The organism is Streptomyces sp. NPDC025651 (assembly GCF_055558735.1).
The window spans coordinates 1-54,737 of record NZ_JBVHLZ010000023.1 but is presented as its reverse complement, the minus strand read 5'-3'; the positions used below and the strand labels follow the sequence as shown (position 1 = coordinate 54,737).

General features: G+C 71.5%; 65 protein-coding genes (1 of these 65 running past the window's edge). 48 read left to right on the top strand and 17 right to left on the bottom strand.

The genetic code is table 11. The annotated features are described in order from the left end of the window. Together ACZ4D5_RS42935 and ACZ4D5_RS42930 are read left to right on the top strand one after the other, a co-directional pair. Window positions 1–341, top strand: the 3' portion of a protein-coding gene (locus ACZ4D5_RS42935) for a ParA family protein (RefSeq protein WP_467777985.1). The gene continues 304 nt to the left of window position 1, outside the view; the window shows 341 of its 645 coding nt (coding positions 305–645); the start codon falls outside the window, past its left edge; it ends in the stop codon at window positions 339–341. Further along, window positions 338–1,465 (top strand): hypothetical protein, encoded by a 1,128-nt coding sequence (locus ACZ4D5_RS42930; RefSeq protein WP_467777984.1) that lies wholly within the window; start codon window positions 338–340, stop codon window positions 1,463–1,465. Before ACZ4D5_RS42935 ends, ACZ4D5_RS42930 begins: the two co-directional genes overlap by 4 nt. Window positions 1,466–1,536: 71 nt before the next feature. Here the strand turns inward: ACZ4D5_RS42930 and ACZ4D5_RS42925 are convergent, their stop codons facing one another. From ACZ4D5_RS42925 to ACZ4D5_RS42910, 4 genes are all read right to left on the bottom strand, one after another. Beyond that, a complete protein-coding gene (locus ACZ4D5_RS42925; RefSeq protein ID WP_467777983.1) occupies window positions 1,537–2,169 on the bottom strand; it encodes a hypothetical protein in 633 nt (210 codons plus the stop codon). Beyond that, on the bottom strand, window positions 2,170–4,680 hold the full coding sequence (locus ACZ4D5_RS42920; protein WP_467777982.1) for a type IV secretory system conjugative DNA transfer family protein: 2,511 nt from the start codon (window positions 4,678–4,680) through the stop codon (window positions 2,170–2,172). A 333-nt stretch (window positions 4,681–5,013) separates the two neighbouring features. After that, window positions 5,014–7,011 (bottom strand): DUF2637 domain-containing protein, encoded by a 1,998-nt coding sequence (locus ACZ4D5_RS42915; protein ID WP_467777981.1) that lies wholly within the window; start codon window positions 7,009–7,011, stop codon window positions 5,014–5,016. Window positions 7,012–7,038: 27 nt separating this feature from the next. Then, entirely contained in the window at window positions 7,039–7,332 is a 294-nt protein-coding gene (locus ACZ4D5_RS42910) for a hypothetical protein (RefSeq protein WP_467777980.1), read from the bottom strand. Between the two features lie 265 nt (window positions 7,333–7,597). Between ACZ4D5_RS42910 and ACZ4D5_RS42905 the strand changes: the two genes are divergently transcribed. The 20 genes from ACZ4D5_RS42905 (at window position 7,598) to ACZ4D5_RS42810 (ending at window position 18,753) form a co-directional block, all read left to right on the top strand. Continuing rightward, entirely contained in the window at window positions 7,598–7,927 is a 330-nt protein-coding gene (locus tag ACZ4D5_RS42905; protein WP_467777979.1) for a hypothetical protein, read from the top strand. Continuing rightward, window positions 7,924–8,064 carry a hypothetical protein gene (locus ACZ4D5_RS42900; RefSeq protein WP_467777978.1) on the top strand — a complete coding sequence of 47 codons (141 nt, stop codon included), beginning with the start codon at window positions 7,924–7,926 and terminating at the stop codon, window positions 8,062–8,064. Before ACZ4D5_RS42905 ends, ACZ4D5_RS42900 begins: the two co-directional genes overlap by 4 nt. Window positions 8,065–8,156: 92 nt before the next feature. Further along, window positions 8,157–8,444 (top strand): hypothetical protein, encoded by a 288-nt coding sequence (locus tag ACZ4D5_RS42895; RefSeq protein ID WP_467777977.1) that lies wholly within the window; start codon window positions 8,157–8,159, stop codon window positions 8,442–8,444. Beyond that, window positions 8,441–8,731: a hypothetical protein gene (locus ACZ4D5_RS42890; RefSeq protein WP_467777976.1), complete on the top strand. Its 291-nt coding sequence runs from the start codon at window positions 8,441–8,443 to the stop codon at window positions 8,729–8,731. Before ACZ4D5_RS42895 ends, ACZ4D5_RS42890 begins: the two co-directional genes overlap by 4 nt. After that, window positions 8,731–9,048 carry a hypothetical protein gene (locus tag ACZ4D5_RS42885; protein WP_467777975.1) on the top strand — a complete coding sequence of 106 codons (318 nt, stop codon included), beginning with the start codon at window positions 8,731–8,733 and terminating at the stop codon, window positions 9,046–9,048. Before ACZ4D5_RS42890 ends, ACZ4D5_RS42885 begins: the two co-directional genes overlap by 1 nt. Then, window positions 9,045–9,287, top strand: a complete 243-nt coding sequence (locus tag ACZ4D5_RS42880; protein ID WP_467777974.1) for a hypothetical protein — start codon at window positions 9,045–9,047, stop codon at window positions 9,285–9,287. Before ACZ4D5_RS42885 ends, ACZ4D5_RS42880 begins: the two co-directional genes overlap by 4 nt. Further along, the gene (locus ACZ4D5_RS42875) at window positions 9,284–9,640 is read left to right on the top strand and encodes a hypothetical protein (protein ID WP_467777973.1); all 357 of its coding nucleotides are present in this window, start codon (window positions 9,284–9,286) and stop codon (window positions 9,638–9,640) included. The genes ACZ4D5_RS42880 and ACZ4D5_RS42875 overlap by 4 nt, the downstream gene beginning before the upstream one ends. Further along, window positions 9,640–11,358 carry a DNA cytosine methyltransferase gene (locus ACZ4D5_RS42870; RefSeq protein WP_467777972.1) on the top strand — a complete coding sequence of 573 codons (1,719 nt, stop codon included), beginning with the start codon at window positions 9,640–9,642 and terminating at the stop codon, window positions 11,356–11,358. Before ACZ4D5_RS42875 ends, ACZ4D5_RS42870 begins: the two co-directional genes overlap by 1 nt. After that, on the top strand, window positions 11,355–11,792 hold the full coding sequence (locus tag ACZ4D5_RS42865) for a DUF4326 domain-containing protein (RefSeq protein ID WP_467777971.1): 438 nt from the start codon (window positions 11,355–11,357) through the stop codon (window positions 11,790–11,792). Before ACZ4D5_RS42870 ends, ACZ4D5_RS42865 begins: the two co-directional genes overlap by 4 nt. After that, window positions 11,789–12,340, top strand: coding sequence for a DUF1643 domain-containing protein (locus tag ACZ4D5_RS42860; protein ID WP_467777970.1), 552 nt, complete (start codon window positions 11,789–11,791; stop codon window positions 12,338–12,340). Before ACZ4D5_RS42865 ends, ACZ4D5_RS42860 begins: the two co-directional genes overlap by 4 nt. Next, window positions 12,337–13,425 carry a DnaB-like helicase N-terminal domain-containing protein gene (locus ACZ4D5_RS42855; RefSeq protein ID WP_467777969.1) on the top strand — a complete coding sequence of 363 codons (1,089 nt, stop codon included), beginning with the start codon at window positions 12,337–12,339 and terminating at the stop codon, window positions 13,423–13,425. The genes ACZ4D5_RS42860 and ACZ4D5_RS42855 overlap by 4 nt, the downstream gene beginning before the upstream one ends. Then, window positions 13,422–14,192: a hypothetical protein gene (locus ACZ4D5_RS42850; RefSeq protein WP_467777968.1), complete on the top strand. Its 771-nt coding sequence runs from the start codon at window positions 13,422–13,424 to the stop codon at window positions 14,190–14,192. The genes ACZ4D5_RS42855 and ACZ4D5_RS42850 overlap by 4 nt, the downstream gene beginning before the upstream one ends. Then, entirely contained in the window at window positions 14,189–14,536 is a 348-nt protein-coding gene (locus tag ACZ4D5_RS42845; RefSeq protein ID WP_467777967.1) for a hypothetical protein, read from the top strand. The genes ACZ4D5_RS42850 and ACZ4D5_RS42845 overlap by 4 nt, the downstream gene beginning before the upstream one ends. A 34-nt stretch (window positions 14,537–14,570) precedes the next feature. Then, a complete protein-coding gene (locus ACZ4D5_RS42840; protein WP_467777966.1) occupies window positions 14,571–14,954 on the top strand; it encodes a hypothetical protein in 384 nt (127 codons plus the stop codon). Further along, on the top strand, window positions 14,951–15,493 hold the full coding sequence (locus ACZ4D5_RS42835; RefSeq protein ID WP_467777965.1) for a hypothetical protein: 543 nt from the start codon (window positions 14,951–14,953) through the stop codon (window positions 15,491–15,493). Before ACZ4D5_RS42840 ends, ACZ4D5_RS42835 begins: the two co-directional genes overlap by 4 nt. Beyond that, window positions 15,493–16,173, top strand: a complete 681-nt coding sequence (locus ACZ4D5_RS42830; RefSeq protein WP_467777964.1) for a hypothetical protein — start codon at window positions 15,493–15,495, stop codon at window positions 16,171–16,173. The genes ACZ4D5_RS42835 and ACZ4D5_RS42830 overlap by 1 nt, the downstream gene beginning before the upstream one ends. A gap of 77 nt (window positions 16,174–16,250) precedes the next feature. Beyond that, complete coding sequence (locus ACZ4D5_RS42825) at window positions 16,251–17,813, top strand: hypothetical protein (RefSeq protein ID WP_467777963.1); 1,563 nt, start codon at window positions 16,251–16,253, stop codon at window positions 17,811–17,813. Window positions 17,814–17,848: 35 nt separating this feature from the next. After that, window positions 17,849–18,142, top strand: coding sequence for a hypothetical protein (locus ACZ4D5_RS42820; protein ID WP_467777962.1), 294 nt, complete (start codon window positions 17,849–17,851; stop codon window positions 18,140–18,142). Window positions 18,143–18,174: 32 nt separating this feature from the next. After that, window positions 18,175–18,483, top strand: a complete 309-nt coding sequence (locus ACZ4D5_RS42815; protein ID WP_467777961.1) for a hypothetical protein — start codon at window positions 18,175–18,177, stop codon at window positions 18,481–18,483. A 69-nt stretch (window positions 18,484–18,552) separates the two neighbouring features. Further along, window positions 18,553–18,753, top strand: a complete 201-nt coding sequence (locus ACZ4D5_RS42810; protein ID WP_467777960.1) for a hypothetical protein — start codon at window positions 18,553–18,555, stop codon at window positions 18,751–18,753. Window positions 18,754–18,803: 50 nt separating this feature from the next. Here the strand turns inward: ACZ4D5_RS42810 and ACZ4D5_RS42805 are convergent, their stop codons facing one another. The 5 genes from ACZ4D5_RS42805 to ACZ4D5_RS42785 all read right to left on the bottom strand — a co-directional run bounded on the left by ACZ4D5_RS42805 (window position 18,804) and on the right by ACZ4D5_RS42785 (window position 22,862). After that, window positions 18,804–19,097, bottom strand: coding sequence for a hypothetical protein (locus ACZ4D5_RS42805; RefSeq protein WP_467777959.1), 294 nt, complete (start codon window positions 19,095–19,097; stop codon window positions 18,804–18,806). After that, window positions 19,098–20,495, bottom strand: a complete 1,398-nt coding sequence (locus ACZ4D5_RS42800; RefSeq protein WP_467777958.1) for an exonuclease domain-containing protein — start codon at window positions 20,493–20,495, stop codon at window positions 19,098–19,100. Between the two features lie 171 nt (window positions 20,496–20,666). After that, a complete protein-coding gene (locus ACZ4D5_RS42795) occupies window positions 20,667–21,191 on the bottom strand; it encodes a hypothetical protein (protein ID WP_467777957.1) in 525 nt (174 codons plus the stop codon). Window positions 21,192–21,428: 237 nt separating this feature from the next. Then, entirely contained in the window at window positions 21,429–22,361 is a 933-nt protein-coding gene (locus tag ACZ4D5_RS42790; RefSeq protein ID WP_467777956.1) for a hypothetical protein, read from the bottom strand. A 321-nt stretch (window positions 22,362–22,682) separates the two neighbouring features. Continuing rightward, window positions 22,683–22,862 carry a hypothetical protein gene (locus tag ACZ4D5_RS42785; protein WP_467777955.1) on the bottom strand — a complete coding sequence of 60 codons (180 nt, stop codon included), beginning with the start codon at window positions 22,860–22,862 and terminating at the stop codon, window positions 22,683–22,685. A gap of 126 nt (window positions 22,863–22,988) precedes the next feature. On the opposite strand from ACZ4D5_RS42785, the gene ACZ4D5_RS42780 reads away from it, so the two are divergent. Together ACZ4D5_RS42780 and ACZ4D5_RS42775 are read left to right on the top strand one after the other, a co-directional pair. Continuing rightward, on the top strand, window positions 22,989–23,621 hold the full coding sequence (locus tag ACZ4D5_RS42780; protein ID WP_467777954.1) for a hypothetical protein: 633 nt from the start codon (window positions 22,989–22,991) through the stop codon (window positions 23,619–23,621). Between the two features lie 115 nt (window positions 23,622–23,736). Further along, window positions 23,737–24,816, top strand: coding sequence for a site-specific integrase (locus tag ACZ4D5_RS42775; RefSeq protein ID WP_467777953.1), 1,080 nt, complete (start codon window positions 23,737–23,739; stop codon window positions 24,814–24,816). Between the two features lie 64 nt (window positions 24,817–24,880). Here the strand turns inward: ACZ4D5_RS42775 and ACZ4D5_RS42770 are convergent, their stop codons facing one another. Continuing rightward, window positions 24,881–25,390: a hypothetical protein gene (locus ACZ4D5_RS42770; RefSeq protein ID WP_467777952.1), complete on the bottom strand. Its 510-nt coding sequence runs from the start codon at window positions 25,388–25,390 to the stop codon at window positions 24,881–24,883. Window positions 25,391–25,540: 150 nt separating this feature from the next. Here ACZ4D5_RS42770 and ACZ4D5_RS42765 point away from each other — a divergent pair, with 150 nt between their 5' ends. The 4 genes from ACZ4D5_RS42765 to ACZ4D5_RS42750 all read left to right on the top strand — a co-directional run bounded on the left by ACZ4D5_RS42765 (window position 25,541) and on the right by ACZ4D5_RS42750 (window position 28,039). Continuing rightward, the gene (locus tag ACZ4D5_RS42765) at window positions 25,541–26,332 is read left to right on the top strand and encodes a hypothetical protein (RefSeq protein WP_467777951.1); all 792 of its coding nucleotides are present in this window, start codon (window positions 25,541–25,543) and stop codon (window positions 26,330–26,332) included. Beyond that, window positions 26,329–26,643, top strand: coding sequence for a hypothetical protein (locus tag ACZ4D5_RS42760; protein WP_467777950.1), 315 nt, complete (start codon window positions 26,329–26,331; stop codon window positions 26,641–26,643). Before ACZ4D5_RS42765 ends, ACZ4D5_RS42760 begins: the two co-directional genes overlap by 4 nt. Before the next feature lie 182 nt (window positions 26,644–26,825). Continuing rightward, entirely contained in the window at window positions 26,826–27,560 is a 735-nt protein-coding gene (locus ACZ4D5_RS42755; RefSeq protein ID WP_467777949.1) for a RapZ C-terminal domain-containing protein, read from the top strand. Between the two features lie 137 nt (window positions 27,561–27,697). Next, a complete protein-coding gene (locus tag ACZ4D5_RS42750; protein ID WP_467777948.1) occupies window positions 27,698–28,039 on the top strand; it encodes a hypothetical protein in 342 nt (113 codons plus the stop codon). A 15-nt stretch (window positions 28,040–28,054) separates the two neighbouring features. Here ACZ4D5_RS42750 and ACZ4D5_RS42745 read toward each other — a convergent pair whose 3' ends face one another. After that, window positions 28,055–28,393: a hypothetical protein gene (locus ACZ4D5_RS42745; RefSeq protein WP_431776464.1), complete on the bottom strand. Its 339-nt coding sequence runs from the start codon at window positions 28,391–28,393 to the stop codon at window positions 28,055–28,057. Between the two features lie 397 nt (window positions 28,394–28,790). Here ACZ4D5_RS42745 and ACZ4D5_RS42740 point away from each other — a divergent pair, with 397 nt between their 5' ends. The 3 genes from ACZ4D5_RS42740 to ACZ4D5_RS42730 all read left to right on the top strand — a co-directional run bounded on the left by ACZ4D5_RS42740 (window position 28,791) and on the right by ACZ4D5_RS42730 (window position 31,620). Then, entirely contained in the window at window positions 28,791–29,255 is a 465-nt protein-coding gene (locus tag ACZ4D5_RS42740) for a hypothetical protein (RefSeq protein ID WP_467777947.1), read from the top strand. A gap of 254 nt (window positions 29,256–29,509) precedes the next feature. Then, window positions 29,510–30,433, top strand: a complete 924-nt coding sequence (locus tag ACZ4D5_RS42735; RefSeq protein WP_467777946.1) for a hypothetical protein — start codon at window positions 29,510–29,512, stop codon at window positions 30,431–30,433. A 515-nt stretch (window positions 30,434–30,948) separates the two neighbouring features. Further along, window positions 30,949–31,620 (top strand): DUF3800 domain-containing protein, encoded by a 672-nt coding sequence (locus ACZ4D5_RS42730; RefSeq protein WP_467777945.1) that lies wholly within the window; start codon window positions 30,949–30,951, stop codon window positions 31,618–31,620. Between the two features lie 108 nt (window positions 31,621–31,728). Here the strand turns inward: ACZ4D5_RS42730 and ACZ4D5_RS42725 are convergent, their stop codons facing one another. From ACZ4D5_RS42725 to ACZ4D5_RS42715, 3 genes are all read right to left on the bottom strand, one after another. Then, the gene (locus ACZ4D5_RS42725; protein ID WP_467777944.1) at window positions 31,729–31,980 is read right to left on the bottom strand and encodes a hypothetical protein; all 252 of its coding nucleotides are present in this window, start codon (window positions 31,978–31,980) and stop codon (window positions 31,729–31,731) included. Window positions 31,981–32,321: 341 nt separating this feature from the next. Beyond that, window positions 32,322–32,699, bottom strand: a complete 378-nt coding sequence (locus ACZ4D5_RS42720) for a DUF6415 family natural product biosynthesis protein (protein WP_467777943.1) — start codon at window positions 32,697–32,699, stop codon at window positions 32,322–32,324. Continuing rightward, window positions 32,696–33,169: a hypothetical protein gene (locus ACZ4D5_RS42715; RefSeq protein ID WP_467777942.1), complete on the bottom strand. Its 474-nt coding sequence runs from the start codon at window positions 33,167–33,169 to the stop codon at window positions 32,696–32,698. Before ACZ4D5_RS42715 ends, ACZ4D5_RS42720 begins: the two co-directional genes overlap by 4 nt. Before the next feature lie 170 nt (window positions 33,170–33,339). Between ACZ4D5_RS42715 and ACZ4D5_RS42710 the strand changes: the two genes are divergently transcribed. Genes ACZ4D5_RS42710 through ACZ4D5_RS42700 form a run of 3 tightly spaced genes read left to right on the top strand, consistent with a single transcriptional unit; the run spans window position 33,340 to window position 35,700 of the window. Further along, on the top strand, window positions 33,340–34,581 hold the full coding sequence (locus ACZ4D5_RS42710) for a hypothetical protein (protein WP_467777941.1): 1,242 nt from the start codon (window positions 33,340–33,342) through the stop codon (window positions 34,579–34,581). Between the two features lie 10 nt (window positions 34,582–34,591). Beyond that, window positions 34,592–35,155 (top strand): GNAT family N-acetyltransferase, encoded by a 564-nt coding sequence (locus ACZ4D5_RS42705; protein WP_467777940.1) that lies wholly within the window; start codon window positions 34,592–34,594, stop codon window positions 35,153–35,155. Next, window positions 35,152–35,700 carry a flavoprotein gene (locus ACZ4D5_RS42700; RefSeq protein WP_467777939.1) on the top strand — a complete coding sequence of 183 codons (549 nt, stop codon included), beginning with the start codon at window positions 35,152–35,154 and terminating at the stop codon, window positions 35,698–35,700. The genes ACZ4D5_RS42705 and ACZ4D5_RS42700 overlap by 4 nt, the downstream gene beginning before the upstream one ends. Window positions 35,701–35,839: 139 nt before the next feature. On the opposite strand, the gene ACZ4D5_RS42695 is transcribed toward ACZ4D5_RS42700, so the two are convergent. Next, window positions 35,840–36,412: a recombinase family protein gene (locus ACZ4D5_RS42695; RefSeq protein ID WP_467777938.1), complete on the bottom strand. Its 573-nt coding sequence runs from the start codon at window positions 36,410–36,412 to the stop codon at window positions 35,840–35,842. 245 nt (window positions 36,413–36,657) lie between these two features. Between ACZ4D5_RS42695 and ACZ4D5_RS42690 the strand changes: the two genes are divergently transcribed. Continuing rightward, complete coding sequence (locus ACZ4D5_RS42690) at window positions 36,658–37,464, top strand: hypothetical protein (protein WP_467777937.1); 807 nt, start codon at window positions 36,658–36,660, stop codon at window positions 37,462–37,464. 40 nt (window positions 37,465–37,504) lie between these two features. Here the strand turns inward: ACZ4D5_RS42690 and ACZ4D5_RS42685 are convergent, their stop codons facing one another. Further along, window positions 37,505–40,483 carry a Tn3 family transposase gene (locus ACZ4D5_RS42685; RefSeq protein WP_467777936.1) on the bottom strand — a complete coding sequence of 993 codons (2,979 nt, stop codon included), beginning with the start codon at window positions 40,481–40,483 and terminating at the stop codon, window positions 37,505–37,507. 555 nt (window positions 40,484–41,038) lie between these two features. Here ACZ4D5_RS42685 and ACZ4D5_RS42680 point away from each other — a divergent pair. The 9 genes from ACZ4D5_RS42680 (at window position 41,039) to ACZ4D5_RS42640 (ending at window position 50,778) form a co-directional block, all read left to right on the top strand. Beyond that, a complete protein-coding gene (locus ACZ4D5_RS42680) occupies window positions 41,039–41,329 on the top strand; it encodes a hypothetical protein (protein ID WP_467777935.1) in 291 nt (96 codons plus the stop codon). Window positions 41,330–41,795: 466 nt separating this feature from the next. Then, window positions 41,796–43,931, top strand: coding sequence for a zinc finger domain-containing protein (locus ACZ4D5_RS42675; protein ID WP_467777934.1), 2,136 nt, complete (start codon window positions 41,796–41,798; stop codon window positions 43,929–43,931). 180 nt (window positions 43,932–44,111) lie between these two features. Further along, the gene (locus ACZ4D5_RS42670; protein ID WP_467777933.1) at window positions 44,112–45,302 is read left to right on the top strand and encodes a hypothetical protein; all 1,191 of its coding nucleotides are present in this window, start codon (window positions 44,112–44,114) and stop codon (window positions 45,300–45,302) included. Window positions 45,303–45,375: 73 nt separating this feature from the next. Further along, window positions 45,376–45,744 (top strand): hypothetical protein, encoded by a 369-nt coding sequence (locus tag ACZ4D5_RS42665; protein ID WP_467777932.1) that lies wholly within the window; start codon window positions 45,376–45,378, stop codon window positions 45,742–45,744. Then, window positions 45,737–46,471: a hypothetical protein gene (locus tag ACZ4D5_RS42660; protein WP_467777931.1), complete on the top strand. Its 735-nt coding sequence runs from the start codon at window positions 45,737–45,739 to the stop codon at window positions 46,469–46,471. Before ACZ4D5_RS42665 ends, ACZ4D5_RS42660 begins: the two co-directional genes overlap by 8 nt. Before the next feature lie 1,580 nt (window positions 46,472–48,051). Beyond that, on the top strand, window positions 48,052–48,204 hold the full coding sequence (locus ACZ4D5_RS42655) for a hypothetical protein (RefSeq protein WP_467777930.1): 153 nt from the start codon (window positions 48,052–48,054) through the stop codon (window positions 48,202–48,204). Window positions 48,205–48,267: 63 nt separating this feature from the next. Then, the gene (locus ACZ4D5_RS42650) at window positions 48,268–49,470 is read left to right on the top strand and encodes a hypothetical protein (RefSeq protein WP_467777929.1); all 1,203 of its coding nucleotides are present in this window, start codon (window positions 48,268–48,270) and stop codon (window positions 49,468–49,470) included. A 32-nt stretch (window positions 49,471–49,502) separates the two neighbouring features. Continuing rightward, window positions 49,503–49,934 (top strand): hypothetical protein, encoded by a 432-nt coding sequence (locus tag ACZ4D5_RS42645; protein WP_467777928.1) that lies wholly within the window; start codon window positions 49,503–49,505, stop codon window positions 49,932–49,934. A gap of 103 nt (window positions 49,935–50,037) precedes the next feature. Continuing rightward, complete coding sequence (locus ACZ4D5_RS42640; protein WP_467777927.1) at window positions 50,038–50,778, top strand: nuclease-related domain-containing protein; 741 nt, start codon at window positions 50,038–50,040, stop codon at window positions 50,776–50,778. Window positions 50,779–50,833: 55 nt separating this feature from the next. Here the strand turns inward: ACZ4D5_RS42640 and ACZ4D5_RS42635 are convergent, their stop codons facing one another. Further along, the gene (locus tag ACZ4D5_RS42635; protein WP_467777926.1) at window positions 50,834–51,574 is read right to left on the bottom strand and encodes a hypothetical protein; all 741 of its coding nucleotides are present in this window, start codon (window positions 51,572–51,574) and stop codon (window positions 50,834–50,836) included. A 249-nt stretch (window positions 51,575–51,823) separates the two neighbouring features. Here ACZ4D5_RS42635 and ACZ4D5_RS42630 point away from each other — a divergent pair, with 249 nt between their 5' ends. The 4 genes from ACZ4D5_RS42630 (at window position 51,824) to ACZ4D5_RS42615 (ending at window position 54,319) form a co-directional block, all read left to right on the top strand. Next, the gene (locus tag ACZ4D5_RS42630) at window positions 51,824–52,432 is read left to right on the top strand and encodes a hypothetical protein (protein ID WP_467777925.1); all 609 of its coding nucleotides are present in this window, start codon (window positions 51,824–51,826) and stop codon (window positions 52,430–52,432) included. Beyond that, entirely contained in the window at window positions 52,429–53,127 is a 699-nt protein-coding gene (locus tag ACZ4D5_RS42625) for a hypothetical protein (RefSeq protein ID WP_467777924.1), read from the top strand. The genes ACZ4D5_RS42630 and ACZ4D5_RS42625 overlap by 4 nt, the downstream gene beginning before the upstream one ends. After that, window positions 53,124–53,711, top strand: coding sequence for a hypothetical protein (locus ACZ4D5_RS42620; RefSeq protein WP_467777923.1), 588 nt, complete (start codon window positions 53,124–53,126; stop codon window positions 53,709–53,711). The genes ACZ4D5_RS42625 and ACZ4D5_RS42620 overlap by 4 nt, the downstream gene beginning before the upstream one ends. Before the next feature lie 149 nt (window positions 53,712–53,860). Beyond that, on the top strand, window positions 53,861–54,319 hold the full coding sequence (locus ACZ4D5_RS42615; protein ID WP_467777922.1) for an HNH endonuclease: 459 nt from the start codon (window positions 53,861–53,863) through the stop codon (window positions 54,317–54,319). The last annotated feature ends 418 nt before the right edge of the window (window positions 54,320–54,737 follow it).

Genomic DNA, 54,737 nt, shown 5'->3' with positions numbered 1-54,737 from the left:
ACATGTCCCCCACCCGGGCGGACTGGCTGCGCGTGGAGAAGCCGCCAGAGGCCACCCCCTTCAAGGACATCGTGACGCGCAGCGCGGTCTTCCGGCAGGACGGCAAGCCGCCGAAGGCATGGGTGCTCCTCAACCGGTGCTCACCCAGCAGCAAGCGCCACGAGGGCATGACGAAGTACTACGCGGAGCGCATGGAGCGCGCGGGCTGGAACGTGTTCGACACAGTGATCCCGAACGTGGGCCTGTACGCGCAGAGCATGAACTTCCCGATCACCGGGGCGAAGGACACGCCCTTCGGCGAGCTGGTCGTCGAGATGCGGGAGAAGGGACTGCTGCCGTGAGCGTCAACTACAAGAAGCTCATGGAAGAGGAGGCGCGGGCCGAGGCGGAGGCGCAGGCCGAACGCGAGCGCCTGGCCGCAGAGCAGGACCACGAGGACACGGCGGCGCCCGAGGCCGAGGCCGAGGCCGCGGTGCCGACCGTCCCCGCGCCGGGCGGGGAGGCCGCCCCGGCAGTGCCGGCCGCCCCGGTGGAGCCCTACCGGCCGCAGCCGTTCACGCCGGATCTGCTGCCCGAGCCCCGGGAGATTGCCGCCGAGGGCGAGCTGACGCCGGAGGAAGCCGACGAGCTGGGCCACTGCGAGGCCGCGTACGGCAACGCCAGCAAGGCCGAGTGGATGAAATGGAAGGCCGCGCACGCCGTCCGCTCCAGGCGCCTGTACCGGCGAGGCGGGCGGACGTGGCCGGAGTACTGCGAGTTCTGGTTCGGCGAGTCTGAATCCGAGGTGAACCGCCGGATTCAGCAGTGGCCTCTGCTCAAGACCATCACTGAGCAGCAGGATCGCCCGCGGTCGATCCCCGACTCGCATGTGCAGCGGCTGCTGCCCCTGGTCGAGACACACGGCGAGGAGCTGACCGCCTTCGCCTATGTGGAGATGCGCCGGTGGGGCGCCGACCGCAAGGTGCGGATCACCGCCGATGTGGTCGGGCAGGTGGTCGAGTTGGCGAAGACCGCCGAGGCGCCGACGCTGGCGACCGCGAACCTCTTCCAACAGGCCATCGAGGCGAAGCCGAGCAGCAAGAAGAAGCGCGTCGAGGTCGAGCCGGAGACCCTGCCCGAGGACGGCTCCGGTACGGATGGCCCGGGGGTGGATGAGACCGGGAGTCACCCAAATTTGGGTGGCCAGGAGCCGCACACGGACGCGGGTACGGCAGGCGACGAGGAGCACCAGGAGCAGGACGCCGAGACCGCCGACGACGGGCCCAGCGGGGACCAGGAGCAGGACGTCGACCCGCGCGCGGAGCGGGCTGCGACCGCGGCGAACATGCTGTCGGGGATGTGCGAGGGCTTCCTCATCGACGGGGGCGCAGTGCTGCAAAGCGCCCGTACGGAGACGCTCAAGACGATCGTCGAGGCCACCCGCACTCTCGCCGAGGCCGCTGAGGCGGAGCTGGCCAAGCGCTGACCGGGTCCGTGCACGCCGAGGGGGAGTCACCCAAATTCGGGTGACTCCCCCTTCATCGTCCAGCCGGGCGGTCAGTCGCCCTTCTTCTCCTTCGGCTCCTTCTTCGGCCGCCGAGCGACGAACTCCTCGACGTAGTCGTCCAGGCCGCCGTCCTCGAACGCGGTCTCGTCTGCGCCAGCGGGGACTTCATGGAGCATCGTCCGGTCCTCGACCTTGTGGCCGCACCGGAACAGCTCGGAGTTCAGGACGCTGGGGCCCAGGATGTTGTCCCTGATGAAGGGCCACCAGCGGGCGTGCCATTCGGCGGCCCGGGTCGGCGGCGCGGTGGGCTCGCGCGACCAGTCGTGGAAGTGGGCCAGCCAGGTCAACTGGATGCGCAGCTGCGGGTGTTCGTACCAGCAGGGCCGCCAGTGGTCGCGGGCGTACATCGGGTACAGGGTTTCCCGGCACCACTTGATGAGCCAGACCCACAGCTCACGGGCCCGCTCCTGGTCGGCCGTGGTCCAGTCCGGGGTGGGCGGGGGCTTGTCCTCCTTCGGCTTCTCCTCCAGCTTCTGGATCTTCTCCATGATGTCGGCGAGCGCCTCATGGATGCCCGCGATCGAGCTGGACGGGTCCTTGCCCTCCAGCTTCGTGACCCGGTCCTCCAGGAGGGCGACGTCCCCGACCACACCGGTGAGCATCTTCTCTGGGATGGTGGCCATCTAGAACGCTCCGAAGTTTCGTTCCCGGCGCGGCGGGGTGTCCTGGGCGTCGGTGCTCTCGTCCGTGTCCGCCGCCGCAGGCTCCAGGGGGATCTCCTCTTCCAGGTGGACCGTCGGCGTCGAGGCCGGGGCCGCCGGCATCGGCGCGGGCTCGCTCGGCTCCGGCTGCGGGACGGAGTCGACGGTCTCGCCGGGGACGATCCGCAGGTGCTCGCGGGGGCCGGGAAGACCGCCCGCCGACCAGCCGCTGACCGCCGGGGCGGAGGTCCACGGGCTGGTGGCCGGGGGCGTGGGTGCCCACGGCTCCTCGACGACCGGCTCCATCGGTGCCGTCCAGGCGCTCGCCGGAGCCGCGGGCGCGGTCCAGGCGTTCGCCGCCGTCGCGGCCGGGGCGTGGGGCGGCATCGCGGGCATCGCCGGGGCGGCCGGCGCAGGGGCGGGCATCGACCACGGGTCGTCGGCCGGGGCCGTCGCGGGTGCGGCGGGCGGCATGGTCCACCCAGCCGGGGCGGGCACGGTGACCTTGGCCTTGCGCTGGCGGGCCTTGAACGCCTCGCGGGCCGCCTTCTTGTTGCTCCTGGCCAGCTTCTTGATGTCCTTGCGCTTCCAGGCCGCCGTGTAGCGGGCCACGACCGGGCCTTTCAGGTGACGGCGGAAGATCAGGACCTCGCCCTCATCCATGTACATGATGTCCGCGACCGTCATGGTCGGTTCCTTGACGTACCGGTAGCTGTGGCTGGTGGTCGTCGTCCCGTTCGGGCCCGGCCCCTTGGAGCCGGTCTCTTCCTTGACGCGCTTGGTGCCGGTGAGCTTGCTCATCGACTCCAGGTGGTCGTCGCCCTTGAGGCCGCCGAGGACCAGTCCGGTGCAGTTGTCCCAGATGGTCGCGGCGCCGTTGTGGCCCCACCGGTCGCGGATCTGTCCCCGGGACTGGAACGCGGAGTGCACGGTGATGCCCTTGCCGCGGCTGTCGGCCGTCCACTTCTCCAGCGGCACGGGGCAGATCAGCGCGGCCTCGTCGGGCACGAGGGTCAGCGGCGGGTCGTTGCGCTCGCCAGGCTGCGTCGCGGACCGGCGCTTCGCGGCCTCGTAGATGTCACCGACCAGCGTGGTGAACAGCGGGCCGATGCCGCCGATGCCGGTGTCCTCGCCCAGGATGTACACGGTGTCCACGCCGGACTCGATGAACTGCTGGACGTCGAACTGCGGCACGTCCGGGCGGTGCGCGTCGGCGACCGCCTGCGCGATGACCGGCAGGGAGAGGCACTCGAAGGTAGTCGACAAGGTCAGGAAGACGTTGTCCAGGGTGGTCGTCTTGGAGCGGCTGTCCGGTGCTGCGGCGGCCTGGGTCTGGTTCAGGTCGTCCGCCCATCCCGGAGGGGCCTGGTGTGCGTAGTCCTCGAAAATCTTGGTGGCCGGGGTCTCCAGCGGCTTCTTCGACCAGCGGGCCACGTCCAGCAAGGACAGGCCCGCCATGTCGGCCGCCCAGAGGAAGGACTTGAGGACCTTGAACGACTGGTTGTTCCAGAAGTTCCTGTTCTCCATGCCGTTGGTGATGTCCGAGCCGTCGAGCAGGTACTTGGCCCGGCGGATGGCCACCTCGGGGTTCTTGCAGCCGATGACCGGGTCCCACAGCAGGTTCGAGGGGAACTTCTCCTCCCCCAGCCGCATCGGGTTGAAGATCCAGATGCGGGCACCGGCCTTCTGACGGGCCTCTGCAGTCAGCCGCACGATGTCGGGCTTCGTGCTGGTCGCCAGCACTGACCCCGGGGCGTCGATGATGAAGTTGCCCAGCAGCGCGGTCTTGCCGCCGCCCATCGGCGCGATGGTGACCGTGCTGTCCTCGATCGGCGACCAGATCTCAATGCCGGTCTTGCGGTCCCTGCCCAGGCGGAAGCCGAGTTCCGTGGTGGGGATCTGACGAGCCGGAACGTGCTCCAGCGACGGGCGCAGCGTCTTGCGCTTCTTCTTCTTCACCAGGGCAGCGCGGCTGACGTTCTTGCGGATCGCCCGGGGCGGGGCGAAGCCGTCGCTCTCCCCGCCGCCCAGGCCGCCGAGGAACGCGCCCTCCTTCAGCCACATGTAGCCCGCCCCGGCGAGCCCGAGCGTCATGGCGCTGGCCAGCAGCGGCTGCGCGGCGAAACCGGCGCCGACAGCCTCGCCGACCGTGCCGCCGATCTTGCCCATGATGTCGAGGACCTCGCCGAAGCTGGGTCCGCCCCCGTCGGCGGGCGTCTCACCGGCCGCGAGGAAGGTGGCGGGCACGCCGGCGCCGAGCGCGGTGTAGCGGGCCGGTCGGCCCCGCAGCTGCTGCTCGATGCGCGAGAGCGGGGCGGGGGTGCGCATCGGGTCGAAGACGTACGTGTCCTTCGGAGGCCACTCGGTCATGGTGCCGGTGGGCGGAAGGCCGGGCATCCGCGTGGTGGTCGTGCACACCGGGATGCCCGGGGTGGCGTCGGTCGCGGTCTTGTCTGTGGTGGTCGTGCTGCTGTCCCTTACTGTGTCGTTCACGAAGGTCTCCTTCGTCGGGGCCCCGGTGCTGTAGCCGCCAAGCTCTTCAAGCACCGGGGCCACTCCAGTTGGTATACGTCCCTGGACTGACAATCGCCGCATGGTTATCGCCCATCGTTACTGACCTGCTGCGACCTATGCCGCAGCTTCCCGCCGGGCGGGAAGACGAGGGCAGATTGCCCGCCAGACCGGACACCTCCGTCGCGGGCGCGACTTGCTGTCCGGTGCCTTCACCGCCTGCGGTGGTCACCGCTTGAAGCAGCTTGAAGGCGCGGGCCTGTGGATAGTTTCCGGCGATTTCCCAGAGGCAGGCCGTCGCCTGTGGACGGGTGATCACGCCGTGGCCCTGGCGTGTTCGTCGGCCTCGACCTGGTCGTCCTCGCCGCGCGGCGAGGGCACGTCCCCGTCGCCCTCGGACTGCAGGGCGTCCTCTTTCTCGATATCGGAGATGTGGCCGCGCACCGCGTCCACGCCAAGCTCCAGCTCGAACCGTGCGATGAGGTGCCTGGCCAGTTCCCGGATCGAGTTCCGGGGGCCCTTGGCATCCGTGATCTCCTCCGGGGCCATGGACTCCAGCAGCTCACGGATGCGCTGGCGGCTCTCCCCTGCGGCGCCGCGTGAACCGCCGTTGATGCGGGTGTCGATCCGGCCGGGCTGCTTCGGCGCCTTCGCCGGAACACCCGCCGCCTGCAGGGATTCGAGCGCGGCCAGGCGCTCCTCCAGGCGCAGCGCCTTGTCCCGCTCCTCACGGGCCCTGTCCCCCGCGTCGGACGCGTCCTGGGCCAGCCTGTCCCGCTCCTCCACCAGGTCCTGCAGACGCTCGGTCAGGGTCTGCTGCTCTCCCTCCATCCGTACGACCTGCTCACGGGCCTCACGGGCCTGCTTCTGAGCATCGGTCAACTGACCGCGGATCTCGTCCAGTTCCTTCGACGTGCGCTGGTAGAGCTGGCCGGCCGACGCCTCGCTGTTCTCCAGCATCTGCCGTTCCTCGCGCAGGCCCTGCAGCTTGCGCTGCTCCGCCTCGATCTCGGCGGACACCGCCGCGGCGGTCTTCTCCGCTTCCTCGCGGGAGCCCTCCATCCGTTCGGCCAGCTCAGCCAGCTTGGCCTGAGCCTCTTCCACGGCGGCTTCGGCATCCTTGCGGGCCTGCTCCGCCTCCGCCGCGCGGCCCTCAGCGTCCTGCGCCCGCTTCGCGGACTTGATGAAGTCGGCGTTGGCGGCGATGTTCAGCTGCTCGAGCAGCTCCATCGCGGTGCTGTCCGGCCCGTAGTCCAGCAGCGCGACGTCGTCGGCCCGGGTCAGCCAGGCCATCCGCTGCATGAGCTGCAGGCCCTGCTCCGGATCCTGGGTCTCCGCGAGCTCCAGCGCACTCTGCGCCTTCGGCCGGATCTTGTTCTCCAGCGCCGCATTCAGCGCATCCAGCGCCTTCTGCTCCGGTGATGCCTTGCCCCGGCCCCGCGGCACGGCGGCGCCGCCGAGAGCCTCCTCCAGGACCTTCTTCTTCTTGAGCGCCTTGCGCAGTTCGTACGAGGCGTCCGCCGCATCCCGGGCGCGCGCCCGGCGGACCATCTCGTCCGCACGGTCGTTGACGTCGAGACCGGCCTTGCGGAAGCACCAGGCCCACAGACGGCGCCACATCAGCGCGAGCAGCCGGAACGGGCCCGGCTTCGTCCCCTCCGGACGCTTCTTCTCCTCCTCCGGCTCCGCCCCAGCGAGCGCGCTCTTGAGCGGCAGCTCGATCACCCAGGCCGCACCAACCGGCATCGCCGCCATGAACGGCGCCGCCCACACATTCGGCGCGTGCACGATGTTCGCGATGGCCGACGCCGTGACGAAGCCCCAGGCCGTCGCCCGCATCAGACGCAGCTGAGGTGTCCAACCCCGCAGCGGGTCGGCCGTCTTGTACATCGTGGAGAACAGCCGCAGCTCCAGGATGTCGAACATGGACACAAAGCCGATCGCGAAGATGATCGGCAGGTCGAGCGTCCCCGTGGCGAAGCCCCACAGCCCGTACAGGCTGACCGCGATGCCGCCGAGCAGCGGCTTGGGGTCCATGTGCAGGGGCTCCGGCGGAAGCGCCTTCCCCTCCTTACGGGCGAGTTCAAGGGCCTCGCGGTGGTGCTGCTCCCTCGCCGTCCGGCGCTTCGCGGCCCGAGACAGCGTCAGGAAGCCCACGACCATCACGGTGATGAGCACGGCGCCGGCGGTCACGGCCAGGGCCCACGCGGGGGTGTCCGTCACGACGCGGTCAGCCGTGCCGGACCAGTCGATCGGGTTGGGGGCGGCCACGGTCACGGGTGGGCCGGAGGCCATTCCCTGGGGGTGGCTCATGCAGGAAAACTCCTCTGTCGTCTCGGTCTACTGCCCCAGTGGTCGGCCCTGCTGGAGCGTGTCTCCGTCAGGGATGGGGTCGAACGGCTGTCCGTCGTTGAAGGCGGTCTGCAGTTCTTCCGCCTTCGCGCGCAGCACGTCCTCCACCAGGGCGGAGAAGGTCCGATACCCCCCGGGGCGCGGCCTGTTCGACGTCCAGTAGTGGGCTCGCTTGATGGCTTCCTGGACCTCCGGGTCGACGTAGGCGTTGAGCTTGCGCTGCGCCGGTGACGCCTTCTTGCGGGGCGCCTTGCCCTCGGGGGTCTCGGGGGACGGTGACACCAGTACTTCCTCCTCTGGCCTTGCTGTTGGCGCCAACAGTGTCACCTCTAATACCTCCAGTTCAGTTCTGCGGACATCAACAACGTATCCGTTAGAGGCATTGACGTCAATGGAGGCATTAACTACATTGGATAACGCGAGAGGGGCTCCGGGGCTTGCCGGCCCCAGAACCCCTCTCCACCGGGACTTGCCGGTCCCGGCTTCATCCCGGACAGGCGGTCGCACGCCTTCCGGATCGGAACACCCCTGAACTGGAGGGATCTCCGTGAACAAGTCTCTCAGCCTCACCCCCGTCACCGACATCAAGGTGGACGACAAGGCCGCCCTGCGCCTGTCGCCGGAGGGGAACCCCGCGCTGGCGCTGATCGTCGGCCCCCGGCTCGCCGTCACCGGACTGATCGGCCCCCGCTGCCGCGACTGCCGCGACTTCCAGACCGTCGTCACCCGCAACGGCATCGAGAACTGCCGCTGCCTGGCGCTCGGCGAGGTCTCCCGGCCCCCGCTGCCGATGCGCCCGACCCCGCACGAGCGCGACGGCCGGCAGGAGCCCCCGGCCGCCGGTCCGGCCGCACGCGCTGCTCGCCAGCTGACGTGATCCCGGACCCCGCTGCGAACGCCGCGCTGCAGCGGGCGGAGACGGCCCAGCAGGCCGCCGAGACCGCCCGCGCCGAGGTCGCCCGGCTGACCGCCGAGCGCTCCCAGGCCGCTTCGTCCCAGACGACCGGCCACTGATCCACCGCTGTTCGGCTCGCCCCGGGCGGTAGAGGCGCCGACCTCCCGCCCGGGTCGGGCAGCACCCCTTCTCTCCTTCTGCGGAGGCTGCTGTGCGTTCCACCTCGCGCGTCACCACGACGCTCGCCACGATCCTGTTCGTCTCCCAGGCCCCGGCGAGCGAGTTCGCCGCGGACCCGGACCGGACCCGCGCGCTGATCCACGAGACCGCCGCCCGGCTCGGCACCGACGGCGCGGCCCGCGCGGTCGCCGCGTGGGCCTACGAGTACGGCCGTCACCCCGAGACCGCCGCCGAACACATGCGGGCCTGCCTCGCGGCCGTCGAGCTGGCGAACATCGACCTCCCCCTCCCCGCCCCGCGTACGGCGGTGACTCGATGAGGATCGCCCCCACCGGCACCTACACCGCCGAGCGCCTCACCGCCCTGGCCGCCAGCCTGGTCGCCGCCCTGGTGGGGATCGTGGCCATGCACGGCGGCGCCGACCTCTTCGACACCGCCGGGGCCGGGCTGATCGCCTACGTCCTCACCGTCTTCGGCATCGCCTGGAAGGTGCCGCTGACCCTGAGCAAGGTCCTCGGCTCCACCACCAAGGGCGCGATCATCGGCTCCGTCATCACCGTCATCGTGCTCATCAGCATCTGGCGCTCCTTCAAGGGGCTGGTGTGATGGCCCTCCACCTGACCGCCGACCGTGACCTCGCCAAGAAGGTCACCGCGCTCGCCACGGACGCCGCCGACGCCCGCGACCTGCTGCTCGCCCTGGGCGTCGCCATCGAGACCGGAGAGGCGGACGTCCCGGCCCTGGCCGTCGAGCCGGGCAGCAGCTACGTCCCGCCCGCCAAGCGCCGCCTCGCCTGGACCCGCATGGCGGGCGAGATGAGCGCCGCCGGCCGCACCACCGCCGACATCGCCCTCGCCCTCGCCATCAGCGAGGACCTCGCCGCCGAGCTGATCGGCGACTGGTGGGCGGGGGTGGGCCGGTGAAGACCACCGTGCGCACGCTCGCCCACCGCCTGACCGGAACCCTCCAGGTCGCCGACTGCCGCACCTGCGGGCAGGTCGCCGCCGTCGCCCCGCCTCTGTGGACGCCACCGTGCCGCTGCGCGCGGCCCCGTCCCCGGCTGCTCCCCCGCCGGGCCCGGACCGCCGACCTCGCGCACTACCCGCTGTACGCCTTCACCCACTTCACCCCGGCCGCCGAGGAAGGAGCCGACCCGTCATGACCACCACCCCACTGCACGACTTGATCGGCCCCGTCCACGCGGCCGAGTGGACCAACTCCCGCGTACACCAGCTGGTGACGCAGGACCTGCTCGACCCGGTCACCGCGCTGACCGTCGTCGAACAGGCCGTACGCCGGGACGACCCGGTCCTGGTGGCAACTCCCGGCCAGGTGTGGACCCTGCGGTCCGAGTACGACTACGAAGACCTGCCGCAGTGCCTGTTCATCACCCAACGCCTGCCCGAAGCCCGGGGCGAGGTCGAGGACGGCGCCACCGGCAGCCAGACCATCCCGCTGGGTGACCTGCAGCTCTACCAGCTCGACCACTGGTTCTGGGACGAGGGGGCCGTCTGATGGCCCGCCGCACGATGCAGCAGACGCGCACAGCCACCCACCGGCCGGCCCTTCGCCGCCGCCGCTTCCGCCACGACGAGCTGGTCGCCGTCGACATGTTCTCCGGCTTCGGCGGGCTCACCAAGGGCATTGAGGACGCCGGATTCACCACGATCATGGCCGCGAACCACAAGCGGTACAAGGTCGAGGTCCACGAGGCGAATCACCCCCAGGCCGAGCACTGGATCGCCGACCTGGTCAACCCCGAGTCCTCCGACTACCACTCCGCCCGCGACCTTCCCCCGGCCGATCTCCTGGCCGCCGGGGTGAGCTGCGTCAACCACTCTCTGGCCAACACGCTCCGAGCCTACGAGCAGGGCCTGACGCTGTTCGAACTGGAGGACCCCGACTACGAGGCGAGGGTCACCAGGTCCGAGCGGGACCGGGCAACCGCCAACTGCGTGCTGCAGTACGCCGCCCAGCACCACCCGCGGCTGATCCTGGTCGAGTGCACCACCCAGCTCACGTCCTGGGGGCCCGCGCTCCCGGGCCGCAAGTCGGTCGGGGACGGCTCGACCTACAGGTGGTGGCTGCGTCAGTTCGAACTGCTCGGCTACCACCCCGCGAAGGTCCTGTACCTGAACAGCCAGTTTTTCGGGGTGCCGCAGTCGAGGGACCGCGGTTACTGGGTGTTCGTCGACAAGTCCCTGCCGATGCCCGACCTGGAGCACCGGCCGGTGTCCCGGTGCGGGCGCTGTGACAAGGACGTCGAGGCGGTGTGGACGTGGAAGACCGGCATCCCGGCGTCCGGCACGGTGATGTACGGCAAGCAGTACGAGTACCGGTGCCCGTCCTGCCGCCGCCCCGTCGTCCCGCCGATGACGCCCTCGCTGGCCGCCCTCGACCTCAGTGACCTTGGCACGCGTATCGGCGACAAGCCGATCAAGACGTTCAAGGACGGCTTCGTGGGGCCGCTGGCGCGGTCGTCGATGGCGCGCGCCGAGCGCTGCCGACAGCGGTTCGCCGACTTCCCGGCGATCCTCATGCCGGCCAAGGGCGTGCACGGCTCCGAGCGGCTCCTGCTCCAGCCGATGGCCACGCAGACCAGCCAGCAGGAGACCGCGATCCTGTCGACCGGTCCGGTCGTCCAGCCACTGTGGACCCCGGACGCCGCCAGCGCACTGCCGCCGATGGCGCTCGCGGTCGACAACTTCCAGGGAGCGGCGCGCGGCGCCGGGGAGCCGCTGCCCACCCAGGTCGGCTCGGAGACCCTCGCCATCGTGTCGTCCGGTGTCCTGCCGTACCGGAAGAACACGCTTCCCACGCTGCACGCCGAGGCGATGCCCACCTTCACCTCGGAGCAGATCCCGGCCGTGCTGACGGCGGCCAGCTGGTACAAGCAGAACGGCCCCACCGGAACCGAGACCGCTCCGCACCCCGTCACGGACCCGCTCGGCACCCTCACCTCGCGCGACACGACCGCGCTGCTCATGGCCCAGTGGCAGGCATCGCTCGCCGAGCTGCCGCTGGAGGACTGCTTCTACCGAATGATGGCGGCGCACGAGATCGGCCGCGGCTGCGGCTTCGACGTCGACTTCCGCGACTACAGCGGCACCTTCTCCGTCTGGGGCTCCGCCCGTGACCAAGTCGACGGGTTCGGCAACGCCGTCTCACCGCAGGTCGGCACCTGGATCGGGGCCCGGCTGCGGGCCGTCCTGCACGGGACGGAGGCGGCATGACGCGCAAGCCTTTCGACCCGGAGATGAACGGCGGGCTGCAGCTGGGCCTCGACCTGTTCGACGAGGATCAAGAGCAGGGCGAGGTCGAGGAGAGCGCGGCGCCGGCCTCCGGGCCGACGACCGTGGTGTGCCTCAAGGGCCGCCGCAACGACCCGGAGATCAGCGACGTCGTCTACGTCGGCCGCCCCATGTACCGGGGCGGCTGGCACCTTGCCGGTCACCTGCTCGCCAACCCGTTCGTCGTCGGCAAGCACGGCGACGCCGAGACCTGCGTGAAGAAGTACCAGCGCTGGCTCGACCAGCACGCCGACCTGGTCGCGCGGGAGCTTCCCCGACTGCGCGGCCGACGGCTGGGCTGCTGGTGCACCGAGGGCGAGCCGTGCCACGCCCGGGTTCTCGCCGAGCTGGCCGACGCGGCGGAGGTGACGCCGTGACGCTGCCCGAGCAGATCCGCACCTGGGCCGAGGCCCACGGCCTGATCCACCACCAGCACGAGGGCGCCACCGCCACGTTCGGCCCCGGGTACGCCCACCGCTACACGCTCACCCGGACCTGGTCGCCCGGCAGCACGTACGCGGCGTTCGTGCTGCTCAACCCGTCGACCGCCACGGCTGCCCACGACGACGCCACGGTGCGCCGCCTGGTCGGCTACGCGCAGCGGGAGGGACACGGCGGGCTGGTGCTGGCCAACCTGTTCGCCGAGCGCTGCCGTGACCCGTACGCGCTGATGCACCGGGTCGACATCATCGGCCCGGACAACGACCTGGTGCTCGCGTTCCTCGCCGAGACCGTCACCGACATCACCGTCGGCTGGGGCACCTGGGGACGGTTGCCCCGGGCCCGCGCCGTCGAGGCGCTGCTCACCGCGCACGGGGCCCGCCTGTGGGCCCTGGGCACCACGCAGGCCGGGCACCCGCGCCACCCGCTGTACCTCGCCAAGACCGCGCCGCTGATCCGGTACGAGCCGGGGGTGGCCCGGTGACCAGGCTCACCCGCAAGGCGGAGGAAGCGCTGCTCGGGGCGGCATTGTTCCGCCCCGAGGCGCTGGCCTCGATGCAGTGGATCCCGCCGGGCGCCTTCTCGCGCCCGGACCACGCCGCCCTGTGGCAGACCCTCCACTCGATCAACTGGTCGCAGGTCTCCCCCAACGAGGTCCCGGCCACGGTGAGCGCCGCCGTGGCCGGGATCGAGGAGCAGGGCATCCGGCAGATGCTCACCCCGGCCCGGCTCGCCCAACTGGCCAACGCGTGCCCCGATCCGCGCACCGCACCGCTGTACGGCGGGATGACGCTCGAGGCGGCGATCCACCGCAGCGTCGAGCACGCGGGCGAGCAGTTACGCACCACTGCCCGGCAGGCCGAGGTCGACCAGGCCCGCCAGGCACTGGAACACGCCGACCAGACCGGGCGGCGCCTCGCCGCCCTGGACGCCGCCTGGAAAGCGGCGCCGGAGATGGTGCGCAACCTGCTCGACACCCAACCCGAGCAGCCCCTCGCCCCGGTGCCGCGCACCGAGCGGGCCCGCACCGATCTGCAGGCCGAGGCGGAGACCGTCGCCTCGCTGCTCTACCAGCCCGGTCAACTGGCCGAGGTCACCGGCTGGTTGGAGAAGAACGACTTCTCCAACCCGGAGCTGGCCGCGGTCTACCAGGCGATGGTCACGCTCGACGAGCGGCACGCGCCCATCGACGCGCTGACCGTGGCATGGGAGGCACAGCGCCAGCCCGGCCCCCAGCCCAGCGAGCAGGTCCTGGCCGAGCTGGAGCAGGGCGGGATGGCCGGCACCGCCGCCTACACCGGCGAACAGGTCCTGCACACCGCCGCCCTCGACCGCCTCGACGAGGCCGGATTCGACCTCCGCAACTACGGCCGCCACCCGGGCCTCGCCCCCGGCGCCCTGGTCGACCACGCCGAACAGGCCCTCGCGCCGGTCATCGCCGACCACGAGCGCATCCGGCACGCCGAACGCGAACCGGAGATGGCCAGCGACAAGGAGCCCGCCCCAGGCACTCCCGACGCCGCGCCCGAACACCCTTCCCCCGAGCCCGAGATGGAGATGGAACTGTGAGCCACGAGACCGAGCCCGTGCGGTTCGATCCGGCTGAGTACCTCATCAGCCGCGAACACCAGATCACCGCCCCCTACGTGCCGGACGTCGAGCCGCTCCCACCCGTGAAGAGCGCGGCCCGAGTGCTGTGGGAGCACTTCGGCCGTATCGCGCCCGGCCTGGTCACCACCGCGGCGACCGCACTGGCGTGGGGCTGGCACGAACAACTGCCTGACGGCTCCACCCAGCCGCTGTGGATCTGCGGACTGCTCACCGCCCTCGCGGGCACCGCCGGGACCATCTCGGCCGCCAAGCGCCACGGCGACAAGGAGATCACCTCCCTCGCCTTCGCCGCCGGGGGGACCCTCGCCCTGCTCGGCATCGCCGCCTGGACCCCCATCTGGCCGCTGCGCGCCCTGCTGTGGCTGCTGGGCACCGCCGCCGTCTACGCGGTGTGCGCCCCGCTGTGGCGCACCGACCGGCGCCTGGAGCGCGAACAGCAGCACGAGCGACGGATGGCCGCAGCCGACCACCGCAACGACCAGGCCCTCGCCCTGATCGTGCGGGACACCCGCATCGGCGAAGCCGTGGTGCAGCACCACACCGAGGTCGCCCGGGTCGAGGCCATCAGCAAGAGCGTCGAGGCACTGGTCGCCGCGAGCGAGGCCCGCGAGAGCCGGGGCATCGAGCCGGGCGACGAGCTGAACGTCACCGCCCTGCTCAAGGCCGCCGGGCACCCCGCACCCGTCGAGCTGACCGCCGCCGAGCGCGAGGAGCAGGCCAGGTGAAGCCGACCGCACCCCAGGGGCGCCTCATCCGGCAGTGGCAGGGCCACACCGTCGAGGTCGGCGAGAAGGGCCTGTCCATCGACGGCTGCACCGTCGACTCGACGCCGCTCGCCGCCGAGGACGCGGTCCGCCCGACCGACGACGTCCGTACGCACCCGGCTCTGCAGTTCCTGCCCGGCGGCGCCCTGGTCTACCGCGGCCACGTCCAGGCCGAGGTTCACCCCGGAGAGGTCACCGTCCACGGGCCCACCGGCACGGTCTGGCCGCCCGAGCGGCAGCACGATGCCCCGGCGCCACAGCAGCCGGACCCCGAGGTCGACGACGACTTCGACATCGACCTGTAACCCCAACTCCCCGATCACGGAAGGAAGAACGCTGATGAGCGACACCGACAGGACCCCGGCCGACCCGGACGCCGAGAAGCGCGAGCAGGCAGCCGCCGCCGTGCTGCCCGTCCTCACCTCCCTTGAGCAGCAGGCCAGCGCCTTACAGCGGGCCAGCGAGAAGGGCGAGCAGATCGACCAGGGCAGCGTCGTCTCGTACGAGCTGGCCGCCCAGCACGCCAAGCACCTGATCGGCGCGGGCGGGCTCAGCGCCGACGACATCATGGACGCCGCGGCCGAACACGGCGGCTCGGCGGCCCGCAGCACCGCCGAGCGCGCCCTCGACCACGCCTCTCACCCCCGCTCCTTCGAGGCGACCCCGCCGCCCGAGCCGGAGCCGGAGCCGGACATCGACGAGGAAGTGGAGATCGGCCTGTGAACGGCGAGAACCCGCAGCCGGGCAGTACGGACATCTGGGCACCGGTCACGGTGCCCGTCGCCGAGCCGACGACGTACGAGGGCCAGCTGGCCGCGTACGAGCAGGACCTGGATGCTGCCGGGTACGGCGACACCCAGCGCCAGCGCTACATCGAGGGCTCCGGCGAGTACGCCGAGTACGCGGCCTGCCAGTGGGACGAGCTGGTCGTGCCCGGTGCCGAGGCCGCCGGCATCATCCCGGCCCGGCCCATCGAGCCGGTCAGCCCCGCCGAGCAGGCCCACCAGGCGGCCCGCTCCCACGCCATGGGCGAGTACTGGCAGCAGCACCCCATCGAGCAGGGCGGATGGGACCCGCTCACCAGCAACGACCCGGCGAAGGAAGCGGAGTTCCAGCGGTTCGTCGAGGAACGCTCCACGCGCATCCTGCAGGAGGTCGGGCCCGATCTGGCGGAGCGGATCGAGCGCAACCCCGACAGCTGGGGCAGCAGCACCGTCGCCGAGCTGTACGCCGACCGCGACGACCAGGACATCGATCTGTGATGCGGCGGTTCACCGATGGCGAGCACGTGGGGTTCGACTGGTGGCGCCCTTACGTCGACCCCGCACACATGGAGGAGTCCAACCGGCGCCACGAGGCCGCCCACGCCGTCATCGCCGAAGGGCTGGGGGAACCGGTGCTCCAGGCCCGCGCCGGATACCAGGAACGGACCCGCACCATGGGATTCGTCGAACAGGTCGGGGAGACCCTGCCACCGCAGGCCCAGGCCGTCATCTCCCTGATCGGCGCCCCCACCGAGGTTCGCTACCTGCAAGAACTCGGGTACGACGACGAGAGCCTGCTCCGCAACCTCGACGGCGTCGCGGGAGCCGGCGACCGGGGCCGGGTCTGGGACCGCGTCGTGGCCGGACAACCCCTCGACTCCGGTCAGGCCCACCGGGACGCGGTTTACCTCATCGACCACGACCCCGGCGTACGGGACGCCGTGGCCAGCGTCTCCGAGGCCCTGCACGACCGCGGCGGCCACCTGACCGGTGCCGATGTCCGCGCCGCCATGGGTAGCTTCCACCTGGACCCGGGCGGCATCTGGATGCCCGACCCCGCCGAGCACGACACCCTGCGGCAGGCCAACCAGCAGCGCGTCGCTGCCTACGAACAGGCGCGCACCGCGCCAGAACCCGAGCCTGCCGACCACGATTTCGACGACGACATCGACCTCTGAACAGCTCAGCTTTCAGCGCAATGCCCCGGCGGATAAAGGCCCGCCGGGGTTTTTCGCGTGTGAGTACGGTGCTGTCTATGCAGATCAACGGGGCGGAACAGCAGCAGCGGGGGCACGTACTACTGATCGCCGGAGACGTCGCCGCGCGCCGCCGCAGCGTCCAGGTCGAGCCCGGCGCCAACCTTGCCGCCCTGTCGCTCGTGCCCGTGCCCGTCCTGCTCGGCAGCGATGCCCCGACCGACACCACGTACCTCGACGGCGCCCGCGACCAGAACGCCCTGCTGATGCGGCTGCGCACCGCCGCCGCCACTCCGGGCCCGCTGCTCCTCTACCTCTCCGGCCGCCTGACCGTGGACCGCCGAGCCCAGCAGCTCTACCTCGCCCTGCCGGGCACCACCACCGCCACCACCCGATATACGGCACTGCCTTGGGATTGGCTCGGGAGCGAGCTGCGCGACCGGCCCGCCGGGCTGACCACCGTCATGTTCGACGTCGCCGCCGACAAGGGGGCCTGGGAGCTGGTGCAGGAGTACGGCACGCTGCCCGCCTCCCCCTCCGCCGACGCGTACGGGGTGATCGCCCCGCCCGGCTTCTCCGGTGACGGAGGCGTCAGCCCCTACACCCGGACCTGGATCGACCAGCTGCGCCGCAACCCCGACCGGCCCTCCAACGCGCGGCTGCACGCCCTCACCATCGCCGCCGCGCCGCTCCCGCCCGGCGCCGTGGTCCTGCCGTCCACCCCGGAGATCGAGCACCCGGCCGAGCCTCGGCGCCCGATGACGAACGTGCAGCGCCTCCTCGCCGGGGACACCAGCTTCCTGCCCCGCCGGCGCCAGCCCGAGCCGCCCCCCGCCCCGGTGCCCCCGGCCGACGAGTGGGACGAGGAGCAGGCCCTCGCCCACTACCTGCCCTCCGCCACCCACCAGCGGGTCGAGGAGACGCACCACCCGGTGCGCTCCGCCTACCACCCGCAGCCCGCACCGGGCCCCGTCCCCCAGCAGACGGCGCCGCCCGCACGGCGTCCGCGCCCGGAGCCCCTGGCCCGCCCGCAGCCACAGGCCCAGCCTCAGGAGCAGGCGGCGCCGTACACGGCTCCCGCCCAACCCATTCCGGCCCAGGCCCCGCCGGTCCAACAGGCCGCCCCCGCCCCGGCGCCGGTTCCCCAGCAGCACGTCCCCGTCCAGCAGCAGCCGGTCGCGGCGCCGCAGGAGCAGGACCCCCGCCCCTACATCGCTGCGGCGGCCCAGGCCGGGCAGCACCAGGAGGCCGCGCAGATGGCCGTCGCGTGGGAGCAGTACGCCCTGCAGAAGTACGGGGCCAGCTCCCCGCAGGCCACGCAGTGGACCGAGATCCGCGCGGACCTCGCCAAGATGTCCGGCAACCACCTGCTCGCCACCCAGCTGTGGATCGCGGCGGCCCGCACCCGCCTGGCCCACCAGTCGCCCGACGCCGTCGAGGTCCTCGACGCGGCCCGCAGCGCCCACTACTGCTGGACGCAGATCACCGATTCGGCCGACGGGCGCGCCAGCGGCCCGGAGCTGATCAACCTGCTGCGGCAGCTCCCCGCACTGGACCGGCGCCAGCTGCTCGCCGCGCAGCAGCGCATGGAGTTCCTCAACAACGCACCGAGCGGACGCTGAACCAGCGGCACGCGCCGCAACAGAAGGGGGAGGTCATGGACGAGGAGGAGCTGGACGGCGAACCGGTGTGGGCCGGGAGCTGGGAGGAGATGACCGTCCCCGTCCCGGTGGCCGCGTCCCTGCTGTGCGTGCGTCCGTACGCCGTCGGCCAGCTTATCGAGGGCGGGCACCTGGTCGCCGAGGTCCGCGGCAACTTCCGCTTCGTCACCCTGGCCAGCCTGTTCGCCTACCGGCGCCGCCACTGGTCACCGCAGCGGGCCGCGCGCTACAACGCCTCGCTCAACGACGCCGCAGCCCTCGACCAGGCCGCCGACCGGATCGCCGGATAACCTGCACGACCCAACTACGGGGAGGACACGACATGTTGCTGGCAGCCGACAAGGGCGACATCACCACGATCATCGGCGGCATCGCCCCCGACTGGGGACCCTTCGGCTCCCTGGGCACCGAGGCCCGCACCATGGTCCAGGTCGTCATGGCCGTCGCCATCCTGATGTGCCTGGCCATCGCGATCTGGGGAGCGGCCAAGCAGCGCATCGGCGCCACCGCGCTGCGCGACACGTTCAGTGCCGAGCAGGGCAAGGGCCTCATCGTCGCCGGGCTGACCGGCGTCTTCATCATCGGCTCCATCGGCACGGTCTTCACCATCGTCTACGGGATGGCCGTCTGACCTGCACCCCTGCCGCACCTCTTATAGAAACGGGCCCTCGCATGAGGGCCCTTTCCGTACGATCGCCGCATGAGCACCCCGCGCCGGCCACTGGGCCACGGCCCGCAGGCCCCGGCCCCCGCCGTTCCCCAGCCCGGTACCGCCGCCCGCCGCGTCCGCGCAGCCGAGGCCGACGTCGACACCAGCCCGCTGTACCGGCCGGGCGGGCTGGACCACCTCGCCCGGCTCCGCGAACGTGGTGTGCTCGGCTCTCCGAATCAGCCTGCCTGACCTGTACCCCGGACGTTACCCGCGGGGATTTCCGACCGGATCTGAGGCGCTCAGCGCGCCAGCCGTCGCCGCCCCGCAGGCAGAGCCCGCGCCGCAACGGGCGCCGCCCGGTCCTCGCGCTCGACCGTCACCTCCTGGTCCTCGACGCCGGAGCCACGGTCGGCGGGCGCCTCCAGGAGCATCACCTCCAGGAACACCCTGGCGCCCGAGCCCCGGTGGTTCGGCACCGCCTCGGACATGTTCGTCGCCACCAACTCCGGCGACGCCTCCAGCGCCCGCATGACGGCCTCCGCCGTGCGCCGCGCCCGGCCCGGGTCGGAGTCCATGAGCCTGATCTGCGACATTCACGCCACCTCGACGACGTCCAGGCCGTCCACGACGGCCGCCTTCTCGTAGCTACGTCCCATCGCGGCCAAGCAGTCCAGCACCGCAAGGCAGTCGTCCGCGGCCCGGTGCCCGCCATCCAGCGGCTGCCACCGGTTGTTGCCGTGGTACTCGGACCAGTCCCCCACCCAGTCGCTGTACGGGATCATCACGTCCTCGACGGTCAACGCGTCGAGCCAGGCCGATGCCTGCTTCGACGCTTCGGCGACCGCCCGCTCTCGGACGTCTTCCGGCACCGTGCCGGTGCGCACCGTCTCCTCGGCTGCCTCCCGCGCTGCGCGGTCGAGGTAGTGCAGCGTCAGCTCATGGCGCAGCACGCCGAGGTCGTACCACTTGTTGTAGATCAGCACACGCTTGCCGGTGAGCAGAGAGGACAGCCGGTCGAGGATCTGCGAGAACGACTCCGCCGAGACGACGTCGGAGTCCGTGATGCCGTGGATCTGCGACGCCTCGTACGGAATCGGCACCCCAGGGTTCACCAACGTGTTCAGCAGGACTTCACGGCTGGACGACACCACCGCGATCTCAACGATCCTCGCGTCCGCCCCCAGTCCAGTCGTTTCAGTATCGACGACCAGGACGTCGGAGTTGGCGAGCGCCTCCGCCGCCCACCGCACCCGGTCCCGCGCCGCCTGGCGCTCCGCCTCCCGACGCGCCTGCTCCTCCGCCTCCCACCGGGCCCGCTGCTCGGCCTGCCGCAGCTCCTCCGCCTCCGTGCACGGCGGGCACCGCCGAGGCCAGTGCGCGGCCCGGCTCCACCACGAGCCCCCTTGCTGCTTCTGGTGGGCGCGGGCCTCCTTCTTCGTCACCAGCTTCACCGTGCAGCCCTCGCCCGCGCACACGGTGACCTCCTCGACCCAGGCGACCGCCTTCTCCCGCTGCTTCTGCAGCTGCGCGCGGCGGCAGTCCGGGCACAGGCCGTGCGACTTCGGCAGCGGGCGCTCCCGCACTGTCCGACAGTCCCAGCACGTCCGTGCCTGCAGCCGCTGCCGCGCCTTCTCCGCCCTGTCCCAGCAGGCCGAACACCGCTTGCGCACCGGGTACTTGCGGACCTTGCCGCACTCCGGGCAGGTCCGCCGAGCGCGCATCTTCGCCTTGGTCGACGACCCCAGCGGCTTCATCTTCACCGCGTCGGCCGGGTCGTACAGATCGAACTGGCCGTGCCGTTGGATGTACAAGTACGCCACCGGCTTCTGCCCCGGCGCCGGTTTCAGCCGGTCAGCGGCCATCTGCGTCTGCGTCCGCAGATGCGCCGGCGCCTGCCCCCAGCCGTACACCTTCGGTTTCGCCGGGGCCTCCCCCGGCTCGGTACGGCTGGCCGGGATCTCCGTCTCCGCCGCCGTGGTCGTGCTGCTCACTCATGCCTCCCGAACGTCGAGGGAATTGAAACCGTAGCAGTCATAAACCCTTTCCGCCGCATTTTCAAACATTCCTTGAAAGGTGAATTGCGGCCGAAAGTCGCTCGTATAAATACGCGCGGGCGAAGCCGGAAATAGTAAACGACGTCGTTAAATGTTTCCGGCTCTGCGTCACTCCGCGGGCTCTGTCACCAGGGGGACGGGGAAGTGGTCCTCGACCGCCTGACGTGCGATCCGGCTGGACGGGAACAGCTTCGCGGCCAGCCGCTCGCGCTCCGCGCGGGCCTCTTCGCTCAGGTCCCTCTGCGGGCCGATCAGGTTCTTCGCCTCCATCTCGTTGAGCACCGGCTCACTGATGCGCCAGGCCGCCGTGCGCAGCCGCAGCACCTGGTCGTCGTCGAGCGTGAACGCCCTCTCCCGAGTGCCGAGTTCGCACCCGGACAGACAAGCCGGCCACCGGCCCGACAGCGACAGCCGCGTCTGCTCGGCCCGGGTCAGTGGCGGCCACGGGCCCGCCGTGTCCGGCAGCTGCAGCCGCGCCTCCAGGGCCCGGCCCATCAGCACGTCGAGCGAGGGCCACCGCTCGGGCCGCACCGCCGCCGCCTCTATGCGGGCCTGCCGGCGAAGCCGCGCGACCGCCCTCTCCCACTCCCTGGACCCCTCCTCCGCCGTCAGGTCCTCTGCCCTTTCCGCCACGAGTTCCTCGACGAACTGCGTTTCGGCTTTCCGGTGCCTCCTTATCAATGCCCTCAGACGTCCCGCCTGCCGGACCTCAAGGTGCAGGGTGATCCTTTTCTTCGCCATGGAATCCAGTAAACGACGTCGTTTAGATCGACCGCAAGCGGCCCGCTCACCGTAATAACAGGCCCTTTGGGGCGCCCCGCGCCCTTGCGGGCCAAAAGACCAGGTCAGCGGCAACAAGGAAGGAGAGAACTACTCGGCCGGGGCCGTCGCGGGAGCATCCCCACGGGTGACGGGCGGCGCGTGGTCGAGGACCGCACGGCGCAGCGCCTCCAGCTTCGCCGGGAGCAGTCCGGTCAGGCCGTACCGGCTGCGGCCGGAGCCGTAGCTGAGGATCAGGCCCTTCTCCTCCAGCGGCATCCCGGGCGGACGGAGGATCGCTCTCCCCTCCCCCTCGCCGTACAGGACGCCATCGTGGTTGGGGTGCAGGCTCACCCACAACTTCGAGGTGCCGTGGGCCCGTTCGACCAGGTCCGCCCGCAGCGGCAGCCACCGCTCGACGGCGGCCCGGCCGAGGGGCGACAGCTCGAACCAGTCGCCGCCCGCCGCCCCGCCGCCGTGCTGCGGATGCCGCTCGACGTACACCGCCTCGCACTTCGGGGCGAGGTGGGGCAGCCGCATCGCCACCAGCTCCCCGGCCCGCGGCGCCGCGTCCAGGACGAGGGCGAGCACCGCGGTCAGCCGGGTCCGGCCCGGGGACATCGCCCCGCCGAGGTCCTGGTCGAGCTGGCGGCGCAGGCCCGCGAGCGCGGCGAAGTCGGGGGTGGGCTGGGGCGGCACCCGCCCGCCGGCGCCGAGCTGCAGCGCGGGCAGCCCGTACGCCGTGCGCAGCAGGTCCAGGCAGTGCGCGCGGGCTTCGTTGGTCGCCTCCGAGGTGGGCGGATAGCCGCCCTGCACTCGGCGGGCCCGCAGCTCGCCGGACTCGGCGAGCCGCTGGTACGCGGCGAGCGCCTGCTCCTCGAGGAGGCGCCGCAGACTGCCGCGCGCCGTGGTGGGCAGCGCGCCCCGTACCAGGGCCCGCCGCAGCTCCCCGCGGACCATGCCGAGCTGACGGCGCCTCGCCTCGCCGACGACCAGGTCGTCGAGGAGGCTGTCCAGGGCAGTGATCGAGGGGAACTCCGGCACCCGCCGATTGTCGCGTACCGGCGGGCTGGCCGGGCGTCAGTCCCGCTTGAGGACGGCGAGCCACCGCAGCAGGCCGGTGCGGACCGCCGCCAGGACGACGAGCGCGACGCCCATGTGCCAGAGGGAGCCGGAGTCGGCCCGGTACTCCCGAAGGTGCCGCCGGGGGACATGTCCCCCGGCGGCACCTTCGGGAGTACCGGGCCGAAGCGCGAGTTCATGAATCCTGAATCCCGACGACTTCGCAGGTCAGCGCACTGAACAGGCGTCAAGGTGCTTCCGCCGTCGGAGAATCGGCCAGCAGACGCCGCAGGTCAGGGTCGGTTACAGAGAGCTACTTGTCACTTCGCGGCAGCTTCGGGAGCGCACCCCCGAGTCGAACCCGTCGCCGCCGCAGCGGACGAGCTGGTCGACGACCAGGCCCGCCAGCAGCCAGGCGTACAGCTCTATCCAGTGGCGCGCGGTGAAGTCCGGGCGGGTCAGACGCTTCTTGATCCAGTTCATGCGCCGGACCGTCACATCGAAAGCGGACACCCCCGGCCGACGCCGTCGCCGGGCAGCTGCGTGCGGGGCGGTGTCAGCGGCGCCCATTACCCTGCCGCCGCCGGGGTGTTGGAGAAGGGGGCCACTATGGGGACCGCGCACGAGAAGGCCGCACGTACGCTGCTGGACCGGATGCTGACCGACGAAGGCGCGGCCGTCGCGCTGACCCGGATCCGCCGCCATCTGGCCGAGCCCGGGTTCTACACCCCCGCCTACGTCGCCGCCGTCGGGCAGATCTTCCGCCGTACCCCGGCGAAGTGGCCCGCCCACCAGGCGGCGTGCTTCCTCAAGGTCCACTACGGCGTGTTGTCCGGGCGGTACGTCCAGGTCGCCGTCGAGGTCGGGGCCGAGCCCGGCCCGGACGCCGACCGTGCGGCCAACGCCGCCGTGCTGGCCGACCTGCCCGCCCCCTTCACCGCACGCCTCAACCTGCACCAGCACGGCGCGGACGAGGACGGCATGCTCGGCTGGGACGCACCGATCGCGGTCACCCGGGGCACCGGCACCTTCTTCTACGCCGACTGCGGCTCGACTGCGGTGCCGATGCCGGACCGCCTCCCGGACGCCGAGGTGCCCCTCGAAGTCGGCTACACCCTGCCCAGCCGCACCTGGGTGCACCTGGAGATGGACGGCGGGGTGGCCCGCTGGCCCTACGGCAGCACCGACCTGGAGCTGTTGCTGAACACGGAGCACCCCGCGCTGCGCGAGTGGACCGGCTGACCTCGCCGTCCGGGGCGCCGCTGCCCCGCCCTCCCCTTCAGCCCGGATAACCTCACATATGCGGGATAAAGATGCGACGAAAGTTGCTACAGAAAAAGGGGTGTGACGGAGCATCATGGAGCAGACCGAGACGAGCACGGACGTTCGGCACGTTGTGACACCCTCGTTCGTCCTTCCCGCCACGGCCGGCGACGGCGCCGCGCCCGCCGAGTTCACCCCCGACGTCCTCGCCAAGCTGGCCGAGCTGGAGGAGCGCTCCAAGCAGCACGAGCAGAACCTGCGCCCGAAGAACACGGTCGACGGCTACGCCGCCGACTGGAAGCAGTGGGAGCACTTCACCGCGCTGCTCGGCCTGCCGGTCACCGCCATCACGCCCGGCTCGCTCACCGCGTTCGTGGAGTGGCTGTGGTGGCAGCCCGGCTGGAAGAAGGGCACCTACACCGCGCCCTCGACCATCGACCGCCGCCTGTCCGGCGTGGTCGTCACCGGCCGCACCCAGTACAACCTGCTGCTGCACAAGACCGTCGCGGCCCGCGCCCGCCGGGTGCTCAAGGCCAAGGTCAAGGAGATGGAGAAGACCGAGGAGACCCGGGGCCGGGGTCCGGCCCCGGCCCTGCTGGTCGAGCACCTGCGCACTGCGGTGCTCGCCGTGCCCGACAACCGGCTCGGCATCCGCGACCGCTCCATCGGGCTCACTCAGTTCGCCATCACCGGCCGCGAGCACGAGGTCGCCTTCCTGCGGCTGCGCCACATGATCGAGGTCCCCGAGGGCCTGGTGGTCGACGTCCGGGTCTCCAAGACCAACCCCCGCACGGTGAAGGTCCCCTACGGCTCGCGCCCGGTGACCTGCCCGGTGCGCGGGTGGCGGGCCTGGAAGGAGTCGGCCGGCCTCACGGACCCGGACGACTTCGCCTACAAGCCGCTCCACCCCCGCTGGCACACCGTCATGGACGGCGGGCTCGACCCCGAGACCATCGGCGACGTCATCACCCGGCTGGGCAAGTGGGCCGACCTGGACTTCCGGCCCACCGGCCACTCCCCCCGCCGCGGCGGCGCCGAGTCCTCCCGCCGCGCGGGCAACGACCGCAAGGTCATCGCCAAGCAGGGCGGATGGGTGCCCAACAGCGCCGTCATGGAGGGCTACTTCGAGGAGGGCGAGGGCTGGGAGGAGAACGCCATGTACGGCGTGCTGTAGGGCGGGCGGACGCAGCAGGGCCCCGGGCGGACAGCCGCCCGGGGCCCGGTCGTCTTCCGGGCCGTCAGCCCTCGCGTTCGTAGCGGACGATGGCGTCGGCCACATCCTGTTCCAGGTAGTTGACCCACTCCGGTCCGAAGAACGCCATCGGGTGCTGCTTGGAGTAGTGGACCGGCCCGACCGGGTCCGCGGCCGTCGTCGTCAGGTACTGGCCCTTGTCGGTCCTGGGCTGGTTCAGGGTCACCGCGGCGAAGTGCCCCGTGGTCCTGTCCGGGGCCGCGACGAGCAGCATGACCCGGGGGGTGATGACCGAGCCGCCCTCCAGGTCCCTGATGCGCCAGCACCACCACGATCCGGCCTGCTGGTAGGTGGTGCGTTTCTGCGGCCCGCGGACCGGGCGGTAGAAGTGCAGGGACTCCCGGCCGGCGTACGGCGCCAGCCGGGCAACCGCTTCGGCCCCCAGCTCCCGCACCCGCTGCTGCGCCTCTGTCTCCCACTTCTTCTTGAGCCGCGCCTGTTCGTCCTGCCGCTCCTGTTCCCGCCTCGCCTTGCTGATCGCGTCGTCCAGCGCCATACGACGACGGTAGCCACGGCCGCCGACACCCGGCCCCTATCCGGCCAACTCCCCCAGCACGGAGCCGATCCGGACAAGCAGGGGCAACGATCCGGCCGGGCACTGTAAAGCGGCTTGCCATGTAAAGCAGCGTTACAGCACTCTCGATGAGTGAGCACCAGACGAGACGAAGCGATGGCCGCACTGCGGGACTGGTCGCGCCCCGACCGGCGCGACGAACTGATGGCCGCGGCGTGGCTGGCCGGCGAAACCCGCATCACCGCACTCGCGGAAGCCGCCCGCACGAGCCGTCCGACCGTCTACCGCGCACTGCGCAACCAAGGCATCAACCCCGACGACAGGCCCCAGGAGGACCCGATGACGACCATGGCCCCGATCGAGCTGGACGGCATGACCGGCACCAGCTTCGAGGAGGTGCAGCAGGTGGTGCACCGCTGGATGGACCAGCACCCGGGCGCGCCCGAGGACAAGGTGAAGGCCGCGATCGGCCGGACCCGCCCGGTGTTCACCGCGCTGTTCACCTACAACGCGCTCCGCGAGGAGCTGGTCCGTGAGGAGGCCGCGCGGCGCGAGCGGGACCGGGCGCTGCACCTGGTGGACGTGCGCTGGGAGGCGCTGAGTAGCGCGGCCCATTGGCTCGCCGCGCACCACGCGTACATCGTCGCCGTCGACGAGGCACGGACCGCGCTGGACCGGTGGTCGGACGCTGCGACGTCGGCAGCCAACACCGGCGGTTGGACCGACCCCGACGCCACCGAGGTGTACCGCACGCGCATCCTGCCCGCCGGCCACCCGGAGGCCGAACCGCTCACCCCGCAGGACGTCACGCAGGAGGCCGAGGAACTGCGCACGAACCTGGAGCAGACGCACGAGCACCGCAAGCGGCTGGCCGCCGAGACCCTCGGGCTGGCCACGGGGCAGGGCACCGGAGGCGACGCGTGAAGCTGTCTCAGCTCTTCCAGCGGCGCCGTGCGGTGTGGGAGCGGCCCGGCCACTTCCAGCCCGGCGACGCGGTTCAACTGCCGCCGTACGGCTTCGGCCAGACCGTTCTGTGGACCGACGGAGAGCTGGTCAGGCTCGAGGACACGTACGGCGTCAACGAGGAGACCTACGTGGCGTCCCACCTGCGCCACGGAATTGCGGACGGCTCTCCGCACTGCCCGCCCTGCCGTGCCGACTTCGACCGCCTCAACGACGCGGCGGAGACCGCCTACTTCGCCCACCTTCCGACCGAGAGCAAGGAGACGTTGTGACGTACGAGACCGCCTTAGCCGCCGCCAAGCGCGCCGGCCGCTCATGGGGATGCCCGTGCGGAGAGGACAACCCGCCGCACTACGACGCATGCCACGCCTGCCAGCGCCCGTCCTGGACCTGTGCGAGCTGCGGCACCGTCAGCTCCCAGGCATGGAGCAGCTGCCCGGAGTGCGACAACGACATGCCCGCCGAGCTGCTCGGAGACCGCGAGGAAGGCTTCGAGATGACCTGGCAGGAGCACGTCGCCCTGCAGGTCGGCCCGCGCCGGGTCGGAGGCCGCTACGACCACGGGTACGAGAGCAGCGAGTACGAGGTCCTCGCCATCGACCGCGGCCCGCGCCCGCTCGGGAGCTGGCCGTCGTGGCAGATCACCGTGCGCGGGAAGGACGGCGCGGTGCGCGAGCACTGCACCGGCTGGAACCCGGGCCGGGACCGGATCGTCGCCCAGGCCCCGGCGGACGTCACGATCGTCTCCGTCGGCCGCCTGCACGACGGGGCCGAGGGCGAGTACGCCGACGTCCTGCAGCGCGCCACCATCGCGCTCGATCTCCGAGTGCACTTCCGGGACCCCCACAAGATCGACCAGGCCATGCGGCAGATGACCGCCCACGATCAGGCCGTCCGCGACACCGTGATGGACACCTCGGGCGTGCGCCAGGTGCTCGCCGCGACCGCGCTGCAGATCGACGGCTACCTCGCCGGGCCCACGGCCGCGCCCGTCACCGTGGTCACCCAGTGCGCCGGCGGTCGCCACCGGGCCGCCGCAACGGCGATGGCGCTGCAGACCGTCATCTCCGGCGACGCCGAGCGGGCCGCCGCGTACGGGCTCGCCGACGCCGCGAAGGCGTTCACCGGCCGGGGCCTGGTCGTCGCCCTGGTCCACCGCGACCTCGACAAGGACGTCGTCGACCGCTGACCTCCCCGCGCGCACGAAGGGCGTCCGCAGCCATCGGAACTGGCTGCGGACGCCCATTCGACTGTACGGCCCCGCGGCGCCGCCGCACTGCCGATGATGGAGCCGATCACCATCAGCAAGGAGAAGAGGGAGGGACCGTGGCCATCGTGTGGGTCCTCGCGGCCGACAAGAGCAACAGCATCCTCGGGGCGCCGCTGGTGAAGGCGAGCAGCATCATCGGGCTCCGGTCGACGTTCTCCTCGGTGGAGGCGTTCGGCATCTACCCGGGCGAGCCGGTCACCCTCGCGGCCAACTTCGGCAGCACCGCCAACGCGCCGATCCCGGACGGGTTCCACGTCGACCTGCTCAAGCTCATCGCGGAGCAGAGCGGCGCCGGCCTGCCCGACGACCATGTCGTCATCGTCGCCGAGCACACCTTCGGATCGTCCTGGAGCTGGCGGGCGTACCCGCTCAGCGAGTACGAGTACCCCAAGCAGTGACACCCCCGCAGGGCTCTACCGCTCGCGCAGTTCGTACGGGCTGATCTCTTCGTACCGGTCGTCGGACTCATCCCGGCCGAAGCCCTCTTCCCACCGCTCCGGCCAGTTCGCCGGGCCGCCGACCCGGAACCGGTCGTCGGCCCACCGGGGTTCCCCCACACAGAAGGCGTGCACCTGGGGCTGGTCGTCGCCGCTGCGGCGGACGAACTTCTCGTCGTAGATGAGGAAGTGGCCCATGTCGTCGCGGTCCTCGCGGACCTCCTCCGGCAGGGTGACCACACGGGTCACCTTGTCGTCGTCGACATCGACCTCGACCATCACCGGCACCACGTACCGGACCCACCGCTTCGCCACCGGCCCCGCCCTTCTGTCGCGTCTTCCGCTGGCACGCTACCGAGAGCAGGCAGCCCAGGAGAGCGAACGTCAACGCATCACTCTCCGCGAGTAGCTCGTGGATGTGGCTCGTCCAGCAGTCGCAACCCCTCGGAGAGAACCGTGTTCTCGGCTTCCAAGACGGCGTTCTGGGCCTGTGTCGAGCGGACGAGCGCTTCCAGCCGATCGGCCTCTGCCCGAAGGGAGCGTTCTGCGGCCTGGATCTCTTCGAGACTCCACATGCAGTACTCAACGGGTCCAGTACTCCCGAAGCTACGGCGCCAAAGCGAGTAGGGCCGGGCCCCAAGGTCAGGGGTTGACGCTTACTGTCAACTCCCTGTTAGGGTTGACAGTAAGCGTCAACCCCCTTGGAGATGTCATGCCTGACAACCCTGACCCCCTGCAAGAACAGATCTGCACCGAGACCCAAGCCCTGGTGAGCGGCCTGGAACTGCTTTTGGGGCCCCAGTTCCTGGAACAGGCGATGCAGCTGCGCTGGCAGCTGGAAGTCGCCGCGCGCACTTCGTCCATAGTCCTGCGCGGCGATGACGACCACGAGGCGGCCGGTAAGGCCACCGAACTGATCAGTGTGCTGTTTCCGGGCGAGACCCCCATCCCGGACGCCTGGTGGTCGACCCCGCTCGGCCGGGCGTGCGCGATGACGGCCGGTCATCCCACCGCCGAGCACGTCTCCTATAGCGTCGCGGGCGCCATGCTCGGCGGCATCAGCCGCCAGCGGGTCGCGACCCTGGCCGACGAGGGCAAACTCGACCGGCACCCCGACGGGGGCGTCACCGTGGTGTCCGTTCAGCAACGACTCAGGAGCCAGCCCCCGCAGACATGACCCCGACCGGGGATCCGGTCAGCCCTTCACGCAGCCGTAGACCATGGCGCCGACGACGAACACACCGGCGATCTTCAACGTGCCCTTGAAGCCGAACAGCCGGATGAGCACGGGCAGTTCCCCCTGAGTGAGCGATCAATGGGCCACTCATTGTCAGGGGCACGACCTGCTGCCGTCAGCCGGATGCCGAAACCGCGTCCGCCGGGCGCCGCCGGCGGGCGCACGGGAGTTCGCCGCGGTGCCACGATGAGCGCATGAGCACGGCAGGCCGTAACACAGTCTCGGGCCGCACCTACCGCCGGACCCGTCCGCGCGGGTTCGCGCCCTGGTCCCCGAAACCCGACACCCTTCTCCTGGTCGACCAGGTCCGCGCCGTCCTCGACGAGTACCGCGCCCACCTGCCGATGACCGCCCGTCAGGTCTTCTATCGGCTGGTCGGCGCGTTCGGGTACCCCAAGGATGAGAAGGCGTACGACCGGCTGCAGGAGACCCTGAACCGCGCCCGCCGCGCCCGGCTGATCCCCATGGACGCGATCCGTGACGACCGCGCCTCGAGCGCCGGCCACTCCTTCGGTTACGAGAGCCCGGCGGACTTCTGGGACTCCGTGCGCACCTCTGCCCAGTACTACGCCCGCCCGCTGACTGAGGGACAGCCCCGGGTCTGCGAGGTATGGATCGAGGCCCAGGGCATGATGCCGATGATTGCCGAGGTCACGAAGGAGTACGGCGTCATCGTCTACTGCTCCGGCGGGTTCGAGTCCGTGTGCGCCAAGCACGACGCCGCCGCCCGCATCGCCCACAGCCAGGTGCCGACCTGGGTACTCAGCGTTGGCGACTACGACCCGAGCGGCCTGAGCATCCTGGACGCCGCGGCCGAGGACGTCGCGGTGTTCGTCGAGGAGATGGGCGGCACCCCGCCGACCGTGCGGCGCCTGGCGGTGACCGCCGAGCAGATCGCCGAGTACCGGCTGGAGACGGCGCCGCAGAAGCGCACCGACAAGCGCGGCGAGCACATGCTTGCCACCGTCCAGGCCGAGGCTCTCAGCCCCACCCAGCTGACCGACCTGGTGCGCGCCGGCGTCGAGGAGGTCGTCGACCTGCGGGTGCTGGAGCGGGTCAAGGCGAAGGCTGAGCGCGAGCGGCACAAGCTGGTGACGAAGGTCGAACGGCTGCGCTGACCATCGGGGCCGGGGCACAGACCTGTGGCCGGGGCGCGTGGTACCCGGGGGCTTCGCCGCCCCCGGGACCCCGCTGCCCCGTCACTCCCCGGCGCGAAACGGCATCGTCGTGGTGCAGACCGGTCGCGCCAGGGAGCAACGGGGTTGTGTTCAGAGGCCGGTCTCCGGTGGGCGGTTCTGTACAGGCGGGGTGAGGCCGTCGGTCGTCTGCGGGACCCATCCGCACACGACCACGGCTTCGGGGCGGAGAACGGTCAGCGCTTCTGCCAGGCCCCGCACTTGCTGCAGGCGCCCCAGCGGTCCTTGTCCTCGATGCGCGCCCCGCAGCGCTGGCATCCACCCTTCACCGGCATCGTGAGCCCCTCCCGTCTCTGCTTGCAGGCAGGTTCCCACTCCCCCGGCCCGGCCTCAACCCTCACTCGTTCGGGTGACCCTTCCCGTGAAGCCCCTGCTGGCCCCCGGGCGGGCTGTGGATAACTCCCGTTCGCCGTACGGGAGATCGGTAGGTTGAGCAGGTGGCAGCACGAATCTTCTACATCGACGACTCCGGGGCCGAGAGCACCGGGTACGTCGTCTACGGCTGGGCCGAGGTCGACCTCGCGCAGTGGAGCGCGGCCCTGCGCTGCCTGCTCGACTTCCGCAAGAAGCTGTACGCGGACACCGGCATCCCCGCCGACTACGAGCTGCACGCCACCCAGTTCATCCCGGGCCGTGGCACGCCGTCGACCCGCAACGCGTGGAACCGGCACAAGCGCAACCGGCGCCGGGTCGCCCAGGCCAACCTCGCCGCCATCGCGGCGATGCCCGGCACCCGCACCGGCGCGGTGTGGCGGCACACGAACCAGAAGGGCCGTGCCTACTACGACCAGCGCGCCCAGGTCTACGCGGCGCTGCTGGCCGACCTCGACGCCCGGCTCGGCGCGGCCGGCGACCACGGCATCATCGTCATGGACGGCGACGGGTCGGACCTCAGCTACCAGCGCGAGCACCGCAAGTTGAAGCTGGCCACCCGGCACATCGTCGAGGACCCCTGGTTCATCGGCTCGCACCACAGCCAGCCGGTCCAGGCCGCCGACCTGCTCGCGTACACCGCGTACCAGGTCGTCCAGCGGCACCCGGGCAAGGATTTCATGTGGGATTGGTGGAGTCGGCATCTGCCGGCCGCCGAGGCGCCGCGCCGGATCTGAGCAACACAAAGGCCCGGCACACTGGCCGGGCCTTGAGAAAGCTAGACCCGGTGATCCCACGTACGCAGGCCAGGTCCGCACCCTCAGTATGCCACACAGCGCCCAGCGTCACACTCGCTCGCGCGCCGTGGCGCCCCCTTCACCCCGCAGGATCAGGGCGACTTCCGGGTGTGCGTACACGGCCTTGCGCAGCGCGTGCGTGGTCAGCCCCGCCCGCCGGGCCGTGGGTCCCAGCTCCTGGCCGTGGTGCAGCACCAGGTCCACCGCTGTCGCGGTCACCGCGTCCCGCCGCAGTTCCAGGGCCCGGCGCTGCCGGTCCAGGAGGCGCTGCAGCTTCTCCGTCTCGCTGTAGAAGGCCACGGCCCCATGGGAGCCCAGGGCCCGGCGGGCGGGCAACGGACCCGGCGGAGTTTCCCGTTTCACGATCCGGAACGGTTCCGTCCGGGGTCATTCCGTGGAACCGCAGCGCAACGCGCTGACCTGGGAAAAGGAACATCTCGTGGAACTTCGTGGAACCGTCCTACGCGCGCGCGTGTCACGAGGGCGACGCGGCTGTGCCGAGCGCGTGGTCGATGGCCGGGGCACTGCGCACGGCAAGGGCCCCGGTGGGCAAGAGCCGCCTTAGCTCTTCCTGCCCACCGGGGCCCTGGGAAAGCCCGCGCCCACGGGGACTGGGGAGGCGCCGGGCGTGGACCGAGAGATCAGACGGGCTCCGCCGCTGCGGCGAGCCGGTCGAGGCGTTCGTACAGGGAGCGGACGAGCCGGGCGCGGTTCTGCGCGCAGCGCAGGGTTCCCTTGGCCCGCTGCGAGAGCCGCCCCCGGGCCTCGCCGAGCACGACTTCGGCGAGCGGGCGCCTGCTGTCGTCCTCCGGCAGATGGTCGAGGTGGCGCTGCACGTCGTCGGCGACCACGCGGGCGTGCCCGACCAGCAGCAGGGCGATCAGCTCGCAGTCCCCCGGCGCCAGCGCGTCCGGATCGCTCACCGCGAGCACGGCCTTGACCACGAGCATCAGCGGCTCGCGGTGCAGCGGCGTCTCCATCAGCGCGTCCGGATCGTGCAGTACCTGACGCGCGCTCATGAGACCGCCACCTCCTCGTCGCTGACTTCCTCCAGCTCCCGCAGCGCGGTCGCCAGCTGGTCGGCTGGGACCAGCCGCGGGATTCCGGCGCCCGGACGGCTGATCCAGTGGGCCGTGGGCGAGCCCTGCCCGGACGCCGGCACCAGCAGCTGATGCCCGGTGGACAGGGCCCGCAGTACGCCGGGCGCTTCCGCCACCTCGCTGGCCGTGCCCGGCGGCACCATCACGTACAGCCGGTGGCTGATCCGGTCGGCGAGCACCGGATAGCCCGAGCCCAGTGCCACCCCGATCCGGTCGAGCGCCTCAAGGCCCCGCTCCAGCGGATAGATCGCCACCGCGTCCCACTCCCGGCCGCAGTACGCCCAGCCGGTGCGATCACCACGGGCCCACAGCGCCTTCGTACGGTCGTCCACGGTGGCCTTCGAGGCCCAGGTGACGCGGCTCTTGCCGCCGGAGGGTGTGTTCGGCACGGGGTGCTCCCGGATCGTCTGTCTCGGTACTCCCAGACAACTGCCACTCGAAGGGGTGGGCTCAGGCCAGATCCCGGGCACTTCCCGTACAGAGACCGGACAGTTTTACCTGCGGGCGATGCGGCGCAGGACTACCGTCACGCGCACGCTCCACACCCCCGGGGGGACCGATGGACAGACGGCGCAACACCGTCCTCGAGGCGCTCCTCGACGAGATGGACTTCACCCACAACTCGCTTGCCGACGAGGTAAATGAGGTCGCCGAAGACCTCTTCGGCAAGCCCGGGGACTGCACCGACCGGCACGTACGACGGTGGGTCTCCGGGGAAGTGCGCTGGCCGTGGACGAAGTACCTTCTGCCGCTGGAACGAATCTTCGACCGTCCAGCCCAGGCCCTGGGGTTCGTGCCGCGCGGGAAGAACAGCGCCAACCTGCCCACTCCGCCGCTGTCACGGTCGTCGACACCGAAGCAGGAGGAGGGTTCCGTGCAGCGCCGTCGCTTCGTCACCGCGTCCGCCGCCATCACCGTCGCGGTCGCGCTCGGCATCGAGGAGACACCCACCCGCGGCCGACTGTCGATGAGCGACGTCGCGCGCGTCCACGAGCGCATCGGCCGGATGGACGCCCACTTCTTCTCCATCGGCGGGGGCCCGCTGGTGTCCGTCTCCACCGCCTACATCGCCCGGCTGCGTGAGGCCCTGGACGGCTGCACCTACGGCGAGCGCGTCGAGAAGGCGCTGCACGGCGCGATCAGCAGCCTGTACGCGTCCGCTGGGTGGGCCTGCCACGACAGCGGCAATACCGACCAGGCCAACCTGCTGCACGCCGCCGCGCTGCAGTCCGCGATGCTCGCCGCTGACCCCTCCGCCGTCGCCCGCGCCTGGTCCGACCTCTCCCTGCAGGCCCGCCGCGCCGGCCGCCACCGCGAGGCCGTCCAGATCACCCGGGCCGCCCTCGACAACCGCCGCGCCCGCAGTGACCCGCGCATCGCCACCCTGCTGCACGCCCGCCTCGCCATCGGCCTGGCCCGCACCGGCGACCGCACCGGTGCCGCTCGCTCCCTATTCGGTGCCGAGAAGGCGTACGACCGCATCGACCCAGCCGCCTCGGTCCCGACGTGGCTGGCGTTCCTCACCGAGGCCGAGGTCTGCGGACTCGCGGCCATCGCCCACCGGGCCATGGGCCAGTACGACCGGGCCGAGGCCGCGACCGCCCAGGCCCTCGCCCTGCTCCCGCAGCCCATGCGCCGCAACCGCACGTACTACACAGTCCAGCTCGCCGAGCTGCAGCTCGCCCAGGGCGAGCGCGAGCAGGCCGCGGCCACCGTCGCCGGCCTCGACGTCTCCTCCCTCGACAGCTCCCGCATCACCGACCGGCTCACCGTCATCCGCACCCGCCTCGCCACCGCATAGGAGCCCGCCCGTGACCGGCATCGCCATACGGCACTACGACCACCACCACGCCGCCGAGCTGCGCCCCCTCCTGCTCGACGTGTATGCCGAGGTCTACGCCGAGGCCGCCAAGACCGACGAGTTCGCCACCGTTGACCGCTTCGCCCAGGGCCTCGATGCCTGGAGCAGCCGCACCGGTTGGACCTGCGTCGTCGGCTACGACAGGGACCAGAGTGACCGGGCTGTCGGCTACGCCTACGGCGCCCCGTTGCGGGCCGACTCCCCATGGTGGGGCGGGCTGCTCACCGAGGTGCCCGCCGACGTCGTCGCCGAGACCGGCACTCGCACGTACGCCCTGTCCGAGCTGATGGTCCGCGCGCCGTGGCGCAAGACCGGCACCGCCCGCCAGCTGCACGACGCGCTGCTCGCCGAGCGGCCCGAGGAACGCGCCACGCTCCTGGTCGACCAGGCCCACCCCAAGGTCCATGCTCTGTACGAGTCCTGGGGCTGGAGCACGCTCGGGGACCTGCGCCCCCGGATGGCGAACGCGCCCCTCATGCACGCCATGCTGCTGCCGCTGAAGGGCACCCGGTGACCAACCGCATCCTGTACCTCATCGCCTGCGCCGCGCCGCCCGCCCGCCGTATAGAGATCCCGATCCGCCTTGCGCAGCAGGCCGGTTGGGATGTCTGCACGATCCTCACGCCGTCCGCGTACCGATGGCTCAGCGAGGACGCCGAGGGCGAGATCGAGGCCCTGCAGAAGCTCACCGGGCACCCCGTCCGCTACCAGTACAAACTCCCCAGCCAGCCCGACGTACTGCCCCCACCGGACGCGATCCTCGTTGCCCCGACCACGTCGAACACCCTCAACAAGTGGGCCGCGGGCATCTCCGACACGCTCGCGCTCGGTCTGATCACCGAGGCGATCGGCCTGCAGATCCGCACTGTCGCGCTGCCCCACTGGAACGACGCCCAGGGCCTGCACCCGGCGGTGCCGCGCAGCGTGGAGACCCTGCGCGCGGCCGGCGTCACCGTGTTGCTCGGCGAAGAGGGGTTCGTGCCGCACAAGCCGCAGCACGGCGACCTCGACGCGTACCCGTGGCAGGCCGCCCTCGACGCGTTGCCCGCCACCCGCTGAAGGCGCAGGTGTCACAGAATCCGCCGAGCCGCGTTCTACCTGGCATGACGACGTGCCCGACGCCCACCGGCCGGACAACCTTCTCGGCCCCGGTGTCCTAGCTCAGACACCAGCCGCAAAGTAGGGATCTGCCCTGCGGTCAGCTGTCGCCGGGTGCCGCTGCTGGGTTGAGAGTCTTGTGTACGACGCCGACGGACACCTTGACGGCGGCGGCGATCTCGCGGATGGACTGGCCTTCGGCGCGGCGGGCGAGGATCACGCGCCGCTTGTCGTCGTCCACGACGGGGCGTCGGCCGCCGATGCGGCCGTGTGTGCGGGCGGAGTCGAGGCCGTTCTTCGTCTTCTTCACGATGTCGCGGCGCCGGTCTTCGGCAAGGGCGAGGGCCAGGTCGAGGATGAGGGAGCGTTCGGTGTGCTCGCCGGCGGCAATGCCCTCCAGGACCTTGACGGCGATGCCGCGCTGGAAGAGGTCGTTGAGGACGATCAGTCCTTCGAGGAGGTTGCGGCCGAGGCGGTCGACTTCCTGGACGGTGAGCATGTCGCCGTCGCGGAGGTAGTCGAGGGCGGCGGTCAGGCCGGGCCGGTCGTCGACGGCGAGCTTGCCGCTGATCCTCTCCTCGAAGACCTTGAGGCAGATCGGGCCGAGGGCGTCGAGCTGGCGCCGGGTCTTCTGCTTGTCGGTGCTGACGCGGACCAGGCCGATGAGCGCCATGGGCACCCTTTCCGTTCATCAAACGTCTTCGGGTAGCGATCTGAACGCTAGCAGTTGATGAACGGGAAAATGAACGGTTCTGGCGGGGAGGTGGGGCACGGGGCGGCTGAGCGGCGGGCGTTCGGTAAACGGTCGATTGATGAACGCGGGGTGTGCCCGCCTCGGCCTCGGAGGTTCCGCCTCGCCAGAGGGCTGGTTTCCCTGTTTGTCAGGCTGAGCCTGACAAACAGGCGTAGCTTGGAGACATGACCGATGTGAAGCCCAGGAAGCCCCAGCTGTCACCCCGCGACGAGGCGGTGGTGGCCGTCGCCGAGTCCGCCCGCGTCGTCGCCGAGCTCGCACGCGGCTTGGTGCCCGCCGTGTACGAGGAGCGCCGCAGTGATCCGGCGTGCTACCTGCGCGACGTCCTGACGATCCGCGACAAGTTCCTCCCCACCCTCCTCGCGCGCGCGGTGATCGCCAGCCGTGAGTGCGGAGCGACCTGGGAGCAGATCGGAGAAGCGGCCGGGATGACGCGCCAGTCGGCGCACGAGAAGTGGGCACCGCATCAGGCGGCGTGGGAGGCAAACGGCCGGCGGGGGCACAGCCGGGGCGAACCCGTGGACGCGTTGCGGAGCGCGGCCCGGCTGGACGACTGGTACGCCCGCGGCCGCGACGGCAGCGACGGCATCGTCACCGGCCCGCGCGGGTACCGCGCGGTCACCGACGGCCTGGACGCCACGGACCGGCCGGAGCAGTCGGAGTTGGAGCATGGAGGGGACCGTCCCGAGCGTCCGGCGACCGTGGCCTCGATGCGCACCGCGCTCGCCCACTACAGCGACCACGAGTGGGGTGATCGGCCACTGCGGTACCTGCTCGCGTTCCCGCCGGTGGACCTTCTGGCCGACGCGATGGAGTGGGGGTGGTCGGACCCGCGCGTACGCGAACACCTCGTTGACGCCCTTGCCCGGCTCCTGACGTACGGGCGCCACGGGTGGCCCGCCGACGGAGACGACGTCTCCCGCGACCTGGTGCTCGCGGAGATGATCGCGGGCGACCGCAGGTACCCCTGACCGACCGCCTACGCAGCGGCCGGTCCGTGCGGGGCGCGCGTCATCGCGTCTGCGCGGTTGATCGGTCGGCGGCGTCCGCCGGAGTACGGGGGCGGGGCACCGTGAGCCCCAGGTCGAGGCGCTTGTCCATGTCCAGCCGGAACGTGCCGTACGGGTTGACGTTCGACCAGAACAGCGCGGTCAGGCCGCGCCGGTCCTCGTCGCTCAGCTTCTTCGCCCACGCCGGTTCGGCCAGAACCTGCTGCACCAGCAGGGTGTTGACGTGCACGAGCGCGGACTGGAGCAGGTGCAGGGCGAGCATCGAGGTCTCGGCGTGCTCCTTGTCCGGGCCGGTGAGGGCGCCGTCCTTGCCGTAGTGCAGCACGGTGTTCGCCGAGTTCCAGTTCTCCACGACCTGGAGGCCCCCGTGGATCTCCCGGCGCAGGCCGGGGCTGGCCAGGTAGTCGCAGGCGAAAACCGTGCGCACGGCGCGGCCGAGTTCTTCGAGCGCGGCGTAGGTGGGGTGCTTGGGGCCACCGCGGGTGAAGCGCCGTAGCACCTGCTCCGCCTCCGCCGTGCCGAGGCGGAGCGCGGTCGCGTACTTCACCATCTGGTCGTACTGCTGCTCGATCAGCTCCCAGCGGATCGGCCTCGTCAGCGAGCCGCCGAGCGCCGGCCAGCCCGGCGGGGCGTCATCCGGGCGGTACAGGCGGATGCTGCCGATGTTCTTCAGCCGCGGCAGCAGGCGGAAGTGGAGCAGTTCCGTGAAGGCGAACCCGACCACCGAGGCGCCATGGGTGTCGACGTACTGGGACTCGATCTCGGCGTCCGTGCAGTGTCGCAGCAGGCCCTCGATCATCGCCGCGACCTCGGACGACGAACAGGACTTGAGCTGGGAGTAGATGCAGACGTTCTTCCGCTCGACGTGCCAGTAGATCATCACGCCGTTGCCGCCGTAGCGGGCGTGGTACTCGGTCATGAAGTTGCTGGACCAGGACCCGAACTTCTTCGAGTCCGACGCGCACGCCGTACCCTGCCCCCACCAGGCCGCATCACGGGCGGCAAACGTGCCGTTCACCAGCCGGGTGACCGCGGCGCGAAGGTTGTCGACGGTGATGAAGTGCCGGCGCACGTGTCGCAGCGCGGCCTCGCTCTCGCCGTGCTCGCCGGTCGCCACGATCGCCCGGATGCCCATGTTCGTGCCCAGGGCGAAGAGGGCCAGCAGCAGGCGGCGCTGGAGCACGGCGCGGTCGATGCGTTCGTACGCGGCGACCGAGGAGAACTCCTCGGTGAAGCCGGTGAGGAAGTCGGAGTTCTTCAGCACGTCCAGGAGGTCCAGGACGCCCCACCGTCGTACGACCTCGTCCTTGAGGGCCTGGAGACCGGTCGGCTCGTCCAGCGGCTCCAGCTTCGGCACGGTGATCCACGGCTCGCCCTTGCGGGTGGTGACCTTCACCCCGCCCGCCGAGCCGTCCGCGAGCGCCGCCGAGAGCCCGTCCAGAGCCGCGGTCATGCGCTTCTTCAGGTCCGCGATGAACGCCCGCGGGTTCAACGGCTGGCGGATCGCGGCGTAGTGCACCGCGCGGGTGGCTTCGAAGTCGCCGGGCAGATCGTCCTCCGGATTGCACCAGCGGGCCGCGCCCTCCACGTAGATCTCGCGGCGGCGGACCGCGTCCCGCAGCGCCACCAGCACGCACAGCTCGTACGGGATGCGCTCGATGCGGCCCCTGTCGTCGACGACCGCCTCGCGCCAGTCCTTGCGCACCACGCCGTCCATCGGCACCACGTCGCCCACGTCGTAGAAGCGGGTCTTGCCATCAACGCCGGCGTACTTGGCCAGCAGCGCGAGCGCGTCCATCACCGGCCGGTAGGCGGTGTTGTCGCACCTGAAGCCCAACGTGTTCAGCAGCGGCGGCAGCATCTGCCGGTAGTACGAGCTGTACGACGACCGGAGCGTGGTGCGGACCTTGGCCTTGAACACCTTCTCGTTCGCCTTCGCCTCGGCCACCAGCTCCCGCAGCGTCTTCTCACCCACCACCGGGAACAGGGCCTGGCGTACGACCTCGTCGGGCTTGTCGACGGCGGCCGTCGCCAGCTTGAAGAGAATGCCCTCCTTGCCGCGGACCTTCTTCAGCTCGGCGGTGAGCTGCTTCTCCACCCGGCGCTCGGCGCGGGCGTTGATCTTGTGGACCAGGGCGACCAGCAGCTCGACCAGAGCGTCGGTGATCTCCGCCTGCCGCGACCAGCACAGCGCCGCGAGCAGCGTGATCCGCACGCCCTCCGCCGTGTCACGGAAGTCCGAGGGGTACATCTTGATCGCCCGCGCCCGCCAGGCGGCCACCAGCTTCTCCGAGCAGTCCGCGAACAACCCGTCGGGCAGCCCGAGCTTGCGTACGTCGTTGAGCTTGGTGATCTCGGTGAGCAGGGAGTCCAGGCCGACTGCGCCCGGGTCGCGCTTGAGCGCGGCCAGCAGGGCGGTGCCCGCCTCGTTGTCCTCGGTCACCAGGGACAGCAGCCGGGCCGTGCCCGCCTCGCCCAGGCGCTCGATGACGCGGGCGCAGAACGTCGCCTCCCACCGGCCCCGGGCCGCGACCAGGATCTTCTCGACACGGGTCCGGCCCGGCGGCTCGACCTTCCGCGCCCGATACTCGACCAGCAGGGCATCGCGCTGCCGGTCCTCCACCAGCTCGACCGGGCACACCTCCGCAGCCAACCACCCGGTGAGTGCCTCCTCGTCCGCGAGCGTCGCCGGCCTGAACCCGAGCGCCTCGCGGATCTGCCTGCGGTGCCGCTTCGCGCCCGCCAGGTCGTACTTCGCAAGCTCGACAGCCGGGACCTTCACCAGCCCGGCGACGTACTCCACCGCAGCCTGCGGAAACTCCTCGACGAACTCCGGGAACCGGGCCTCGATCTCGAAGAACTTGAGCATGAGGCAGAAGCCCAGCCGGGTCGGCCCCGACTTGTTCGCGACCAGCTCCCAGTCACCATCCACCAGGGTCCAGCACGCCACCACGTCCTCTGGCGACCACTCCTGCCGCACACCAGCCCCCTCGCCGTCGGGCCCCACGGGCGTTCACCCGCTCGGCTCAACGAGAGCGCAGGGGCCGGGAAACGGCGCGTGCGGACCTCCCAGAAACTACCGGCGGGTTACTTGTTCCCCGGTGTCTGCGCTAGGAGTTCGGGGCCTTCTCCCGCGGGAGAAAGTCTGTCTCCCGCCCTGCGGGACACCGCCGCGGACAGCAGTTCCACACCTGGGGACACCACTTGACGTGCGGAAACTCGTGTCCCCAGAGCTGTAACTATTTCGGATGCCGATCCGTCAATAGACGGTGAAGGGCCATGGTCAACAGCGGAGGAAGGGACACGGGTGACCGGATCGGGTGGCGTCGTCGAGCGGGAGCTGACCCCGCACACGAAGGCCAGCGCGGCGCGCGCTCGACTCGAAAACCACCGAACTGCCGTGATGGTCCGTCACCGGACCAGCCTCCCCCGTCCGTTCGGACAGCGTGGAGAATCTGACCGTCGCACGAAAAACCCCTGCGACACGCGGCAACAGAGTTGTGTACGTGAACCGGTTTGCGATTGGATAGCGATCATGGCCAGGCCCTATGGATCACGAAACGCCCGCGAGCGCGAGTACGTGGCGCCGATGGTGCACCGCGACCGCAAGAGCCTTGTCCGGCTTTCCCCGATGGTCCAGCCCGAGATCCACGCCCAGGCGTTCGAGAACGCCAAGGCCGCGGGCATCACGGTCGGTCTCTACATCACGAGGCTGATCGAGCGGGACCAGCTCAACGAGAACGGCGTGCCGCTGTGGCGGGTCGCCGAGATCGAAGAGGAACAGAAGAGGGCCGGTGAAGAGGAACAACTCCCCCTGACCGGCTGACGAGATAGACCGTCGGTGGCAAAGAAAAAGCCCCGGTCATCCAGACCGGGGGCCCCACCGACGTACCGGGACCAGCGAGCCCTACCCAGGCGCTGAATCCCATTGCTTCACACAGCAACACACCCACGGTCAGCTCCCCAGCTGACTACCCACAGAGGAGATCCCCGGGTTCCCGCCCAGGTTCCTCGCCCCGAAGGAAGAGGTGAGTCAAGCCCTACGGATCGCTTTCCCGAGCGATCCCAGGGCGGTGGTGCCCTAACCACAGATGAAGTCCGAAGGGGCCTTCGACGTCTGTCGAGGTTAGGAGCCCTTTTCACGCGCCTGGTTGGTCGCGCTGAAGCCCTCCGCCGTCACGGCGGAAGGGACCTTCGGCATGCATATGAAGTTAAGGAGCCCTGCCATCGTAGCGGACAGCTACGGTGCCGGACAGCTCACGCTCGCCTCTGGAGTGTCTCCGGAGTCGGGTGTGCACAGCCCGTCATCTGCCCCAACACACAATCCCCATACCGGTGTTCTGCCCCTCTTCGAGGTCGCGCAGGTCGACCTCCAGGCCCTGGTCCTGGAGCTGTCCCCGCGTGCCTCCATCCGGGTGGACACCCGATCGGGTGATGGCGGATGGCTGCACTCCTACAAGGCCCGGCCGCTTCCCGCGGTCGCCCCCCACGGCCCGTACGCCGTCCACCTCGCCGACGCCGAGGGCCGCTTCCGGTGGATGTGCTTCGACCTCGACAGCAGCAGGGGCAACACGGGCCCGGACCTTGCGACGCTGCTGCGCTGGCTGGAGGAGGCCGGGCTGACCTATGTGGTCGCCGCCTCTGGATCCGCCGGCGGACGGCACGTCTGGGTCACCTCGAGCGAGCCGCTGGACGCCGCGCTGGTCGCCTCGATCGCGCGGGCCGCCGCGCTGCGCCTGCCCACCCTCGACCACGGCCTGCTGTGCAACCCGTCCACGGGCGCGGTCCGCCCGATCGGCGCCGCGCACCGCGACGGCGGACGCAGCCAGCTGCAGACCCCGCTCGACCAGCGCCGTGCCGCCGCCCTGCTCACCCCCGCGTCCTGCGGCAACCCGTCCGACGCGTTCCTGCGCCTCGCGCTCATCATCGACACCGTCCCGGCCCCGGCCACCATCCGCCCGCGGATCGTCCGCGAGCGCCAGGTGCAGGTCCTCGACGACGAGCTGGGCCCGCGCCTTCCGGGCACGCCGAACACCGCGCTGGACGACGCCACGTACGCGCTGCTCACCCGCCGCCCGGCCGACGGCAAGGTCAGCGAGACGCTCGCCTCGCTGCTCGACCGGCTCGCGCTGCGCCGCTGGACGTGGCCCATGGTCGAGCAGCTGCTCGACGACCGGCGCCACCGCGAGGGCGGACTGCTGCACGCCTGCACCAGCACCCGGCGCGGCCCGCTGCGCACCGTCCTGCCCGACGTCCAGGCCCGCGAGAAGCTGCGCCGCCAGTGGGAGCGCTGCGTGGCGTACGCGGCGAGTCTGCCGCTCACTGAGGACTCCCTGGAGTGGACGGAGAACATCGGCGCCGTCGTCGCCCTGGTCGAGCGCGTCCAGGCCGCCGCCGACGCCTGCCCCGAGCGCTGGGCCCGCAAGTCCGGCCCCGCCGACCGCGCCGCCCTGGACCTGCGCTGCCTGTACGCGCTGCGCTCCGGCACCACCGTCCTTGACCTCGACATCCGCCGTGCCGCCCTCGCCGCCGGCCATGGCCGCTCCACCATGCACCGCGCCCAGGACCGCCTTGCCCTTGACGGCTGGCTCGCTCCCCGCACCACCGACGGCCCGGCAGGCACCCACGAGCTGCTCCCCGTCACCGCTGCGCACCCCGGATTCGAGCTTGCTGCGCAGGGTGGGACACAAGGAACCCCGCCCCCCCAGGGGGACATCCGAGCTCTCCTGATCTCCCGTCTCCAGGAGCGTCTCGCCGCAGGCCGGGCCGACCTTTTCGCCTACGGCCGGGCCACCGCCACCCATGCCGGAGGGCTCGGTCACCACGCCGGGCGGGTCTACCAGCAGCTCATCGAGCACGCCGAGCGCCCGCTGAGCCTCTCCGAGGTGGCCCAGCTGACCGGGTACGCCCCGCGCACCGCCGCCAAGCACCTGGTGACCCTGCGGAGCCTGCTGGTCGCCACCCGCGCCGTGATGGCCGTCCACCATGAGTGCCCCACCTGCCAGGCCGCCCCGGGCGAACGCTGCCGTACGGCCACCGGAACCGTCCTGCGCCACCGTGGAGCCGACCAGCACGCCGCCCGCCGCACCCTGACCGCCCAGCGCTCCGGCACCCCGTACTACCGCCCGCGGCCCGGCTCCCTGGTCGCTGCGGCGAAGGCCAAGGGCTGCTGGGGCGTCACGGCCAGCCGTGCACGCCGCTACACGGTCGAGACCGAGCTGTACCGCTGGTGGCGCCAGGAGGAGGCATGGATGCGCGCCCCTAAGGCCGGGCTGCGCACCGGCGTCCAGACCCACCAGGAGCAGACCGACCTGGTGCTCACCACACTCCCGGCCCTGCCGCGGCGCCGCTATCCCCGCGGAGCCGACGGCCGTGGCGACCACGCCGCCGCCAGGGCCCGCATCACACGCCGCATCGCCACCGCCTGAGAGTCACCCAAATTTGGGTGACCCCTTCCCCGCGCAGCAGCGCAGTCTCGTTCGATCTTCGGGATCGCCGTGCACCACAGGGCCTGTTATTACTTCCAGCCAATCACATGTCAACTGGTTGACGATGACATGAGCACCCGTCAACCTGTTTACAACGCACCCGACATGGAGGAGAACCGGATGAGCAACGGAACCGTGCCCGTGCCGCAGATCGAGGTGGCCACCTACCAGGCGCCCCGCGTCACCATCACGCCGGTGGAGAGCGTGATCCCGTCGGAGCCCGTCCCCGGCGCCCACGCGCCCGGCCACTACCAGAACGTCCTGCTGAACACCGCCACGGGCGAGCTGAGCTTCCACGAGAGCACTGAGCACCGGGAGGCGTGGAATCCGCGATGGAAGGCCGTCAACGACGTCCCGCGCGAGATCTGGAAGCGCTGGCACCCGGGCAAGCTGTTCCTCCCCGGCAGCGGCCCGCACATGTGGTTCGAGCCGGTCCCCGGACTGCTCAACTGGGGCGTCGAGTCCGGCTTCACCGGGCACCCGTACCTCGACGTCGAGGCCGCCAACGCCCTGCTGGAGCTGGTGGCGCCGTACGCCCAGCAGCTGCTCGACGGCTTCTTCGAGGCCGGGGGAGAGCTGGACTGGTCGGCCGCCTCCGCACGCGCCGGCCGTCAGCTGTGCCGCCTGACTTCCCGCGACCGGGAGACCGCGCTGCCCGAGGTCGATGCCGACCTGGTCGACTTCGCCGACATCGTCGAACGCTGCCCCGAGGTCTACCACCCCGAGCTGCTGGGCCTGTCGCTCGACAAGCTCGCGCACGAGTGCGAGATCCACACGCGGTGCCTCGGATCGGAGCACTGGCACCCGGAGATCAAGAAGGTCTTCGGCGCCCCGTACCGCGACGGCAGCGGCGTGTACCTGCAGGTGCTGGGCGTGCGGTCCTGGTACCGGACCGTGCTGCTGAACGGCGACCCCCGCCCGGCGCGCGACTTCCGCGACTGGGACGCCGAGCACGGCCGCCTGGCCGCCAGCGGCATCACCTCCCAGACCACCGACGCGGCCCTGGACGCCTGGATCGACCGCGAGGAGACCGGCGCCGCCCAGCAGGGCGTGCGGATCTTCGGCACGCAGGAGGCCGCCTACAGCCTCCGGGACCAGCTGCGCGAGCAGGACTGGGACCGCCTCGCCGTGGTCGGCGCCGAGGTCGCGCGGCTGGAGAAGTACAAGACCGAGCGCACGCAGCTGGTCAGCCAGGTGGTCACCTGGGGCTACAGCGACACCGACATCGCCGGACGCGCCCGCATGTCCCGGCAGGCCGTGCACAAAATCCGCAACGGCGACAAGACCGGCCCCGACACAGAGCAGGCTTGACCCCGCCGTACACCGCCGCGGCCGGAGTCATCGGAACTGACTCCGCCCCGCGGCCCGGCCCCGGAAGGAACCGATGCCCGCCATCACCGCCCGCCACCGGCTCGCCCTGATGTACGAGGGCGACGCCATCGAGCGCCTCGACATCGACCGCGCCCTGCACCCCGACGACCCCCAGCGCGAACGCGCCTACCTACTGCGCCGGGCAGCATGGGCCGACCGCGCAGTGCCCGCCCTCGCCGAGATCGAGCGCGCCGAGGAGAGCCAGCAGGACGCCGAGCAGAGCGCCCGCAGCCTGCTCCAGCACGACCGCACCCACCGCACCGGCCACGGCCCCGTGCCGCCCACCGACCCACGGTGGGACGCCGACCCGCGCGGCTACGCCCGCCAGGAGCACGCCACCGCCGTACGCGACGAACACGAGAGCGAGCAGCCCGGTGCCTGAACTGCAGATGAGCGCCGAGGTGAAGACGCTGCTCGGACCCGAGGGCCTCGCCCGCGCAGCCGAGATCTCCCTGGTCGACGGCAAGTGCGTCAGCTGCAAGGAGCCGCTGACCGGCACCGTGAACATGGTGGTGCGCACCAACAACAGCTTCACCCACGTCGTCTATGTGCACGACAAGTGCGGCCCCTCCCAAGTCATCGCGATGGGAGCCGACTTCGGCCCGACCGCGCCCGCCGGCGGCTACCCCATGACGATGGCCGCCGCCGTTCTCGACCACGGCGGCGCCGACCTGCCCGTCCTGGTCGCCGAGACCGTCGGCAAGGCGTACGTCATCAACGACGGCCCCGGCGAGTTGACCGACGTGGTGCTCAGCGACCTGCTGGGCAACGGCTTCACTCTCATCTCCCGGATGCGCCAGGCCCCGCCCCGCATCCAGGAGTGGATCGGCGTGCTGCTGCTCGGCCACGGCCCCGCAGGAGAGGACGGGCTGCTCGTCCTGGACCCGGACGGCGGGCAGTTCTTCACCGGGACCATCGACATCCCCGACGGCTGGCTGGCCCTGGTCGCCCGCTACGGCTGGGCCGTGCTCTACGTCGGCGACGTCGGCCTCGCCGAGCTGCGCCACGACGACAAGGCCGTCACCAAGGCGATGCGGACAGCCGCCCAGGCCGGGCGGCTGGTCGGCGCCCGCATCGCGGTAGGCGGGCCGCCGTCCACCGAGGCGTAGAAGCCGTTCGCCGTGGCGCCTGCCCCGGGCCTGCCCGCTCGGGCCTGCCCGCCCGGGGCACACCGGGCTGAGCAGCCTGGCTTTTGAGCGGTTCTGAGCGCCCTCCACGCATGCGCGTGGAGGGCGCTCACGGCGAATTTCGGGAGTTTTGGGAGTCTCCTACGCGCGCGCACGCGTAGGAGAACAGCGAGAGGGTCCGATCAGGGGCCTGGAAATCCGGCGCCGGTGACAGCGGCATCCGCTCGACGCGCCAGGCTCCGTCCCCTCTCCAGGCCGCCCTCGGTCTGGAGAGGCCCCCCCGCTGCCCGGCCCCCTGGTCGAGCGGCGGAAGGGTACCTTTCGCACCAACTTGCTGGCCCCGGCCGGGCCCGGCTCGGACACTCCGAGCCTCCATCTTGCTGGCCCCGGCCGGGCCCGGCTCGGACACTCCGAGCCTCCATCTTGCTCCGCGCTCGGACCGCCTCACGCGTGGTCGGATTTCTGAAACCCGCCCAGGTCACAGGCCCGCCCGGACCTTTCCGGGAGGACTCCCGGAGGGCTCAATCCGCCGGAATGCCCGACTCGACCGCAGGCCCAGTTCCCGGCGCACCCGCTCGACGCACAGGCCGACGGCCCCCGCTGCGCCGCGCGGGGCGCAGCACCGGACCTCGTCGGCGCGCGGAGCGGGAAACCGCTGGTGGGAGCCGCATTCCGGGAAGCCTCACGGAGTCCTCCCGGAGCCCTCCGTGAGGCTTCAGGGAGGACTCACGGCCTGGATCTAGGACCTAGGATCCTGGATCTTCCTTACGGGGCGTGCGCCAGCGCCGACCGGGGCCTCGAGCAGCCCCGGGCCAACCATCGGGCTGTCGCCGTGCGCGGGGGGAGCGCCCGGCAGCCCGGCCACGGGAAACGCGCCGACAACGGCCCTGAACGGCGGCTGCGCGGCCTCGGCCCGGTACTCCCGAAGGTCAGGGTCGGTTACAGAGAGCTACTTGTCACTTCGCGGCAGCTTCGGGAGCGCACCCCCGCCTCGCACGCGTTCCTGGCCCTGGTGGACCCCCGGGGCTCTCCCGGCGGCACACAGCGGCGATCACGGGGCTGAGGCCGGGCGGCAACCGTCACATGGCACGCGTAGCCGCGAGCGCTCCCGTCTGCAGCCGGGACGGGGTGCCCAAAAGCGGCAGGCGGCGGAGGGAGGGGTGGGCCGCGGGGGACCGGTCGCCGTCTTCCCGGCCGGAGCGGGGCCGGCCGCCGTACTCCCGCCGTCGCGGATGCGGGCGCGTGAGGAGACCGGACCGCGGTCCGTGGCCGAGGGGGAGCAACTGCTGCCGCGCACCGATGCCGGCCGGTGGGGTCGCTCCGCGTCGGCGCGGGTCTCGTCGTGGCCGAGGCGCGCGTCGTCGGTGGCGGGCAGGGCCCCGGCGGGCAGCCACCGCCCACGGTCGCGTCGTGGCGAAACCCGAGATCCGTACGGGCCGTCGATGACCTCCCGCAATCCATTGCGTTTCATTGCATCTCAGGCAATGCATTGTATTGACGTAATGCAATGCAACGTTAGACTTGGGGTACCGAGACGGGCACGGAACGCGAAGGAGCGCACGGTGAGCGGACCGCAGGATCAGCCCCAGGACGACTTCAACTTCTGGGAGGACGTCATCGGCGACGACCTGGTGGTCGACGGGGTCGTCTACAGCAGCGACGAGTGGCAGCCCGACGGCGAGGGCGGCGTCGAGCGCCGCGACCCGCAAGACTGACGCCCGCGCGGGCGCCGGTCGCAGGCCGGCGCCCTCCCCCTACTCGCAGAAGGAACCCCCGAGATGAGCGAGCAGCAGACCGAGCCGACGACCGCCGAGCCCGAGGGCGAGAAGACGCCGCGGTGCGCGTACCCGGAGTGCGGCAACCAGCCGGTCCCCAAGGACCCGACCAAGCCGGGCGCGGCCCCCAAGTACTGCGAGAACCCCGACCACAACGCCATGAGCGCGTACCGGGCCAAGCAGAAGCGGCCCGCCGACGCCTCCCCGGCCGCGGCCGAGGAGAAGGTCACCGACCAGATCGTGACCGACGCGGCGAGCACCGCGGTGCTGGTGCAGAGCAGCGTGCTGGCCAAGGTCGACGGGCTCCGGGAGGAGCTGGCCCGCTACGTCAGTCTGCTGCAGACCATCACCGACCCCGAGGCCGCCGAGGCGCAGGTCTCCGCCGCGGAGACCCGCGCGGACGCCCGGATCGCCGAGGCACATGAGGCGCTGACCAAGGAGAAGGGCCGCCGGGAGAGCGCCGAGCGCAAGGCCAAGACTTCCGAGGACGCCCGGATCGAGGCGGAGGACGCCGCCGACCAGGCGATCGACGAACTTGAAGCCGCACAGGCCCGGTTCGAGACCGAGACCGAGCGCATCCAGGCCGAGGCCGAGCAGCAGGTCGCCGCCGCCCAGGCGGAGGCCGAGCGGACCATCGCGCAGGCTCAGGCGGACGCCACCGCATCGGTCGAGGCCGCGCAGGCGCAGGCGGACGCGAAGGTCGCCGAGGCCGAGCGCCGCGCCGACGAGCGGATCGCCGAGGCCGAGCGGATCGCCGGTGAGCGGGTCACCGCCGCCGAGACCGCCGCCGGCCAGGCGCTGGCCCAGGTCGAGGAGATGAAGACCGTCGTCGAGCAGGAGAAGGCAGCCGCCGCCGAGGTACGCGCCGCTGCCGCCCAGGTTGAGGAGGACGCCCGCGAGAGCGTCCGGGTCGCGCAGGCCGCCCAGACCGAGGCCGAGCGGTCCGCCCGCCAGGCCGCCACCGACGCCCAGACCCGCGTCGACGCCATCCAGACCGCCGCCGACCGCGTCCAGGAGGAACTGCACGGCGAGCTGGAACGCACTCGCAGCGACCTCAAGACGAGTCAGGCCCGGATCACCACGCTGGAGACCACGACCGGCGAGCTGTACGACGAGATCCGCGCTGCCGACGGCAAGGTCCGCGACGCCGAGGAGAAGGTCCGCGACCAGGAGCGCGAGCTGCAGCAGCTGCGCGGCAAGCGCTGATGAGCTGACCGGCCCGAGAGGGGGGAAGCACCATGGACGCCTTCAACTCCGTTGTCGACACGGTCTTCACGGGCGTGGCCTGGTTCCTGGGCATCGCCCTCGCCGTGAGCCTGCTCGCCCTGCCCCTGCAGCCGGTCTTCGTGCGGCTGGAGCGCCGGCGCCAGCAGCGCAGGGCCGCCGAGGAGCAGCGCCGCGGCGACGAGCACTACCGCCGCCAGCTGCAGACCGCCACCGACCAGGCCATCACCACGGCGGTCCGCGCCCAGCTCGCCGAGCCCGTCACCGACCTGCACATCACCATCCCGCTGCGCATCACGATCGGCGACGTCATCGCCCGCGCCCTGGACGACTTCGCACTGCGCGTGCCCAGGGCCGACGCCGCCGCGATGCTCCGCCACCGGCTCGAATTCCGGGGCCACGCCCGCTGGCCCGACCTGATCACCGATGCCTGGGAGGAGGACTAGCGGCGCGGCCACAGGGCCGGGTGAAGGCGTACTGCCGTCGTGTCAGTACCCGGCGCTACGGTCCCAGGACAGGGACGAACAGCCAGTTCAGGGAGGGGAGTTCATGGCTTTCACCGGACGCCGAACCACCGGAGCCGGAGCCAGCGCGCGCCGGGTCGGCGAATTAGCCCGCATCGCCGAGCGCACCCAGCAGCACCGCCGCGCGAAGGTCACGCTGCCGCTGACCGCCGTGGGCGCCATCGTCGTCGGCGCGGCCGTCGCCACGCTGCTCGGGTGGCAGCTGGGCACGATCGCCGCTGTGGCCGTGCTCGCCTACGGGGTGCACCAGACCTACCGCCGGGGTCACAACAGCTGGGCATCCGGCGCGGCCGGCGAGGAGGCGACCGCCCGGCTGCTCGCCCCGCTCGCCCGCCGCGGCTACGGCGTCCTGCACGACCGGGCCATACCCGGCAGCCGCGCCAACCTCGACCACCTGGTCGTCGCCAGCTTCGGCGTGGCCCTGGTAGATAGCAAGAACTGGCAGTCGAAGCGGTCCCGCATCGTCATCAACGGCTCGCTGCTGCGCTACGGGCAGTACGACCAGACCAAGGCCCTGAACACCGTGGTGTGGGAGGCCGAGCAGGCCGCCCGCGCGCTGGGGGTGCCGGTCCGCCCGATCCTCGCCGTGCACGGCGCGAAGGTCCCCGCCCCGCGCGGACGCACCGAGCTGCACGGCGTCACCGTCATCGAGGCGAAGAAGCTGCGCAGCATGCTCCAGGGCCTGGCCCCGCAGCCCGGATGGGACCCCGCCCGGATCACCGCCGTCGTGCAGCTGGCCGAGCAGCAGCTCCCGCCGCACAGCTGACCCACCGCGCAGCAGCCGAGGGCCCGGAGATCCGGGCCCTCTTTCGTGCCCCGGGTTACGACGCGTCGGAGCGCACGTCGTCCAGGCCGAGGCCGAGGAGCACCGCCAGGTGCTCGCCACCGGCCCACCGCTGCAGCAGCGCGCGGTCGACCAGGTGCACGTCGTTGCGCGCCGCCCACACCACGCGTTCCCGGGCGAAGCTGCCGCTGCTGACCACGAGGAACAGCGCCCGGGGCCCGGTGGCCCCCTCCGGCAGCGGCACGCTCCCGCCGACCGCGCGCAGCGCCGCCCGGCCCCCGCCTGCCCGCCCGCTCCGCTCGACGCCGCGCTCGAAGGCGACCCCGAGCTGGCGGCCGTGCCCGTTGCCGACCAGGTGCACCACCCCCGGCCGGATCAGCACTCCCTTGACGTCCGTCCAGCCGTCGCGCAGCAGCAGCCGGCCGACGATGGTCCGAAACCGGCGGTCATCCGCCGCGTCGACCTGCTCCAGGCCGAAGCGCACGGCCAGCCGTTGCCGCTCCGCAGCCACCGCCTGGCGCCGGCGCACCGCGGCCCGCACCCCGTACCCGAGCACGGCCGCCGCGAGCAGCGCCGCCCACCACCCCAGGTGCACCCACAGCCAGCCGAGCACCGCGACCGGTAACCCGACCGCCACGAGCACCGCGGCGAAGCCGGGCAGGACCTCCCACCACTCCGGGCCCCACTGCCCGCTCACTCGCAGCCGCAGTTCCTCGCGCTTGCGCCAGGCCCGCCGCGTGCCGACCGGCTCCCGCTCCCACGGCCACACGCCGCTCACCCCCTGCCCGCCTCGTCGCCCTCGCTGATGTCGCCCCATGTCATATCTGCCCGCCCCGCCGCCCGTACAGCTGCGCCGCCGCAGATCAGCCGCGCCGCAGGGCCCCGCCGATCGCGTGCGGTAATAACAGGCCCTTGGGGGCGCCAGTCACCCAAATTTGGGTGACTTTGCGGCAGCACGGGGAAACCGCGCGACTGACAATGCCCGTTCCCATGACAACCCAGGTTCACGACAACTAGAATTGTCGCTATGACGAAGAGCGAGGAAGACGCCCCGGATTACGAGGCGTTTATGGCTCCGCGCGATCCCGCGTGGAGCGAGCCCACCGAGGCCCAGCTGGCGACGTTCCGCAAGCGGCTGCGCGCCACCGTTGCCGCGCTGGCCGACGAGATCTCCGTACGCGACACCAGCCCCGGCGGACCGGACGAGGACCTCCCGGTGCGCTCGACCCCCGACTGGCAGCTGGCCATGCTGCGCGCCCTGCGCATCGCCCGGGACGAGGTCGAGCCGATGACCGAGCAGTACGCCCGCGGCGCCGGCGGGGGCGGGGTGAACTACCCGCAGATCGGCGACGCCTGGGGAGTCTCCCGGCAGGCCGCGCGCAAGCGGTGGCCCGGCGCCGTCGTCGCGATCAACCCTCACGCCAACAAGGAACCCATCGAGGTCGAGGCGTTCGGCGGGACCGCCCGCGTCGCGTGGCACCCGGAGGACGGCGGCTGGTGGTGGATCGGCCAGGCCGCCAACGGCCGCCACCAGGACGCCGGCGACGACGTCACGTACGACACCAGCGAGGAGGCCCTTGCCCACGCCGGAGCCTTCCTCGCCGCCAACACCACCACGGACGGAGACGCGAAGTGACCCACGCCTACGAAGCGAGCCACCAGCTGGCCAAGGCCATCGCCCGACTCGCCGAGGAGTACCCCACCGACGACCCGGACACCGGCGAGCGGCTCCCGCTGCAGTTCGGTGAGGACAAGGACCTGGGCTGGGGCTTCCCGGAGCCGGTCACCCTGCAGCCGGGTCAGCTGGCGTGGCTGGCCCAGCTGGTCGAGCGCGAGCTGGACACCGCCCGCAACGCGCACAGCGACGGCGACGGATCGTGCGCCCACTGCGAGGGCACCGGCTCCGCCCGCCCCACCGGACCCGTCACCCATGTCGTGTCCTGGTTCCCCGGCGACCTGCTCAGCGATCCCGAGGTCAGCCGGTGGGAGGTCACGACGGCCGAGGGCTGGCAGGCCGGGCACACCGGGAACTGGCTCACCGGCAAGGAGAGCGCCGAGGAGGCCGTGGCGACGGACCCCGAGGCGAGCGCCGAGCAGCTGCAGCCCCTGCTCACCCGGATGCTCGCCCCGGCCGGACCGATCCGGCTGACCCCGGGGACGTTCACGATCGACAGCGTCGGCAAGCCCGGCCCCCACTTCAAGCGCGGGCCCTGGACGTACCCGATGTTCAAGGTGACCACCCTGGTCCCCCACCACGTCGCCGCCCTCGAGGGCGGACCGGGCGGTGCCGCCGAGGCCGAGCCGCCCGCCGACGACGGGAGCCGCCCGTGACGTCTGTCACACCACCGCCGTGCGCGGACTGCCCGACGGTCACGGAGCGGATCACCGTGGAGGGCGAGGAGCTGTTCCGCTGCCCGGGGTGCGGGCTGCGCACCTACGGCACCGGCGACGAGAACGACGACCTCGACCTCCCCTCGTTCAGCGAGACCGACGAGGACGGCGCCCTGATCATCTACCACGGCAACGGCGAAATCGACATTGAGGCGACCGCCGAGCTGGCCTCCCAGGACGGCCCCGACGGCGAGGACGACCTCGACGAGGGCCAGGAGCCCGACGAGCCCGGCCCGGCTCCCGTCGGCGGCTGGGAGCCGCAGGTGCGCGACGTACGGGTGAAGGACCTCGCGTACGCGCTCACCGGCGGATGGGTGTGGATCTACGGAGACCCCGAGGGGTGGCGGTTCTTCACCAGCGCCAGCTACGACCCCGACCGTGGTGACACCGCCGTCACCATCACCTACAGCGACGGCGAGGTGGTGAGGGAGGAGCCGTGGCCCCAGGCCCGGATGGTGCACGCCGGACCCGACACCATCCCCACGGCGAGCCGTCCGGGCCCCGCCCGACTGGTGATCCGGTGACCACCGACTTTGGGGACGGGCTCTTTCCTCACCACTCTCCCCAGCCCGGCGCGAGTGGTGAGAACCCCACCGCCCCTGGTAACGGTCGGCCCCCGTCCCCACGGGTCTCACCAGTGCCGTGGGCGGTGCTGCTTGGTGACGAGGAGACGGTGAAGCGGTACTGGAGCCACGTCCTGCGGCTGGGCCCCACCGCCTGCTGGTGGTGGAAGTCCGGGCTCACCGACACCGGCCACGGGACCTTCCGCGCCGGGTCCCACACCACTAAGACCAGCCGCGTCGTCCCGGCGCACCTGTACGGATTCCGACTCGCCCACGGCGCCGACGCGCTCGACGGCGGGCTGATCGTCCGCCACCGTTGCGACGAGCCGCCGTGCCAGAACCCCGCCCACTGGCTGGCCGGGACCAGGGGCGACAACAACCGCGACGCCGCAGCTCGACGGCACCTTTCCGGGCACGCGCTGACCGACGTACGGGGCGCGGCGGGCCGGGCGCGGGCGGTCCAGGCCGCCATCGCCGCCGCCACCGGACCCGACGAGATCGAGGCCGCGATCGCCGCCGCCCTCGCGGCCGGCCACCCCGGCGGCGCCCACCAGGACGCCCTCTGGTGAAGAGCCATCTACCCACCGGCCCCGGGCTCCGCCCGGGGCCGCGGTCGTGGTGAGACCCGCTGGTGACCGGTCTCGGCGCAGCAGATCCCCACACTCGGGTCTCACCACGCACCGGCCCGGCCGCCCGCCGCGCGGCTGGTGATCCTCACCGCCGCCGTCCCCACCGGGCCGTGGTGAGACCGTCCGCCGCACGGGCGCCGTCGTCACCAAATCGACTTGGTGACCGCCCACCATTCCCCACGCGTTCGTGGTGAGACCCGGCGCCGCCGTTCACCATCACCACCGTCCCCACGGCGCCGCGCGTGGTGAGCGTCCCCAGCGCGAGCGCGGCCCGGGGGTGGGGATGGTGACCGCCGTGCGGTCACGCACCGTGCACGCCGTGGCCGTCCGGTTGGGGACGATCCCCGCGCCCGGCCGT

Coding starts and splice junctions, on each gene's coding strand:
- ACZ4D5_RS42710 (WP_467777941.1), top strand. CDS start 33,340: ATGGACAGACGGCGCAACACCGTCCTCGAGGCGCTCCTCGACGAGATG.
- ACZ4D5_RS42650 (WP_467777929.1), top strand. CDS start 48,268: ATGAGCGAGCAGCAGACCGAGCCGACGACCGCCGAGCCCGAGGGCGAG.
- ACZ4D5_RS42815 (WP_467777961.1), top strand. CDS start 18,175: ATGTTGCTGGCAGCCGACAAGGGCGACATCACCACGATCATCGGCGGC.
- ACZ4D5_RS42695 (WP_467777938.1), bottom strand. CDS start 36,412: ATGGCGCTCATCGGCCTGGTCCGCGTCAGCACCGACAAGCAGAAGACC.
- ACZ4D5_RS42690 (WP_467777937.1), top strand. CDS start 36,658: ATGACCGATGTGAAGCCCAGGAAGCCCCAGCTGTCACCCCGCGACGAG.
- ACZ4D5_RS42665 (WP_467777932.1), top strand. CDS start 45,376: ATGCCCGCCATCACCGCCCGCCACCGGCTCGCCCTGATGTACGAGGGC.
- ACZ4D5_RS42720 (WP_467777943.1), bottom strand. CDS start 32,699: ATGAGCGCGCGTCAGGTACTGCACGATCCGGACGCGCTGATGGAGACG.
- ACZ4D5_RS42735 (WP_467777946.1), top strand. CDS start 29,510: ATGAGCACGGCAGGCCGTAACACAGTCTCGGGCCGCACCTACCGCCGG.
- ACZ4D5_RS42810 (WP_467777960.1), top strand. CDS start 18,553: ATGAGCACCCCGCGCCGGCCACTGGGCCACGGCCCGCAGGCCCCGGCC.
- ACZ4D5_RS42785 (WP_467777955.1), bottom strand. CDS start 22,862: ATGAACTGGATCAAGAAGCGTCTGACCCGCCCGGACTTCACCGCGCGC.
- ACZ4D5_RS42805 (WP_467777959.1), bottom strand. CDS start 19,097: ATGTCGCAGATCAGGCTCATGGACTCCGACCCGGGCCGGGCGCGGCGC.
- ACZ4D5_RS42885 (WP_467777975.1), top strand. CDS start 8,731: ATGGCCCTCCACCTGACCGCCGACCGTGACCTCGCCAAGAAGGTCACC.
- ACZ4D5_RS42840 (WP_467777966.1), top strand. CDS start 14,571: ATGAGCGACACCGACAGGACCCCGGCCGACCCGGACGCCGAGAAGCGC.
- ACZ4D5_RS42830 (WP_467777964.1), top strand. CDS start 15,493: ATGCGGCGGTTCACCGATGGCGAGCACGTGGGGTTCGACTGGTGGCGC.
- ACZ4D5_RS42640 (WP_467777927.1), top strand. CDS start 50,038: ATGGCTTTCACCGGACGCCGAACCACCGGAGCCGGAGCCAGCGCGCGC.
- ACZ4D5_RS42915 (WP_467777981.1), bottom strand. CDS start 7,011: ATGAGCCACCCCCAGGGAATGGCCTCCGGCCCACCCGTGACCGTGGCC.
- ACZ4D5_RS42865 (WP_467777971.1), top strand. CDS start 11,355: ATGACGCGCAAGCCTTTCGACCCGGAGATGAACGGCGGGCTGCAGCTG.
- ACZ4D5_RS42755 (WP_467777949.1), top strand. CDS start 26,826: ATGCCCGCCGAGCTGCTCGGAGACCGCGAGGAAGGCTTCGAGATGACC.
- ACZ4D5_RS42775 (WP_467777953.1), top strand. CDS start 23,737: ATGGAGCAGACCGAGACGAGCACGGACGTTCGGCACGTTGTGACACCC.
- ACZ4D5_RS42875 (WP_467777973.1), top strand. CDS start 9,284: ATGACCACCACCCCACTGCACGACTTGATCGGCCCCGTCCACGCGGCC.
- ACZ4D5_RS42740 (WP_467777947.1), top strand. CDS start 28,791: ATGCCTGACAACCCTGACCCCCTGCAAGAACAGATCTGCACCGAGACC.
- ACZ4D5_RS42780 (WP_467777954.1), top strand. CDS start 22,989: ATGGGGACCGCGCACGAGAAGGCCGCACGTACGCTGCTGGACCGGATG.
- ACZ4D5_RS42925 (WP_467777983.1), bottom strand. CDS start 2,169: ATGGCCACCATCCCAGAGAAGATGCTCACCGGTGTGGTCGGGGACGTC.
- ACZ4D5_RS42820 (WP_467777962.1), top strand. CDS start 17,849: ATGGACGAGGAGGAGCTGGACGGCGAACCGGTGTGGGCCGGGAGCTGG.
- ACZ4D5_RS42870 (WP_467777972.1), top strand. CDS start 9,640: ATGGCCCGCCGCACGATGCAGCAGACGCGCACAGCCACCCACCGGCCG.
- ACZ4D5_RS42825 (WP_467777963.1), top strand. CDS start 16,251: ATGCAGATCAACGGGGCGGAACAGCAGCAGCGGGGGCACGTACTACTG.
- ACZ4D5_RS42630 (WP_467777925.1), top strand. CDS start 51,824: ATGACGAAGAGCGAGGAAGACGCCCCGGATTACGAGGCGTTTATGGCT.
- ACZ4D5_RS42680 (WP_467777935.1), top strand. CDS start 41,039: ATGGCCAGGCCCTATGGATCACGAAACGCCCGCGAGCGCGAGTACGTG.
- ACZ4D5_RS42890 (WP_467777976.1), top strand. CDS start 8,441: ATGAGGATCGCCCCCACCGGCACCTACACCGCCGAGCGCCTCACCGCC.
- ACZ4D5_RS42670 (WP_467777933.1), top strand. CDS start 44,112: ATGAGCAACGGAACCGTGCCCGTGCCGCAGATCGAGGTGGCCACCTAC.
- ACZ4D5_RS42770 (WP_467777952.1), bottom strand. CDS start 25,390: ATGGCGCTGGACGACGCGATCAGCAAGGCGAGGCGGGAACAGGAGCGG.
- ACZ4D5_RS42645 (WP_467777928.1), top strand. CDS start 49,503: ATGGACGCCTTCAACTCCGTTGTCGACACGGTCTTCACGGGCGTGGCC.